This window comes from Duganella aquatilis, assembly GCF_009674565.1.
GTDB lineage: Bacteria > Pseudomonadota > Gammaproteobacteria > Burkholderiales > Burkholderiaceae_D > Rugamonas > Rugamonas aquatilis.
Window position 1 is genome coordinate 1 of sequence record NZ_WKJL01000013.1, and the last position, 57,671, is coordinate 57,671.

Below are 57,671 nucleotides of genomic sequence, written 5' to 3' on the forward strand. Positions count from 1 at the left end.
CCAGCGCCGCGCTGCCGGAAGCCTATGCCAACCTCGCCCGCGTGGCGCCGCAGGCCGCCGACGCCAGCACGCGCAGCAGCGCCGCTGCCGCGCCGCTGGCCGCCAGCGTCAACGCCGCCTCGGCCGACGACGGCAAGAACACCCTGAACGCCGCCGCCACCTCGGTCAACAGCATCAACGTCAGCCAGAGCGCGGCGCCGGCCGTCGGCCAGGCCAGCGCCACCGTCAAGCTGGCCGGTTCGCCGGAGCAATGGCAGCAGCCGCTGCGCGAAGCGCTGGGCGACCGCCTGCAACTGCAGCTGCAGCGCAACAGCGACCAGGCCGTCATCCGCCTGGAACCGCCCAACATGGGCAGCATCGAGATCTCGATCCGCCACAGCGCCGGCGCGCTGCAGGTCAACCTGTCGGCCAGCAACAGCGAAGTGGTACGTCAGCTCAACACCATCGGCGACAGCGTGCGCCAGGACCTGTCGACCAAGCAGTTCACCGACGTCGCCGTCACCGTGTCGTCGTCGCGCGCCCAGGCGCAGGCCGACCAGGGCGGCCGTAACGGTCAGCAGCGCGACCAGAACGATGGCCGCTCGCCGGGCCGCGCCCTGTCCGAAGATGACAGCACCGCCACCTTTGCCATGACCGGGGAGTAATCTGCACAATGAAGAATATGAAAGTCATCATCGCCGTGGTACTGGCCGTCGTTGTGGGCGCCGCAGTGGCCGGCGGAGCAGTCTGGTATATGTCGAAAGGCGGTGACGAAGCAGCGGCCGACAGCAAGGACCCGAAGAAAAAGCCGGCCAAGAAGGAAGAGAAAAAGGAAAAGAAACCGGGCGAACCGCCCAAGTACCTGACGGTCGACAAGGTGGTGGTGATGCTCAAGCACCAGCCGGACGAAAGCGTCACGCATTATCTGTCGGCCGACCTGGTGGTCAGCACCGACGCCAAGCGTGAAAAGGAAACCAAGGAAAACCTGCCGATGCTGCGCAGCGTTGCCGTGAAAACCTTGTCCGGCCTGCCGATGGCCAGCGCGCGCGTGATGACGATCGACCAGTTCGCCGCGGAACTGAACAAGGCCTTCGACCACCAGTTCGAGGAAGAAGGCCGCGAGAAACCGTTTGACGAAGTCATGATTGGCAAGCTCATCATCGAGTAAGCCGCAGAGCATGAACACGAGTGGAGCGGGCATGGGATACGTAGAGGAATTTGCAGATACTTATGCCGAAGGTTACGGCGTGAACGGCGCCACGCCGTTCACGCACAGCGTGGCCGACGAGCAGAAGCATCTGCTGGCGTATGCGCCGCTGGTCAAGCGCATCGTCCGACAGCTCAATTCGCAGATCGCCGGCGCCATCGACCGCGACGACATGGAACAGATCGGCCTGATGGGCCTGCTGGAAGCGTTGCGTCGCTACGGCGAGCCGGACGCCGCCTTCGGCAGCTACGCCAGCCTGCGCATCCGCGGCGCCATCCTCGACGAGCTGCGGCGCCAGGACTGGCGGCCGCGCGCGGTGCGCCAGCAAAGCCACAAGCTGCGCGACGCCGTGCGCGCCCTCACCCGCAAGCTGGGCCATGAACCCAGCGAGCAGGAAATCATGAGCGGCCTGGCGCTGACGCCGGAAGCCTACCAGGCCTACCTGCTGGACGAGAACGCCGAGCTGATCGCCAGCTTCGACGAGATCCTGCAGGAGAGCATGAGCCACGACACCGCGCCCAGCCCGGAAGACCAGCTGGTGGTGCGGCGCAGCCTGGAACAGGCGCTGCGCGGCCTCGACGAGCGCGAACAGCGGGTGGTGCAGATGTATTACGAGTTCGAGCTGAGCTACAAGGAAATCGCCGCCGTGCTGGACCTGACCGACGCCCGCGTCTGTCAGCTCAACAAGGCGGCGCTGAACAAGATGAAGGCAGTACTGCAAAGCGCCTAGGCAGCGGCGCGGCGCATTCAGGGATTAGAAAAATGACGCGGAAAGGCGAATCATCATGCAGCAAATAGTCGGCATACTCATAGTTTTAGGCAGCGTCTTCGGCGGCTTCTTCATGATGGGCGGCGCCTTCCACCAGATCTGGCAGCCGATCGAGCTGATCGTGATTGCCGGTTCCGGCATGGGCGCGCTGGTGATCGGCAACCCTGGTCACGTGCTCAAGGAACTGGGCACGCAGATCAAGAAGATCATCACCAAGAAAAAATACGACTCGGAATTCCAGCGTCAGCTGCTGCTGCTGATGTACGAACTGCTGCAACTGGCGGCCGGCGGCCTGAAGGCGCTCGACGCCCACGTCGAGGCGCCGAAGGACAGCCCGCTGTTCCAGCGCTATCCGCGCGTGCTGGACGAGCCGAAACTGCTGGCCTTTATCGTCGACAACTTCCGCCTGATGGCGATGGGCAAGATCAACGCGCACGAGCTCGAAGGCGTGCTGGAGCAGGAACTGGAAGCCATCCACACCGAGCTGGAACAGCCGGCCAAGTCGCTCGGCAAGATCGGCGAGGCGATGCCGGGCTTCGGTATTCTGGCCGCCGTGCTGGGTATCGTGATCACCATGAACACCGTCAGCGAAGGCGCGACCTCGGGCGAGATCGCCGAGCACGTGGGCGCGGCCATGGTCGGCACCTTCATCGGTATTTTCTTCTGCTACGGCCTGATCGACCCGCTGTGCAACATGATGAAGCAGCTGGTCAATTCCGAGGCGGCCAACAAGGAAACCGTCAAGGTGGTGCTGGTGACCCACGTGGCCGGCAAACCGCCGCTGCTGGCAATCGACGCCGGCCGCCGCCTGGTGCAGCTGAACATCAAGCCGAGCTTCGCCCAGCTGGAACGCTGGATCAACGATCTGGAGGGCAACGACAGCGGTGCTTCGGATAACTCTGGTCGCGGAGGACGTGGTGCTAAAGCCGCATGACAAAGCGCATGACCAGACCATCGTCAAGCGCGGTGGCGGCAAGCACAAGCACGACGACCACGGCGGCGCCTGGAAGGTAGCGTTCGCCGACTTCTGTCTCGCGCTGATGTGCTTGTTCCTGGTGCTGTGGCTGATGGCGGCGCGCAACACCGAGTCGCTGGAGCAGATCCTGACCGAGGCCGACGGCGCCAAGACCGACCAGGGCAAGGGCGTCATGCCGGAGCAGGTCGGCGGCCCGCGCGGCAGCCTGATCGACCGTTTCCCGATGCCGCACACCGGCAGCAGCGAAACCGAGGGCAAGCAGAAGGCCCAGTCCGAGCAGACCGACACCCCGACCGAGCCGTCGTCCAAGGTCCGCTACGACAGTCCGGAAGACCTGGCCGCGCTATCCAAGGCGCTGACCAAGATGAGCGCCGACTACGGCCTGACCTCCAACCTGGAGGCGGTGATCACGCCCTACGGCCTGCGCGTGATGATGCACGACACCGACCGTCAGGGCATGTTCGTGCGCGGCAGCGCCGTGCCGACCGACAAGTTCCGCGCCCTGCTGCGCAAGATGGGGCCGCTGTTCCGCGAGATGGAAAACCAGATGCTGATCGTCGGCCACACCGATTCGCTGCAGTACGCCGACACCAGCTACGCCGCCTTCTCCAACTGGACGCTGTCGGCCAACCGCGCCATGTCGGCGCGCGCCCAGCTGCTGGCCGGCACCATGAATCCGGAATCGGTGCTGCAGGTGGTGGGCATGGCCGACCGCGCGCCGCTCGACACCAAGCGCGCCGACGCCGGCGTCAACCGCCGCATCGAACTGCTGATTCTGACCACCGCCCAGGCCAAGACCATCGCCGCCATGTTCGGTGTGCCGGAAAACAGCGCCGCCCTGATCCACGACGTCGACACCGCCCTGCCGGACGCGACCTTGCTGCAGAAGCTGCGCAGCCAGCTCAGCGGCCAGGGCGACACGCCGCTGCGTGATCCGCGCCGCAACAAATAAGACAGACGTATGGAAACCAAGCCAACAAGAGGCAGCCGCATGAGAATCCCGACATCGACCCCGGACGGCCTGGCCGTCCAGCGCGTGGCCGACAGCGCCCCGGTGGACGCCGCCGACGCCATCGCCCCGGCGCCGGCCCAGGCGCCGCTGCAATCGTCCGTGATGCAACCGGCGCTGGCCGCCATGCGCGACATGCCGGAAATCGACCAGGAAAAGATCGACATGCTGCGCGACGCGCTGGCCAAGGGCGAGCTGCCGTTCGACCCGGCCAAGCTGGCCGGCCTGATCCAGCGTTTCCACGGGAGCGAACCGTGAGTCATGTCAGCAATCCCGGCGCCATCGCCGCCATGCCGCGCCAGGACGCCATGCGCGCGCTGCTGGCCGGCATCGGCGCCGACCTGCAAGCCTACGCCGAGCTGCAAGTGCTGCTGCGCGACCAGTTCCGCGCCGCGCTGCGCCACAAGGCCAGCGAACTGGCCGCCGCCGCCGAGGCTATCGAGACGCAAGTTGACGCCATGCAGCAACGGCGCGCCGAGCGCGTGGCGCTGGTACAACGTTTAGTTGGTGAAACTGGCAATATGGCGCAAGCTTTTGCCTTGCTGAAAAGTACGGCGCGGGAGAAAATGGAAGCTGACTGGGCATCGCTGGAACAGGCGGTGATCGAGTGCAAGCGACTCAGCAAGCGCAACGGCGACTTGCTGGCCGAGCAATACACCATCATGCAGCGCGTGCTGCATGGCGAGGAGCAGATCTATGCGCCAGCTTAGTGGGATGAGCACTGCGATGCAAGCCACCGCACCCACTGCCGCCACCGTATCGAACATGACCGCCAGCCGCCCCACCGCGGCCATGGGCGGTTTTGCGCCTGCCGGCGCCTTCAACAGCGCCTTCGCGCAAGTCCAGAACGACGTGGCCGCCTACATCGCCAAGGGCGACGGCGGCTTCCACAGCGATGCCGCGCCTTCCTCGCAGGCGATGAGCCTGCAGGCGATGGCGCTGCGCAACCGCGCCACCGGCGCCATCGCCGACGATAGCGGCGGCGTCGACAGCGACACCCAGCAGCAATTCCTGGCCGCGATCCAGCCGTGGGCGCAGGAAACCGCCGACAAGCTGGGTGTGTCGCCGGAACTGGTGGCGGCCCACGCGGCGCTGGAATCGGGCTGGGGCCAGCAGCCGCTGAAGAACGGCGCCGCCAGCGCCAACAACCTGTTCGGCGTCAAGGCCGGCGCCGGCTGGCAGGGCGAGGTCGCTGTCGCCAGCACCACCGAATTCGAACATGGCGCGCTGCTCAAGAAGACCGAGCGCTTCCGCAGCTATCCCGACACCGCCAGCGCCTTCCGCGACTACGCCCAGCTGCTGACCAGCAACCCGCGCTACGCGTCCGCCCTCAACACCGGCAGCGATGCCCGCGCCTTCGCCAGCGGCCTGGCCAAGGCCGGCTATGCCACCGATCCGAATTATGCAGACAAGCTGAGCAAGGTAGCCGCGCAATTGCAGCGCGGCGGGCGCCTCAGCCCTACTCCGACGGAGAATTAGCCGTGACCGGCGCTGCGACAGGTTCCACCGTACCTGCGCCGGTCACCCGGGCGCGGATCACCGTGCCGTTGGCGTTGCGCACGCGCACCGTGTCGCCGCGCGCGCCGGCGTCCATCGCCTCGCCGCCCATGCTGACCTCGATTTCGTCGCGGCGCGCGACGATGCGCACCGGCTCGCCGCGCTTGATCAGGGTCGGCGCCGCCAGCAGCGTCTTGCGCACCACCTCGCCGGCGCGCAGCGCGCGCTTGGCGCTCATGCCGACCGCGTCCTGCGGATCGGCGACGGCGTCGGCGATGGCCGCGATATCGTGGCGCTCCAGCAACACATCTTCATCTGCCAGCACTTTTCCTGCTGGCAAGTCATTTGCCATCACGGCAATCCGCGCCGAGACCTGGGCGCGCACGATGAACTCGTACCGCCAGCCGCCGGCGCCGGCGCAGACAGCGATGAAGCGCATCCGGCTCGGCAGCCGCGTGTCGGCCGCCTGCACCGTCACGCCTTGGTTGCAGGCCGACAGCGCGCGCGTGCCCGGCACCACCGTGACCGTGAATTGCGGCTCGCTCAGGCCGGTCGCCGCAGCCCAGCGTTCCACATGCTGCTGCGCCGCCCGTTCGACCAGCGCCGGCACCTGTTCCGCCGCCACCGGCGCGCCGGCAGAAATTGCTGAAGAAAATGGAATGCAAACCAGCAACATCCCGGCCGAAACAGTTACAATAGATTTGTTGAACATGAGCAATACCTCTACTATGATGCCGGAAGCGGTCGCCCCAGCGGGGCTCGGCCGCCATTCTACATGGGACGTAGCGGTTGTCACTCATGCCGACGCGTTTTACCGCCATGTCACCACAGGGGAAGAAGATGGGCATTAACTTCAAAGATGCAGCGGGCGTCCACGCCGACGCGCTGGCCTTGCGCGCCGACCGTACGCGCATCCTGGCCGCCAATATCGCCAACGAAAACACGCCCGGTTTCCAGGCCCAGGACATGGACTTTGCCGCCACCCTGGCCAACGTCCAGGCCGAGGGCAACGGCGACATCGGCGACGGCGGCGACAGCGCGCTGATGTACCGCGTGCCCTACCACCCTACCCGTGACGGCAACACCGTCGAGATCGGCGTCGAGCAAGCCGCCTTCTCGCAGAACGCCACCGATTTCCAGACCAGCCTGACCTTCGCCAACATGAAGTTCAAGGGGCTGGCCAAGGCCATTGCTGGCCAGTAAGCCCGCAGCAACCCAGGAGCAGCGCATGTCGTTCAAGACTATTTCGGAGATTGCCGGATCGGCCATGGCGGCCCAGTCCGTGCGTCTCAACACCATCGCCAGTAACCTGGCCAATGCCGATTCGGTGGCCGGCACCGAAGCCGACACCTACCGCGCGCGCAAGCCGGTGTTTGCCGCCGTCATGGGCGACAGCCCGGACGGCATGGCCAGCGCCGGCGGCAAGGTGCAGGTGCTCGACGTGGTCGAGTCGGCCGAGCCGCTACGCCAGGTCTACGAGCCGGGCAACCCGATGGCGAATGCCGACGGCATGGTGTTCTACCCCAACGTCAACCAGGTGGCCGAGATGACCGACATGATGTCGGCCTCGCGCGCCTTCGAGACCAATGTTGAAGTTCTCGGCCGCATCCGCACGATGCAGCAATCCCTCCTTAAACTCGGTGAAGGCTAAGCCATGACTGTCAGTCTCCTCAACAACAGCAGTACCAGCAACTCGGCCTCGTCCGGCACCAGCATCACCGGCAACAGCGCCAGCCAGGCGTCGGACATGTTCACCAAATTGCTGGTGGCGCAGATCCAGAACCAGGACCCGCTGTCGCCGACCGATCCGGCCCAGTTCGTCCAGCAGCTGACCCAGCTGTCGCAGACCGAAACGCTGCAGAACCTGTCGAACCTGACCAGCGCCAACTCCAGCATCCTGCAGAGCATGCAGGTGCTGTCGCTGGGCGCGCAGGTCGGCTCCAACGTGATGGCCGAGACCACCACCGTCCAGCTGGACGGCACCACCAAGGTCAGCGGCCAGACCACGCTGGACGCCTCCAGCAGCGCCACCAGCGTGGTGCTGACCGGCAGCGACGGCGTCGAACACACGATCAACCTCGGCGTGCAGGCGCCGGGCACGGTGGCCTTCACCATCGATCCGGCCAAGCTGGGTCTGGCGGAAGGCACGTACACGATGAAGGTGGTTACCAGCACCTCCAGCAATCCGACCATCGACATCCAGGGCCGTCTGAACAGCGTGCGCCTGGGCGCCACCGGCAGCGTGGTGCTGAACGTCGCCAACATCGGCGAGACCAGCACCACCGCCATCACCGGTTTCAACGGTCCAGCGACCGCCTCTGCATCCGCCACCCAGTCTACTCTCTAAGGAAAATCCATCATGAGTTTCGATATCGCATTGTCTGGCATCCAGGCCATCAACGAATCGCTGGACGTCACCAGCCACAACATCGCCAACGCCGGCACCTATGGCTACAAGGCCAACCGCGCCAACTTCGCCACGCTGGTGGCGGGTAGCCAGCTGAACGGCGTGACGGTCGGTTCGACGACGCAGAACATCGGCCTGTCGGGCGGCATCCTGAACACCGGCCGCGCGCTGGACGCCTCGATCAGCGGCCGCGGCTTCTTCGTCACCCGCGCTGCCGACAATTCGCTGCAATACACCCGCGTCGGCATCTTCGACACCTCGCTGGACGGCTACCTGGTGGACGCCTCCGGCCGCCGCGTACAGGGCAAGACCATCACGCCGCCAGCCACCGAGCCAGGCGCCGAGGGCGATCTGAAGATTCCGGTGGGCGCGATTCCGGCGCAGATCACCAAGAGCGCCACCTACGTCGGCAACCTGTCGGCCGACTGGGCCGTCAAGACGCCGCCGGCGATGGGTACGGTCACGCCCAGCTCGCCGCCGGACGCAACCACCTACAACACCTTCAAGACCACCAATCTGTACGACAGCCTCGGCACCCAGCACGTGCTGACCCAGTATTTCACCATGACCGGCTCGACCGGCGGCGTCGCCACCGTCCGCGTCAGCTATGCGCTGGACGGCAATGGCCTTGATGGCGCCGAGAAAGACCTGACCTTCAACACCACCAACGGCCAGCTGAACCCCGACACCGATTCTGACAAGACGGTCAACACACTGGACATGGCTGCACTGCTCCCCGACACCACCGACGCGACCTTGTGGCCGAAATTCACCAACGGCGCCAACATGAACGCCACGGTGGTGGTCAACTACACCGGCACCACCTTCTTCTCCGGCGAAACCTCGGTTGCCTCCAACACCCCGGACGACGGCTATTCGGCCGGCAGCTTCTCCGGCGTGTCGCTGGGCAGCGACGGTTCGGTGATCGCCAAGTACACCAACGGCCAGACTCAGACCGTGGGCAAGGTCGTGCTGGCCTCGTTCGCAAATGAAGGCGGCCTGACCCAGGTCAGCGACACCAGTTGGGAAGCCTCGGCCGCCTCCGGCAACGCCAACACCGACCTGGTCGGCGTCGGCGTCAACGGCCAGATCAACGTGGCCACGCTGGAGCAGTCCAACGTCGACATCACCTCGGAGCTGGTCGGCCTGATGACCTCGCAGCGTAACTACCAGGCCAACTCGAAAGTCATCCAGACCGAGAGCACCATGCTGCAATCGCTGATGCAGGCGATCTAAGGACTAAGGGCAAGGACAAAGAATGGACGCGCTGATCTACACCGCCATGAGCGGGGCCGAACGGGCCCTGCGCGGGCAACAGGTGCACGCCAACAACCTGGCCAACATCGACACCGGCGGCTTCCGCGCCAATATGGAACTGTCGGCGGCGCAAGCCGTCAACGGCTACGGCTACGACGACCGCCACATGTCGCAGCTGCAGGCCAACAGCGTGTCGACCAAGCCGGGCGCCATGAAAAGCACCGGGCGCGAGCTCGATGTGGCCGTGGCCGGCGCCGGCTTCCTGACCGTGCAAACCGCCGCCGGCGGCGAAGCCTACACCCGCGCCGGCAACATGGTGCTCGATGAAAACGGCACGCTGCGCATCAACGGCAACGTGGTGCTGGGCGAAGGCGGCCCGATCACGCTGCCGGAGTACACCCGCATCGACATCGGCAACGACGGCACCATCTCGATCCAGGCGCCCGGCACCACCATCATGCAGACCATCGACAAGCTGCGCATGGTCAAGGCCGAAGGCTCGGAACTGACCAAGAACGAGGCCGGCCTGCTGGTCGCGCGCGACGGCGCGCCGCTGGCCACCGATCCAACCGTGGTGGTGCGTTCCGGCCACCTGGAAGGCAGCAACGTCTCGGCGGTCGAGGAAATGGTCGCCACCATGAGCCTGAACCGCACGTTTGAAGTCCAGATGAAATTGTTTACCGCCACCGATTCCATGACCCAGTCGGGCAACCGCCTGATCAGCGGCAGCTAAGCCGGACCACCACATACCACCAGGGAGAAATCATGAATCCAGCAATGTGGATCAGCAAAACCGGCGTCCAGGCGCAAGACCTGAAGCTGCAGACCATCGCCAACAATCTGGCCAATGCCAACACGGTCGGCTTCAAGCGCGACCGCGCCGTGTTCGAAGACCTGTTCTACTCGGTCGAAGCGCAGCCGGGCGCGCAGCGCGCCGACAACAACACGCTGGCGCCGTCCGGCGTGCAGCTGGGTAACGGCGTGCATCTGGTCGGCACCCAGAAGGTGTTCACCCAGGGCATCCTGCAAACCACCAGTCGCGACCTCGACATCTCGGTGATGGGCAACGGCTTCCTGTCGGTGCGCCAGCCGAACGGCGAAACCGCCTACACCCGCGCCGGCCAGCTGCAGGTCGACGCCAACGGCATCCTGGTCAACGCCGGCGGCCTGCCGCTGATCCCGCAGATCACCGTGCCGGCCAACGCCACCGCCATCACCATCGCCGAAGACGGCACCGTGTCGGCCAAGATCGCCGACAACGTCACGCCGCAGGTGCTGGGCCAGCTGACGCTTACCTCGTTCATCAACCCGACCGGCCTGCTGGCCCTGGGTGAGAACCTGTTTGCCGAAACGCCGTCGTCGGGCACGCCGACCGAAGGCCAGCCGGGCACCGCCCAGTGGGGCAAGATCAAGCAGGGCACGCTGGAAGGCTCGAACGTCCAGGTGGTCGAGGAGATGGTCGACATGATCGCCGCCCAGCGCACCTACGAGATGAACACCAAGGTACTGTCGGCAGCCGACAACATGCTGCAGTACCTGTCGGCGGCGGCACGCTGATGAAACCCGCACTGCGCGCACCGTCCTTCCTGTTGCTGGCCGCCCTGGCCCTGGCCGGTTGCGCCCAGCTGCAGCCGCCCGCGGTGCGTCCCGGCCCGGCCGACGAACCGCCGCCGGTGGCGCGCAACACCGGCCCGCGCGGCGTCTCGGGCGGCGTGTTCAGCACCGACGTCGGCCTATCGCTGACCTCGGACAGCCGCGCCTTCCGCATCGGCGACGTGGTCACCGTCAACCTGCTGGAAACCACCCAGGCCAGCAAGAAGGCCGGCACCAGCTATTCCAAGCAGTCGGCCGACAACATCAACGCCCCGAATTTGTTGGGCAAGACCTTCGGCAAGGCCGCGGTCGGCCTGGGCGCCTCCAACACCTTTGCCGGCGACGCCACCAGCACCCAGCAGAACGCCCTGACCGGCGCCATCACCGTGATCGTGCAGGAAGTGCTGCCGAACGGCCTGCTGCGCATTTCCGGCGAAAAAACCCTGACCCTGAACAACGGCGAGGAATTCGTGCGCCTGCGCGGCTACCTGCGCGCCGCCGATATCGACGCCGACAACCAGGTGTCGTCGCAACGCATCGCCAATGCCCGCATCGCCTATTCGGCGCAAGGCACGCTGGCCGAAACCCAGCAGCCGGGTTGGCTGTCGCGCTTCTTCAACGGCCCTTTGATGCCGTTCTGAGTTTTACTTGAAAGACGGGTGATCCCATGAATTTCCGCAAGCTTATCGCGCTGCCGCTGGCCCTGAGCCTGGCCCTGGGCGCCACCCTGCCGGCCCAGGCCGCGCAAGCGCTGCGCAACCTGGTCGCCATCGAGGGCGTGCGTGACAATCCGCTGGTCGGCTACGGCCTGGTGGTCGGCCTGAACGGCAGCGGCGACTCGACCCAGGTCAAGTTCTCCAGCCAGTCCGTGATCAATATGCTCAAGCAGTTCGGCGTCAAGGTGCCGGACGGCACCGACGCCAAGTCGAAAAACGTCGCCACCGTGATGGTGTCGGCGGTGTTCCCGCCCGGCTACCGCAAGGGCCAGAGCATCGACGTGGTGGTGTCCTCGATGGGCGACGCCAAGAGCCTGCGCGGCGGCGCCCTGCTGCTGACCCCGCTGCGCGCGGCCGACGGCGAAACCTATGCGCTGGCGCAAGGCAACGTGGTGGTGGGCGGCTTCAGCGCCCAGGGCAAGTCCGGCTCTTCGATCACCGTCAACACCCCGACCTCGGGCCGCATTCCGAGCGGCGCCAACATCGAGCGCGAGATCGGCACCGATTTCGCCAGCAAGCCGACGGTGCGCCTGTCGCTGCGCCATCCGCATTTTGAAACCGCGATCAACATCGTCAACTCGATCAACAAGCGCTTCGGCGACATCGCCACCGCCAGCGACGCCACCAGCGTCGACGTCGTGGCGCCGGGCAATCCGACCCAGCGCGTGGCCTTCATGGCCAAGCTGGAAGCGATGAGCGTCGACGTCGGCGAAGATGCGCCGAAAGTAGTGTTCAACTCGCGCACCGGCACCGTGGTGATCGCCGAAGGCCTGCGCGTGCGCGCCGCCGCCGTCACCCACGGCTCGCTGAAGGTGGTGATTTCCGAATCGACCAAGGTCAGCCAGCCGAACGCGCTGGCCGGCGGCAGCACCGTGTCGTCGCCGCAGTCGCAGGTCACGGCCGACCAGGGGCCGGCGCAGATGTTCAAATGGCCGGCCGGCGCCAAGCTGCAATCGATCATCGACGTGGTCAACAGCCTGGGCGCGACGCCGGACGATATCATGGCGATCCTGCAGGCGCTTGACCAGGCCGGCGCCATCGAAGGCGAACTGGTTGTCATTTAAGGATGGGCATGGACTTCACCAACAAAAGCTTCGATCCCTCGCGCCTGCTGGCCAACGGCACCGCCGGCCAGCTGAGCAGCACCGCCGTGGCGCCGGTCGCGGCGCAGGAAGGCGACACCGTCGATCCGGTCTACCGCGCCAAGGCCACCGAGGCGGCGGTCAAGTTTGAAAGCTTCTTCATCGGCCACATGCTGCACCAGATGCGCGACGGCACCCGCGCCCTGGCGGCCGACGACAGCCCGTCCAAGGACCGCATCAACCAGGACATGCTGGACATGGCCGACAACCTGGTGGCCGACCAGCTGGCCGGCAAGCGCGCCTTCGGCGTGGCCGACGCCATCCTGCGCCAGCTGCTGCCGCAGCAGCCGGCCCAGCCGGTGCCGGCGCAGGCGGCCCAGCCGGTGCCGGCGCAGGCGGCGGAAAAAGTTTCCGATTCGCAAATTTTAAGCGTTCCACTTAATCAGCAGCAATAAACGGTCGCCCAGTATTGATATCGGACCAGCGACCGCCAGCATTGCGCAGCGTTGCGCCGGACCTTCGGACTTCACCAGGAAAAGACCCGCTTCATGACCATCACTTACAACGCACTGTCGGGCGCCCTGGCCGCCCAGGCTGCACTGAACACCGTCAGCCAGAATCTCGCCAACCAGCAAACCAAGGGCTATACGCGCCAGGGCGTGCTGCTGCAGGCGACCGCGTCCGATCCGGGCCAGCTGTCCGCCGGCAACGGTGTACAAGTGGGTTCTTTGTTGCGTTTCAGCGATTCCTACCAGTTGCAGCAGATGTGGCGCGCCAACTCGGCGGTCGGCGTGCGCTCGCAAGTGCAGCCTTACCTGACCTCGCTGGAAACGGTGATGAGCGACGACAAGTCCAGCATCAGTTACGGCATCGACAATTTTTTCAAGGCCCTGAACGCGGCCAGCGTCGACCCGACCTCGACGCCGCTGCGCCAGCAGGTGATCACCACCGCCGACTCGATGTCGCAGCAGATCAATTCGATCTACAACCTGACCGCCAACCAGGCGATCTCGGTCCAGCAGCAGCAGGCCTCGATCCTGCCGTCGCTCAACGAGTCGCTGGCCGGCATCGCCGCGCTCAACAAGCAGATCGTGTCGACCACCGGCGCCGGCACCAACACCTCGGCGCTGATGGACAAGCGCGAACAGCTGATCGACAGCGTGGCGCAGCAGGTCGGCGTCGAAGTCGTGTACAACCCGAACGGCAGCGTCAACGTCTCGCTGAAGAGCGGCGAGCCGCTGGTGGTCAACGACACCGCCTCGAGCCTGTCTTACGTGAATGCCGGCAGCAGCGCCCCGGCAAGCTTGACGCTGAACTATTCCAACATCAAGTTCACGCTCGATGACAGCAAGGTCGGCGGCCAGCTCGGCGGCCTCGGCGACTTCCGCCAGAACACCCTGGCCCCGCTGCAGGCGTCGATCAAGCAGATCGCCGAGCAAATGGCGGACAAGATCAATACCGCGCTGATGGCTGGCTACAAGGGCAACGCCAATCCTGCCATCCCGGGCGACCAGGGCGATCCAGGCATTGCCTTGCTCGAATACAATCCGGCCAGCGCCACCGGCCTGCTGCAAGTCGCCACCGGCTTCAAGACGTCCGACCTGGCGTTTTCCAGCAATGGCCAGCCGGGCGACAGCGGCAACCTGCAGAACCTGGTGGCTGTCAAGGGCCAGAACATCCAGCTGACCTCGCTGAGCGGCGTGACCAGCGACGTGCAGCTGGGCGACGCCGACACCCAGATCGTCGGCGAGCTGGGCATCATCAGCCAGCAAAACCAGGCCCAGCTGGCCACCGCCACCACCATCCGCTCGCAGTCGGAAGACGACTGGAAATCGACCAGCGCGGTGAACTCCGACGAGGAAGGCATCAACCTGGTGGAATTCCAGAATATGTACCAGGCGAACATGAAGGTGATTGCGGTTGCCAACACCCTGTTCGACGCCACGTTGCAAATGTTCGGTTAAGGAGAGCCTGAATGCGTATCGCCACCAGCCAGTTCCAGGCAACCATGAACCGCGCCCTGCAGGATAATCAGAGCGCCATCGCGTCGCTGACCGCGCAGATCGCCAGCCAGAAGAAAATCCAGGTGCCGTCCGACGACCCGGTGACCTCGGTCCGCCTGTCGCGCCTGGCGCGCGAGGAAGCGATTGTCGGCCAGTACCGCGACAACATCTCCTCCATCAAGATCCGCCTGTCGTCCAACGAGACCTATCTGCAAAGCATGGTCAACGACATCACCCAGAGCCACGACCTGCTGGTGTGGGCGTCCGACGGCAGCAACACCGGTGACGACCTGAAGGCCATGGTCACCACCATGACGTCGCTGCGCGACAGCCTGATGTACAGCGCCAACCAGAAGGACCAGGAAGGCAACTACCTGTTCTCCGGCACCGCCACCGGCACGCCGGCGATCAGCTACGATCCGGCCGGCGTGCCCAAGTACACCTTCACCGGGAATACCGACCAGCAGCAATCGGTGGTCGGCAACGGCATCAACCAGACCATCAATGTCGACGTCAAGGGCCTGGACGATCTGCTGAATCAGATGGACGACACCATCACCGCGCTGTCGCAACCTGGCGTCTCGGCGGGCGACCCGGCGGTGAAGGCCGCGCTGACCGCCAATATGGATGGCGCCACCAACGCCCTGACCCTAATCTCCGGCAAGATCGCCAGTTTCGGCGGCGCGCAAAACGTCATGGACACGCTGGACGGCAACCATGCCAACGTCAGCCTGTCGAACCAGACCGCGATCCTCGACCTGGGTTCGCTGGACATGGGCGAGGCCACGATTGAAATGAACGGCTACAACCTGGCGTTGCAAGCGTCGTACAAGGCGTATTCGAAGATCAGCAATCTGTCGCTGTTCAACATTCTGTAATTTCGTTACTCTTTTAGCGTATGCAAATATCGTCCAGCGCCATCCCCCAGCCCATCGTTCCGGGCGCCAATGCCGGCAACGCGGCAGCGGTGGACGGCACCTCGCTCGGGCTGAACGGCGAAAACGCCGCCACCGCCACGCCGGTCACGCCGACGCCCACTTCGGCGGCGCCGCTGCGTCGCGGCCTGAGCAACTGGGACCAGCCGCTGCAGGGCGATATCTCCAGCGCCCAGCAGGCGCTCGACTTCCTGGAGCAGAGCGCCGCGCAATTACGCAACCTGAAAACCGATCTCAGCGCACGCCTGGCCAACCGCCAGCGCACCGACGGCACACTGGAGGCGCGCGTGCGCCAGTTCAGCAACAGCTGGCGCAGCCGCAGCAGCGCGTCCGGCGGCACGCTGGACGCCCAGCTGAACTTCAGCGCCAAGGGCAGCACCACCACCTTCACCGTACGCGGCATGAATTTCAGCAACCTGCGCAGCGGCGCCCGCGAAGTGCTGGCAATGTCGGTCGGCGGCGGCCAGAACGTGCGGTCGGTGGTGCTGGAGCCGGGCCTGAGCGACGAACAGATCACGCAGCGTTTCAATGAAGCGCTGGCGCCGACCGGCGTGCGGGCGCAAATCAGCGACGACGGCCAGCTGGAGTTTTCCACCAGCGAAGCCCAGTGGGCGCAGGTGCGCGACACCATCGCCGTACAGGGCGGCGGCATCCGCTTCGCTTCCGGCCAGCTGAACCGCGTCAAGGCCGAAGCCGAAGCGCCGCAGGTCGATCCGGACACCTGGCAGACCAATGACAGCGATGCGATCCGCGCCACCCTGACCCAGGTGCTGCAGGCGCTGTCGAAGGTGGAACAGTCGATCTCCTCGGTGCGCCAGGCGCTGGCCCAGGTCGCCGCCCGCGTGCAGAACGCCGCCCCGGCCACCACCAAGAGCGGCATGGACCAGGTGGCGCAAGCCTTTGTCACCACCACCAAACAGCCCGGCTACAAGTCGCTGCTGTCGCTGACGTCGGCACTGGCCGGCATCAGCCGCGAGCGCGTGCTCTCGCTGCTGAGTCTGCGTCAATGAAGTAAGGGCAGGCCGCGCTGCGCCAGCGCGGTCAGTTCCGCGGCCGGCAGTGCGCCGGCAAACACATATCCCTGGGCATAATCGCAGCCGGCCATCGCCAGCAGGCCGCTTTGCGCCGCCGTTTCCACGCCCTCCGCCACCACCCGCAGCCCCAGCCGGTGGGCCATGGCGATCAGCGCCTCGCACATCGCCAGGTCGCCGCTGTCGTTGGCCAGGTACTGAATGAAACTGTGGTCCAGCTTGAGCAGGTCGATGCCGAAATGCTTGAGGTGCGACAGCGACGAGTAGCCGGTGCCGAAGTTGTCCAGCGCCACCTGCAAGCCCATCTCGCGCAGGTCGCGCAGGCGCTCGGCGGCGCGCGCGGCGCCGTCCATCAGCACGTTCTCGGTGATCTCCAGCACGATGCTGCGCGGCGCCAGCCCCAGGCTGGCCGTGTGCCGCAGCCATTCGACGTACAGCGCGGTATCGCCGCGCAGCTGCGCCGCCGACTGGTTGATGCTGACCTGGAAGCCTTTGCCGAGCTCGTCCTGCCACTGCCGAGCCTGCTGTGCGGCCTGGCGGAACACCCAGTCGCCGATCTGCAGCATCATGCCGCCGGATTCGGCAAACGGCAGGAACTCGGCCGGCGCCAGCAGGCCGCGCTGCGGGTGGCGCCAGCGCAGCAAGGCTTCGGCGCGCTCGATCTTGCCGGTGCGCAGATTGACGATGGGCTGGTAGTGCAGCTCGAACTGCTGCAGCGGCAGCGCCGAGCGCAGGTCCAGCGTCACCTGCTGGCGCGCCTGTGCCGCCAGCTGCAAGTCCGGCGTGAAATAGCTGTAGCGGTTGCGGCCGCCCTGCTTGGCCGCATACATGGCCTGGTCGGCCACGTGCAGCAGCGCTTCCGGCGTGGCGGCGTCGGCCGGATACAGCGCGATGCCGATGCTGGCCGAAATCGACGGCTGCGCCACGCCCAGCGCAAACGGCCGGCTCAGCTGCGTCACGATGCCCTGGGCGATGCGGTCGACACAGCTCGCCTGCTCCAGCCCGGACAGGATGACGGTGAACTCGTCACCGCCCAGGCGCGCCACCGTGTCGGCGCCGCGCACGCACAGGCCGATGCGGCGCGCCGCCTCCACCAGCAGGCCGTCGCCATGGGCGTGGCCCAGCGTGTCGTTGACGTCCTTGAAGCCGTCCAGGTCGATGAACAGCAGCGCCAGCAGCTGGCCCTCGCGCTGCGCCTTCTTCAGTTCCTGGTTCAGGCGGTCGTGGAACATATGGCGGTTGGGCAGCGCCGTCAGCGCGTCGAAATTGGCTTGCTGCCAGACCAGTTCGGCCGAGGCGCGGCTGTCGGTGATGTCGCTGACCAGCGCCAGCGCGCCGCGGTACACGCCGTCGCCGTCGAAGATCGGATTGGTGACCAGCGTGGCCCACAGGTCGGCGCCGTCCTTGCGCAGGAACTTGAATTCATGGCGCTCGGCCAGGCCGCGCTGGCGGCGCGCGATATTGCGTTCGAGGATGGCGCGGCCCTCCTCGTCCATGAAGGCGATCAGCGGCTGGTCCAGCATCTCCTCGATGGCGTAGCCCAGCATGCGCGCCATCTTCGGGTTGACGAAGCTGGTGCGGGCGGCGGCGTCGATTTCCCAGATGCCCTCCTCGGCGTTGTGGACGATGCGGCGGAAGCGCTCTTCGCTGCGCTCCAGCGCCGCCAGCTTGCCCTCGGCCGGCTCCAGCACCACGCGCACGCCCTGGCCGCTGCTGTCGGCGCTGGCGCGCAGCGTCACCGGGAAGCCCTGCTGGTTGCGGCTGCGCAGCAGCTGCAGGTCGCACTGCTCGGGATCGGTGCTGTTGACGGCGCGCCGCAGCAAATGGTCGAAATCGTCGAGGAAGCGCGGCGCCACGAACTGGCGCAGCGTGGCCCGCTCCGGATTGGCCCGCGCCAGCCCCAGCAGGTCGGCGCCCACCACGTTCATCTGCAGGATGGTGGTGTCGAAGGCCAGCACAAAATAGCCGACCGGCGCCAGCAGGTAGATATCATTGAACCAGGATGGCTCGGCCAGGCTGGCGGCCCCGGTGGCAAAGGTCGCCATCGCGGCCGGTTCGGCAAACGCCGGCAGGCCGGGCATCTCAGCGTGCATAGTCTTATCCATACACCCCCTTCGTTGATGTCTTTAGACTAACATCACGGCACGGGGATGTCGAGCGTACCGCTTATCGGGAGCGGTGCGCGCGGTTCAAACGTTGTTCCGCGCGCCGTTGCAGCGCCTCGAACAGCAGGCTGAGCAGCCAATAGATGGCGGCGGCGGCCAGGTACAGCGGCAGCGGCTGGAAGGTGGTGGCGATCACTTCCTTGGTCGACAACATCAGCTCGGTCAGCGTGATGACCGACACCAGCGAGGTGTCCTTGATCAGGCTGATCAGCGTATTGCTCATGGCCGGCACCGCCACCCGCAGCGCCTGCGGCAGCACCACGTGGTACAGCGTGCTCCAGTAGCCCAGGCCCAGGCTGTAGCTGGCGTTCCACTGGCCCAGGCTGATCGAGGCGATGGCGCCGCGCAGACTTTCGGACAGGAAGGCGCCCGAGTTCAGACTCAGCGCCAGGATGCCCGCCGTCACCGGCGTGAACTCGATGCCGATGCTGGGCAGGCCGTAGTAGATGACGAACATCTGCACCAGCAGCGGCGTGCCGCGCATCAGGCTGACATACACATTGGCCGGCCACGCCAGCAGCCGGTAGGGCAGCATGCGCAGCACCGCCACCGGGAAGCCGATCAGCAGCCCGCCGACCATAGCGGCCAGCGCGAACAGCACCGTGTAGCCGGCGCCGCGCAGCATGATGGGCGCGGCTTCGCGCAGCAGGTCCAGCAACTCCATCGCTTACGGCGCCTTGCTGACGTCGGTGCCGAACCACTTCAGCGAAATGGCTTTCAGGCTGCCGTCGGCGGCGGCGTCGGCCAGCGCCTTGTTCAGCGCCTGCTTGAATTCAGGATTGCCCTTCTTGAACGGAATGCCCATGCGCTCGACCGCGCCGACCTGGGCGCCGGCCTTGATCGGCAGCTTGGAGATCTTCAGCAGGTAGGCCGACATCAGGCTGTCGTTGAGCGCCGCGTCGATGCGGCCGGAAGCCAAGTCCGACATGGTCTCCGGCGCCGCCGCATAGCTGCGGATCTCGATGCCCGGCACCGCCTTGGCCTGCTGCTCGTAGACGCTGCCCTGCCCGACGCCGAGCTTCTTGCCCTTGAGGTCGGCCAGCGATTTGTAGACGGCGGTCTCGTTGTTGCGCACGATCAGTTGCGGCATCGAATAAATGTACGGCGTGGAGAAATCGAACGCCTGCTCGCGCTTCGGATTGATGCCGACCTGCGACACGATCACATCGTATTTGTTCGAGGCCAGCCCGGCCAGGATGCTGGCCCACTCGCTGCTGACGAACTCCACCTTCAGGCCCAGCCTGCTGCCCAGCAGCTTGGCGACATCGACGTCGTAGCCGGCAAGTTCGCCGTTCTTCTCTTTATAGTTGAACGGCGGGTAAGTGCCTTCGAGCGCCACCTTGAGCGTGCCGCGCGCCTTGACGGTGGCCAGCAGGTCGGCCGCCGAGGCCGGGAGTGCGAGGCTGAGCACCGCCAGCGCCAGCATAAATTCACGTTTCAGCATGGAATTCCTTTAATGGCGGGCGCCTACCAGGCGCCCATACGACGACGCAGGCCAAAATTGTGGCCCACGACCAGGATGGAACTGGCGATCAAACCACTCAGGCCTATCATCAACTGCACCAGCTTATCATCCGGCAGCACCCACATGCGGCCCGGCGGCGCTTCCTGCACGCGCGCGGCGGCCATGATCAGCGGCGCGATCCATTCCGCCTCTTCCGTCAGGTCGAGCACGATGTGGCCGTCCTGCGTGGTCTGCAGATAGATCTCGCCGCCCTCGGCCAGCGTGAAGCAGACGCCGTAGCCGGTCTCGTGCTTGCCGATGTGCTGTTGCAGAGCCTGGTTGTGCTCCTCGATCCACAGCTCGACGTCGGCGGGCGTTTCCAGCCCGCTCCACGGCACCGGGCGGAAGCGTGGCGGCTCGTTATTGTCCTGCATAGTAATCCTGTTGACTGCCAAACCGCCAGTGTAGCCGATCCGGGGTCAACCCTTCCAGGTGCGTTGCAGGCCGGTGTCGGCGTGGATCCATCCGCCGCGCGGACCGGCGCGGTAATAGAAGCCGACGCCGCCCTGGCGGAAGCTCTTCACCAGCCCGCCCAGCACCTCGGAATTCAGGTTGGCGAGACGGATGTCGGCGGCGCGGCCCACCATGTGCAGCGACTGGCGCGCGGCCGGCACGCCGGCTTCGCGCAGCTTGGCGTTGGAGGCCGGCGTGCGGTAGCCCGACAGGATCTCCAGCGGCGAATCGATGCCGTAGCGCTGCACGAAGGCCTGCGTGCCCCACAGCGTTTCGAACAGCTTGGGATCGATGGTGCGGGTCTCGTTGCCGCCGTTGACGTCGCGCAGCAGGTGGCACAAGTCCTGGTAGGCCGATTCGATGATCTCGCCGTCCTTCCAGTAGAGCAGCTTGGCGCGCTCCTTGCTGGCCGGGCGTATCACTTCGATGGTGCGCGGACGCAGCCAGAACTCCAGGTCCAGCGCCTGGGCGTCGAAGATATCGGGAGGCGGTTCCGTGCCGCTCATGCCGATGCCGGACGGCGCCGGCTGATCGGCGGCGCGCGGCATCGGCGCCGCAGGTTTGACGACCGGCTTGGCGGAAGCGGTCGAAGAGGAGGTCGTGCTGCTATGCCGCACCGGCGTGCTGGAAGCACAACCGATCAACGGCACAGACAAAAAACTCGCAGCGGTCAGCCCGAACCCCTGCTGTAAGAAAGCTCTGCGCGATGCCATAGTCTATCCGTGAAAAGCAATATTGTTACTATAGCCTATGCCGAGGGAAACACAAACGCTCCTAACTTACGCTTAAGAAATGATTCAGCTGCATGAGTGATATAAATATTGCGTATCGGGAAGAAATTTTACTACAGAGTTATACAACCTACTAATGGCAGGCATTCCAACAATAAAGTATTCATATATTGTGCGCCGCAGTATAGTTCAGCCGTACCTGATGTGTTTTTCCATCGAACTAATTACCTGGAGCCTACCATGATCATCCGTTCTATCGCCGCCCTCGCCCTGATTTCCCTGTCGACCCTGTCGAACCAAGCCAGCGCCGCTACCGCCGCTGCCCCAACCCGCCTGGCCAACGCCGAGTGCGACGTGCCAGCCTACCGCAATTCGTGGCAAGACGACGAACTGCAAGGCAACGTCAAACTGGCCGTGCTGGTCGATGCCCAAGGCAATGTCAAGGACACCAAAGTGATTTCGTCGAGCGGCCACGTTGCCCTGGACCGCGCTTCGCTGCACGCCAGCACCGCTTGCAAATTCAAGCCAGCCACCAGCGGCGCCGAGCCAGTCTGGGCACAAGTGCAATACAACTGGGTTCTGAACTAATCCAGCATGCAGTTCATGCAGCGCGCCGCGCCGGTTCCCCCAGCAACACCGAGCGCGGTTCATCCAGCAAGTAGCCCTGCACGAGTAACAACACACCTGCGGCCGCGCCAAGTTCGCGCAAGGCCGTCAGGTGCTGCTCCGTTTCCACCCGCTTGAACACCACTGCCACCCTGGCGGCGGCACTGCGTTGCAACAACTCCGTTAATCCCTTCTGATCCTGCAATTCGCGCGCGTCCAGCTTGAACACGTCCGGCCGCAGCCGATCCAGCACAGCCAGGCCATCCCTTGCACTGTTCACATTGACCGCAAAGCGGAAGCCGTTGCGCCGGTAGTTGTCCGATACATAATTCAACAGCCAGCCCTGCTGCGGCGTCGCCGCCGGCAATTGCAGCACCACGCGCTCCACCGGCAACTCCAGCGCATCGAGAATGCGACGAAAGGCATGGCCATGGTTGCTGCTGACCGCGCTCAACAGCCGGTCGTGCACGTTCAGGTACAGGTCCGCCGCCGAGTCGCCGGCCTGGCGGAAGAAATTAATGGCATGCAGCATGCGGCACAGCCGGTCCAGCTCGATCGACTCGTCGTCGCTGGCGGCGTGGTCGAGCAGCTTCCATAGCGACAGGCCCAGATCCTGCGCCGACACGCTGCGCGCCAACCCTTCGTACGCCTGCACGGCCTGGCTGTCCAGCTGGCGGATCGGCTGGAACGCGCTGCTCATGGTGCAATTGAAAAACCGCCCTTGCGCCTTGCCCTCGTGATCGAGCCAGATGCTGGAAGCAGCGCCGGTGGCGTCGGATAGACGCGCCAGGTACTTTTGCAGGATGGGGAACGACATGGAACTCCTCTACGGGTACTGAGAATGTCGACAGCGTATGCCCGCGCCCGGGAAAGCAGAACGAATGCTTTCGCCTATGGATATGCCAAAACATTCCTTCCGCCCCGGCAGTGCGGCCGGTATCGTGAGGTCGTCGTTTAACTTAGCCGTTACCTTCATGTGCCAACTACTCGCGATGAGCAGCCATAAACCCGCTGCGGTGGATTTCTCCTTTGCCGGCTTTTCCGAGCGCGGCGGCCGTACCGGCGAACACAAGGACGGCTGGGGCATCGCCCTGCACACGCCCACCGGCTGCCGTCTGTACACCGATTACCTGCCGTCGATCCACTCGCCGCTGGCCGCGCAGTTCAAGCAAAGCCCGATCAAGGCGCGCAGCGTGGTGGCGCACATCCGCAAGGCCACCCAGGGCCGCGTATCGCTGGAAAACAGCCACCCGTTCACGCGCGAGCTGTGGGGCCAGACCTGGTCGTTCGCCCACAATGGCGACTTGAAGCTGTTCGATCCGAATCCCAGCGTGTACGCGCCGTGGGGCGACACCGACAGCGAGCGCGCCTTCTGCCACCTGCTGTCCGGCCTGGCGCTGCGCTTCGAGCGCCAGCCGCAGCGGCACCAGCTGTTTGCCGCGCTGGAAGCGCTGGCCGGCGAGATCGCCAGCTTCGGCACCTTCAATTTCATCCTGTCGAACGGCGACCTGCTGTTCGCCCATTGCAGCACCGACCTGCACGTGGTGGTGCGCGAATACCCGTTCTCGGTCGCCCACCTCATCGATTGCGACCTCAGCATCGACTTCCGGCGCCACAACCACCTGGACGACCGCATCGCTGTGATCGCCACGCAGCCGCTGACCTCCAACGAACACTGGACGCGGTTTGCGGCGGGCGAACTGAAGCTGTTCGCCGGCGGTGTGGAAGTGGGAGCTGCGCGGGAAGCGCGCGAGGAATGGGCGCTGGAAGTGGCCTACTAAACCGTATTGCAGTTGCAGAAACGCTTGCGCTTGGGCGCATTCGGGCAGGTGGCGTCTTCGTCCAGTTGCTTCCAGAACAACACCGTCTCGACACCGTACGGCGAGCGCACCTTGCCAGCGTCGGTGTAGCCGCGCTGGGCGAAGAACTGCTGGCCGGTGGCGGTGCTGTGCAATTGCAGCGCCTTCACGCCCCAGTCGCACGCCTGCTCCTCCATCCGCTTCAGCAACGCCTTGCCGGCGCCCTTGCCCTGCGCTTCCGGCAGCAGATAGCACAGCGCCAGCTTGCCGGCGCCGGTCAGCAATGCGACGCCGACAACCGTGCCTTCACTGACTGCGACCAGCGAAAAATTGGTGGGCGACGCAAACCAGTTGGCCACCATCTGCGGAGTTTTATTGCCTAGCCAGGCGTCAAGGATGGTGGGATCATTTTGATGATCCAGCTCACAGCATTCCTTGATCGAACGGCGCAATACAGTGCACGCTGCCTCCGCATCCGTCGAAGCAGCAATACGAATTTCAAGAGTCATGTACGCTCACAAACATTACTTTTAGTACTGGGAACGACTATACACTAAGCCGGGTAAGGCCGTCGGATGCTGCCAGACTAGAGGGTTGCTCCAGTTTTGCACACGAATGTTTTCAGCAATCCATATGCGTTTTATCCGTATCTTTTCGGGACGAAATTTTACACTACAGCGCACTGTACTGCGGCACCCAGGACACCAGTACTAATAAATAGTACTATACGTCATATGAAAGCCAAACACGCAAAGACGTTGCAGTTGCTTTTCTCCCGGCCCACACCTGCCGGCGTGAAGTGGCTTGATATTGTCGCGTTATTTGAAGCTTTGGGCGCCGAGATCATCGAAGCTGAAGGCTCGCGCGTTGCTGTCGTGCTGTTTGAGCAGGTGAAGGTTCTGCACCGCCCTCACCCATCTCCAGATATCGACAAGGGTGCAGTGGCATCCATTCGGAAGTGGCTTGAAGAAAACGGAGTAAAACCATGAACAACGTTATGAAAATCGACGGTCATCAGGCCGTTATTGTTTTTGATCCTGAAATTGAAATGTTCCGGGGGGAGTTCGTTGGACTCAACGGCGGGGCTGATTTTTACGCCCTCGACGTCGCCGGCCTGCAGCGGGAAGGCGCGCTTTCACTCGCTTTGTTCCTAAAAACCTGCGAAGAACAAGGCATCGAGCCGCTCAAGAACTTCTCCGGGAAATTCGTGCTCCGCGTCCCGCCCGCAATACATGAAGCTGCAGCGCTTGCCGCAGCAGCAAGCGGAAAGAGCTTGAATCAATGGATGACTGAGTTGCTTGAAACGTCGCTTCGCGCGGCACATGACAATTCTTATGCGCTTGCGGCCTGAGTTATATGAATATATTAAATGAGTATTAGGCAGCAAGCTTAAAAGCCGCATAATTGAGAATATCTCCATGGAAAAATACTTCTCGCGAAAGCTCATTATGACCACTCAAAATACGCGCCGTTTCGTTTTATCTTCCTTCCTGGCCGCCTCCGCCACGCTGTTTGGCCTGCCTGCCGCGCAAGCTGCCGATACCGTGCTGCTGAACGCCGCCTACGACGTTACCCGCGAACTGTTTAAAGAAGTCAATCCGGCCTTCACCGCCCAGTGGAAGAAAACCACCGGCGAGACCGTCGACGTCAACCAGTCGCACGGCGGCTCGTCCAAGCAGGCGCGCTCGGTGGCGGACGGCATGGAAGCCTCGATCGTGACCATGAATCAGGCCAACGACATCGACATCCTGGTCGAGCGCGGCGTGGTGGCGGCCGACTGGGCCAAGAAATTCCCGAACAACGCCTCGCCGTTCTACTCGACCATGGTGTTCCTGGTGCGCAAAGGCAATCCGAAACAGGTCAAGGACTGGGGCGACCTGGCCAAGCCGGGCGTGAAAGTCATCATCCCGCATCCCAAGACCTCGGGCAACGGCCGCTACACCTACCTGGCGGCCTGGGGTTCGGTGATCAAGAAAGGCGGCAATGAGGCGCAGGCGCGCGACCTGGTCGGCAAGATCTTCCACAACGTGCCGGTGCTGGACGCCGGCGGCCGCGGCGCCACCACCACCTTCACCCAGCGTGAAATCGGCGACGTGCTGGTCACCTTCGAAAACGAAGTGAACCTGGTGCGCGAGGAATTCGGCGACAAGTTCGACGTGGTCTACCCTTCGATCTCGATCCTGGCCGAATCGCCGGTGGCCGTGGTCGACAAGGTGGTCGACAAGCGCAACCTGCGCAAGCAGGCCACCGGCTACGTCAACTTCCTGTACAGCGAAGAAGGCCAGGAAATCATCGCCAAGCACTCGCTGCGTCCGCGCTCGGAAAAGGCCTTCAAGAAGTACAACGCCAACTTCCGCCAGGTCACCCTGTTCACCATCGACGACGTCTTCGGCGGCTGGAAAGCGGCGCAGAAGAAGCACTTTGACGACGGCGGCGAGTTCGACAAGATCTATCAGAAGTAACTGAGCAAATAAGATTATTCGGATAGATTCGTTTGCAAATGGCCGCCGGCCCCGTAATCTGGAAGCGTAGTAAATCAACCAGACAAAGGAAGCACGATGGCCATTTCTGAAATTAACGTACGCAATCAATTCCGGGGCAAGATCAAGGAAATCATCTTTGGCCCAGTCGTTTCGGAAGTCGATGTGGAAACCCAGCACGGCATCGTCACCTCGGTGATCACCTCGCGCTCCATCCAGGACCTGGACCTGAAAGTCGGCAGCGAAGTCATTGCCTTGGTGAAGTCGACCGAGGTCTCCATCGCCAAGATCGGCAACTGATCTCCCCGTCCCGGCTGCCGCCGCGGCCGGTAAAACGGAAAAAAGCCCTGAGTCCTCCCGTCTCAGGGCTTTTTTGCTTAAGGCGTCCTTAACGTATAAAAAAAATATAAGAATCCGGGACTTACATACAATAGACGAGAAGCAGCTTTAATGTTATTGTCTATCCTTAGAGAATATTGCCGTATAGCAGGATTTTTTACGTGCGCCGCGTCGCCCAGACGCGTCCGATAGACTCCCTATTCCCGAATACTTATATGCTCAAGAAAATTGTTGCTGTATTGCTGAGTTCGTTTACCGTGGCCGCATTCGCCGCCGTACCGCTCGGCTCGCAGTCGGTGCTGGTGGTTGAAGACGGCACCGGCAAAGTCCTGTTGGAAAAAAACGCCAACGCCCAGGTCCCGATCGCTTCGCTGACCAAGCTGATGACCGCCATGGTCGTGCTGGACGCCAAGCCGGACATGAACGAGAAAATTGAAATCGACCGCGCCGACGTCGACATGCTGAAGCACAGCGCCTCGCGCGTGCCGGTGGGCGCCGAACTGTCACGCAGCGATGTGCTGCAACTGGCGCTGATGTCGTCGGATAACCGTGCCGCCGCGTCGCTGGGCCGTACCTATCCGGGCGGCCTGCCGGCCTTCCGCATGGCGGTGCGCAGCAAGATCAAGGCGCTGGGCTTGACCCAGACCGTGATCGAGGAGCCGACCGGTTTGTCGCCGCACAATATGTCGACCGCGACTGATCTGGTGAAGATTGCGACGGCGGCGTCGGCGTATCCGGAGATTCGCCGGATTACCACCGACACCAAGGACATCATCAATATCAAGGGCCGCAAGGTCGAGTATCACAACACCAATCGCCTGGTTGGCGCCAAGGGTTGGGATGTGGGCCTGTCCAAGACTGGTTATACCGAAGAGGCGGGTCGTTGCCTGATCATGCGCTTCAAGTCGGGCGGCAAGGAGAATACGCTGGTGCTGCTGAACGCCAAGGCGAACTCGGCGCGGCAGATGGATGCGGTGAATATTCGTCGTTTCATTGCTGGCGCGGATGAGCCAAAAGTGATGAAGGCTTCCGTGACCACCAAGAAGAAGGCGGTTAAACGCAGCAAGCGTACGCGTCGCGCGATGTAATCTTTAAACCCGCACGGCCTGGTGGGGTCTGACCCCGTGCGGGGTCAGACCCCTAAGTGGTAACGCGGACGTCGTGGCAAAAGCGTGCGGGGTGGCCGCCTAATTTTCCAGTTGGCTGCGCAAGCCGCTAGCCCGCTGGGTCCGTTGGCCAATTGCATCCAGCAGCACCTGGCCGTTCGGGGTCAGCAAAGTGAAGTAATCCCGCGCCCGCGTAATGCCGGTGTAGATCAACTCCCGCGCCAGCATGCCGCCGCCGTCCTTCGGCAGCACCATGGCGGTGTGCGCAAACTCCGAACCCTGCGATTTGTGCACCGTCATCGCAAACGCCGTCTCGACATTCCTCAGCCTGGTCGCCAGCACGCTGCGCACCGCCTCCCCCTCCGCAAAGTACACCCGCAGCGCTCCCGGACGCGCCGGATCAGGCAAGGTCAAACCGATATCGCCGTTGAACACGCCAGTCGCGTAATCATTGCGCGTCACCATCACCGGGCGGCCGATATACCATTCGCCGCTACGCTTCAGCAGCCCAGCCTTCTGCAGGCGCTGTTCGATCGCCTCGTTCAGGCCCGACACGCCCCACTCGCCCTCGCGCACCGCGCACAAGATCCGGAAGCCTTCAAAACTCTTCAATACCGATTTCACCCATACCAGCTGATCCGCCTCGGCCGGCGCCTGTTTAATCAGCTGCAGATACGGCTGATAACCGCCCAAGGCCAGCTGCAGCAGATCCGCCGGCTGCGCCATATCGGTCCAGGCCACCTTGCCATCCAGTCCCTCGCGCAGCACATGGAGCGCCGCGGCGGCATCGCCGGCATTCACCGCCAGCGCCAGCGCGCCGATCGGGCCGCCGAAACGCCGGCTCTCGCGCAACATCACCGTCTGCTGCGCGATCGGTCCGCCATGGCCTTCAAAAGGCTCGGGAATGCGCTGGCCGGTCGCCGCCTGCACGTACGACAAGGTCTCCGGCAGATACTCGCCCGCCTCGGCGTTGTGGCACAAATCGCCCAGCACCGCGCCCGCCTCCACCGACGCCAGCTGATCCTTGTCGCCAAGCAGGATCAGCGTCGCCGTCTCCGGCAAGGCCGCCAGCAGCGCTGACATCATCTCCAGGTGTATCATCGACGCCTCATCGACAATCAGCACATCCACGTCCAGCTGATTGCCCGCATGATGCTGGAACGCCCGCGTATCCGGCCGCGCGCCGAGCAAGCTATGCAGCGTGCGCGCCGCGCCCATGCGGGCCGCCAGTTCGCGCAGCGGCAACTCGTCGCCGACCTTTTCCGCCAGCTCGTCCAGCGCCGTATCGATCGATTGCTTCAGCCGCGCCGCCGCCTTGCCGGTCGGCGCCGCCAGCGCCACGCGCAAGCCGGCCTGACGTTCTTCGCCGGCCGTCGCAAACAGCAACGCCAGCAGGCGCGCCACGGTATAAGTCTTGCCGGTGCCCGGACCGCCGGTGATGATGCCCAGCTTGCCGCGCATGGCGACCGCGCAGGCGATCTTCTGCCAGTCTACGCTGCCGCCGCGCGGCGCGTGCGGGAACAGGTTGTCCAGCCAGCGGCGGATGCCGGCGGTCTGCACGTCGGCGTCCGCCGCCAGCACGCCGCCCAGGGCGCGGCTGCGCACCGCCTGCGCCACGTGCGTTTCGTCCTGCCAGTAGCGGCGCAGATACAGCCGCTCGCCATCCAGCACCAGCGGCTGATGATGCTGGTCGCCGCCCACCGGCCACACCTGGACGCAGCGCGCCAGCAGGTCGCACCAGGCGTCCGTATCGGCCGGCCAGTCGCCGACCGATGCGCGCAGGCCGCGCCATTCTTCGCCGCTCCAGCCCAGCAGCGCGGCCGGATCGGCATTCAGCTCGTCGAGCATCAAACAGCTGTGGCCGCGCCCCTCCAGTTCGGACAGCAGCACGCAGGCCGCCATCAGTTGCGGCGAGCTGTCGCCCACCGACGCGATAAAGCGCGCAAACGCGCCGCTCAGGCGGCGCAGTTGGCCAGCCTCGGTCAGCGCATCGACCTGCTGGAAAAACTCAATACTCATTGTGTGCCTCGGTGTTCAACAGGCTGTCCAGGCCATCCAGCAGTGCCGCGTCGGGCGCGATCCAGTAGCAGCCGCGCGTCTGCGTATTGCCTATGCCGCGCAAGAACATGAAGATCGCGCCGCCCAGCTGCTCGGCCGGATCGTAAGCGTCGCCCAGGCGGCTTTGCAACAGCCGGTGCAAGGCCAGCATGTAGATCGCGCCCTGGATGTCGTAGCGGTGCTCGACCATCGCCGTGATCAGCGACGGCTCCTGGTAGCTGGCGTCGCCGCCGCCCAGTGCATTCGATTTGTAGTCCAGTATCCAGTAGCGGCCCTCGTGCTCGAACACAAGGTCGCAAAAGCCTTTCAGCATGCCGTGCAGCTCGCGCTCCGGCAGCGCCGGCCGCGTGGCGCCGCCCAGCAGATGCGTGGCGCACAGCTTGTCCAGCGCGCCGGTGGCCAGTCGGTCGCTCGGGAACCAGAACTCCATCTCCGGCAGCGGCGCGACGATGGCGCTCAACGGCGCATTCAAGTGCGGCAGCGGCGTGCTGGCGATCTCGCGCAACCACGCCAGCGTGTCGTCCAGGCGATTGCCCCAGCCGGCGCGCTCCACGCGGCGCGTCAGGCGCGATGCAAACGTCTCGTGGTCGACGATGGCAAAACCCTCCTGCCCCATCCACTCCAGCTGCTCATGCAGGAAGTTGCCCGGCACCGAGCCGCGCGGGAAGCGGTGCCACGGCGTGTCTTCCACGCGCGACGGCAAGGCCATGGCCGGCTGGTCGCCATCCTCCAGCAGCTTTTCCTGCAAGGCGTCGCGCGGCACCGGGCCGGCGGCGCTGATGGTGCCGGTCGGCCCCGTGCGCCGCGCCAGCGAGCTGAAACTGCCCACCGACCAGTCACGCTCAAACCGGCCGCTGTAATGCTGCGGCTCCAGCAAGGCCGGTCGATGCTCGACGCGGCTCAGGCGCGTGACCTGTTTGGCGTCCATCGCCAGCAGGTCGAGGCGGATGTCGCCGCAGTCCTGGCACGCGTGCTGCCAGCGCTCCATCATCAGGTCCGACGGCAGCGGCGCGCCGCCGGTCAGCAGGTAGCCGAGCGCGGATTCGTGCAGCGTGTTGTCGCCGGCCTTGCGCGCCGACAGCGCCGTCACGCCCAGCCACAGGAAGTGGCGCGCGCGCGTCAGCGCCACGTACATCAGCCGCAGGTCTTCCTGCAGGCGCGCGCGTTCCACCAGTTCCATCGCGGTGTCGGTCAGCGCCATGTCGATGCGGCGCACGCCGTCGTCGTCGCTGAATTCGAAGAAGCTGCGGTTGCGGCGTTCGACCTTGCGCGCGGTGACGGCAAACGGCAGGTACACCAGCGGATACTCCAGGCCTTTCGACTTGTGCACCGTGACCACCTTGACCAGCTCCGCGTCGCTTTCCAGGCGCAGCACGCGCTCGTCACCGCCACCCTCGCCGCCTTCGATCTGCTCGGCCAGCCAGCGTATCAGCGCCTGTTCGCCATCCAGCTGGCGGCTGGCCGATTGCAGCAATTCCGCCAGATGCAGCAGATTGGTCAGGCGCCGCTCGCCACCCACCTGTTGCAGCAAGGCGGCCGGCAGCTGCAATTCGTGGATGAAGCGGCGCAGCATGGCCAGCACGCCCTGCCGCTGCCAGATGATGTGCAGCGCCTTCAGTTGTTCGACGCGTTCTTCCCACGCCAGTTCGTCCGACGACAGGCGCGCCAGCTCGGCCAGCGGCAGGCCGGCGGTGCGGGTGGCGTAGGCGGCGCGCGCCAGTGCACCGTCCAGCGGATTGGCGACCGCCGACAGCCAGCGCAGCACGTCGGCCGCCTCCTCGCTGTCGGTCACCGAGTCCTTGTCCGACAGGTAGACGCTCGGCACGCCGCGCCGTTGCAGCGCGCGGCGGATGGCGGCGGCCTCCTTGCGGTCGCGCACCAGCACCGCGATATCCGCGGGCTTTAGCCGCTGCGGTCCGTCATCGCCGCCGACAAAGCCTGCGCGCTCATCATTCAGCTTGGCGACGATGTCCTCGGCGCAGTGGCTGGCGAAAAATTCGCGGTAGCCTTCGGCCTTCAGTTCCTGCGTGGCGCTGCACGCGATGACCAGCGCCGGCACGTCGCCGGCCGCGTCCACCATGTGTTCCTTGCGGCCCTTGGCGTCCACCGCCTCGAACGGCAGCGGATTCTCGCGCGACGCGGGATCGCGGAAGCGGAAGGCGCCGCGTGCGAAGCCCTCGCCGGCGGCGCGGCCTTCGGCGTGCAGGAACAGGTGGTTGACTGCATCCACCACCGGCTTGGTCGAGCGGTAGTTGGTGCCCAGCTGGTAATGGCGGCCGGCGGTGGCGCGCCGCGCGGACAGGTAGCTGTGGATGTCGGCGCCACGGAAACCATAGATCGACTGCTTCGGATCGCCGATCAGGAACAGGCCCGTTTCCGGATCGTTGTCGGCCACGCGATACAGCTCGTTGAAGATCTGGTACTGGTTCGGCGCCGTATCCTGGAATTCATCGACCAGCGCCACCGGGTACTGCTCGGTGATACGCTTGCGCAGCGCGGCGCCGTTTTCGCCTTGCAGCGCGGCGTTCAGGCGGTCCAGCATGTCGGCGAAGCCGAACTGGCGGCTGCGCTTTTTCAACTCGGCCATGCGATTGGCGACCGTGGCCGCCGCGTGGCGGTACAGCGCGTGCGACAGCGGCTCGATCTCGGCCAGCGCGCGCTTCAGCGGCTGCGTTTCATCGAAGTCGTCCGGCACCACGGTGCTGAAGTTCTTGGCGAAAGCGTCTTCCAGCCCTTCCGGCGTCAGGCGGTTCCAGGCCGTGTCCGAAATATCCGGCAGCACCTGGGCCGGATTCTGCGCCCACTCGCGCAAGCCGTTGAACCAGCTGACCAGCGAATCGGGTCGCATCTTGTTACCGTTGAAGCACTTGGGATCGGTGGCGCGGTGGCCGGCGATGAATTGCTCCATGCGGGTGGCGCGCTCGTACCAGCCGGCCTTCAGCTGTGCCAGTTGCTCCTGCTGCGCGCGCTGCACAGTAGCGATCAGGACGCCCAGCGATTCGCCGCCGGCGTCGCCGATGATGTCGGCGCGCCTGACCAGTTCGCGGATGGATTTCTTCAATGCGCCGACATCGCCCCAGCATGACAGCAGCGCTTCCAGCGACGCGGCGTTCAGCGGATACACCTGCTGGCGCCAGTAATCGTGCGCGGCGTCTTCGAACAGCGCCTGCTCGTCGCTGACCAGTTCTTCGTCGAACAGGCTGCCGCTGTCGAAGGCGTGCTCGCGCAGCATGCGCTGGCACCAGGCGTCGATGGTGAAGATGGCCGCTTCGTCCATCGTTTCGGCGGCCAGTTGCAGGCGGTGCGCGGCCTGCTGCTTCTGGCTGTAATCCGGATACGCGTCCAGGATCTCGTCCAGATAATCGTCGCGCTTCTGGCGCGGCTCGTCGGCGCGGAAGTAGGCCGCCGCTTCGACCAGCCGTTCGCGCACGCGGTTGGACAGTTCACGCGTGGCGGCGCGGGTGAAGGTCATCACCAGGATATCGGCCGGCAGCAGCGCGCGGCGGTAGGCGTGGTCGCCGCCGTGGCCCAGCACCAGCCGCACGTACAGCGCGGCGATGGTCCAGGTCTTGCCGGTGCCGGCGCTGGCCTCGATCAGGCGCGAGCCGTGCAGCGGAAAGGTCAGCGGTGCGAGTTGATTGGCGACGATGGTGGTCATGCTGCGTCCTCGCCTTCAATGCGGGCTACGGTGATAGATTGGTCCATCCAGTCGGCCAGCGGGCGATACAGGGCGTGCGAGACGTCGTGGAAATCCGGCTCGGCGCTGAGGGCCGCATAGTCCGGCCACATGCGCTTGAGGCACAGGTCTTCGCTTTCGCCGCCGATATCGAAGCCGCCGTCGTAGACCGCGCGCGCATCGCCTTCCTGCACCAGCGCCAGCGCCGTCTTGCAGGCGGTGGGCAGCGGACGGTTCATGCCATCGCGCCACAGGCACACCAGTTCGCGCAAGGCTTCCTGCGCCAGTTCCGGCGCCAGCGGCTGCATGGTGACGATGGCGTCGCGCGCCACCAGGTGGCCGGTGACCTGCATGCCGGTGGCCGAAACCGCCAGCTGGCGCAGCCACATCGCGATCAGCTTGTCGCCGCGCGGCTTGCCCTGCTTGTCCGCCACACGCGACGACATCTGTGCCAGCCACACGGTTTCGCTGCCGTTGCTGCGCAGCTGGTCGATCCAGTCGTCCAGCGGCACGCTGGCCAGCATCAGGTTCAGCGCCACTTTCGGCGCCGGCAGTTCGTAGTGCTGACGCAACGTCAGCCACGCGCAGCGCACCGGCACCAGCGCCTCCACCAGCTGATGCTGGTACTGCTGGCCGATCAGGCCAATCGGCAGCACGCCTTCGCGCGCCAGACGCTCGGCGCGCTGGGTCAGTTTGTCGTAGACCTGGTCGATTTCCTCCGGCGTTTCGGCGTCGTCGAGCATGGTGTCTTCCAGCAGATAGCGTTCCAGCGCGTTGAGCGAGAACGGCTCTTCGTCCTCGCCCACCAGCGCGGCCTCGCCGAACATCACGCCGAGCCGCTGGCGGAAGAAGAAGCGCACCGGCTGGCGCAGGAAGTTGTGCAGGCTGCCCAGCTTCAGGCGGAACTTGTCGTCGATGTCAAACGGCGGCAGTTCGATGGTGTCGCCGCTCCGCGTTTCCGCGCCGTGCGCTTCGCGCCATTCGCGCGCATAAGTCAGCAGGCCGCCATCTTCAAAATAGCGGCGGCTGAACGGCTGCAAGGCGTGTTCGGTGGTGCGCTGTTTCAGGTCCAGCCGCCAGCCGCTGACCAGGTAATCGCGCAGCTGCGACACCAGCACCGACGGCGGCTGTTCGCTGTTGTCCCGCACATTACGTCCGACCCAGCTGATATACAGTTTGTCGCGCGCGGCCAGCACGGCTTCCAGCATCAGGTAGCGGTCGTCGTCGCGGCGCGAGCGGTCGCCTGGACGGGCCATGCCCGGCTGCGCCAGCAGGTCGAAGTCGGCCTTCGGTGCGCGGCGCGGGAAATCGCCGTCGTTCATGCCAAGCAGGCAGACCACGCGGAACGGCACGGCGCGCATCGGCATCAGCGTGCAGAAGGTCACGCCACCGGAGACGAATTGGTGGTTCAGCGTCGGCTCGTCCATCAGTCCGAGCCAGGCTTCGCGCAGCACAGCCAGCGGCACGGCTTCTTCGTAGGCTGCGCCTTCGCAGGTGTCCAGCCATTTTTTCAGGGCGTCGTCCAGTTGGGCCAGCGTCAGGCGGTCGTTCTCTTCGTTGGCCTTGAAGAAGGTGGCCAGCAGTGCGCGCGCCTGCACGCCCCACTCGGCCGGCGAACGCGATTCGGCCAGCACGGCGCGCCAGTGCAGCAGCGCTTCCACCAGCTGCGCCAGCGAGCCGGCCAGCGCGGCATCCAGGCCGCCCACTTCGCCGTAAGGTTCGATGCCGGCGAAGCTGTCGCCGGCGCCGCTGGCATAGCCCAGCAGCATGCGGCGCACGCCGAAGATCCAGGCATTCTGCTCGCCGGCCGGGCCCAGGCCAAGGCCGCTGCGGTGCTGCTGGTCCAGCCCCCAGCGTACGCCCGAGCCTTCGATCCAGCGACCCAAGGTGGGCAGGTCGTCGTCGTGCAGGCCGAACCGGGCAGCCAGCGCCGGCACGTCCAGCAGGTCGCGCACTTCGCTCTGGCGGCAGCGCTGCTGCGGCAGGCGCAGCAGCCATTCCAGCGCCACCAGCAGCGGATTGACGCTGCGGTCGTTGACGTCGCCGATCTCGAACGGGATGTAGCGCGCATCGCTGCGGCGGTGCTGGGCGAATACGGCGTGGATCGCGGCCGAGAAGGTGTCGATGTCCGGCACCATCACCACCACGTCGCGCGGCCGCAGCGGACGGCCGCCGTGCTCCGCGTCGGCGAACATTTGCAGCAGCTGGTCGTGCAGCACTTCCACTTCGCGCTGCACGCTGTGGGTGACGTGGAATTCGATCGAACGGTCGCCCTCGTCCGGCGGAATGCCGGGGTGCTCGGCCAGCGGCAGCAGCTCGCGCACGGCGGCCTGCACCTGCGTCAGCAGCGTGTCGCCGTCGCCGTCGCTGAACAGGTCCACCCGCAGCGGCGCGACATCGTCCTCGTTGGCGGCGGCGCTGGCCTGCGCCGCCTCGTCGAATTCATCCAGCATGCGGACGAAGTCGCGGCCCTGCCGCCCCCAGCTGGCCAGCAGCGGATGGCTGTGCGCGTGCAGTTCTTCCAGCGGAATCTGGCCCAGGTCCTGGCCGTTGCGCAGCTGCTGGCGGCGGTGCGCGCTGCGCAGCAAATCGCGGCCTTCGATGATGTCGCCCCAGTAGTACTGGCAGGGATTCGGCACCGCCAGCAGCACCTGCGTGTGGCGCGCCAGCGAAGCCAGCGCCTGCAAGGTCTGGAACGGCAGCGCCGACACGCCAAAGATCACCACCCGGCGCGGCAAACGGCCCAGCGGCGTTTCGCCGGCGGCGCTGGCGCGCACGAATTCGGTGTGCACCGTGGCGCGGCCCAGGCCACGCTCATGCGGCTCGACGTCGGCGATGACGGCGCGCCACAACTGCCCCTGCCAGCGCCGGTCTTCCGGCAGCGGCGTGACGTCGCCGCGCGCGTTGCGCAGTTGGTCGCAGCCGGCGGCCCAGTCGTCCAGCCAGTCGGCGCGGTAGACCTGGTATTGGTCGAACAAGTCGGCCAGGCGTTCAGCCAGTTGCAGGCGGCGCTCCGCTTCGCCATCCGACAGAAAGTGTCGCAGCGGGGCGAAGACGGGATCGGCCAGCAGGGTCGGCAACAGGCGCATCAGGCGCCAGGTCAGCGGTCCCTTGTCGAAGGCGGAGATGGGCGGCACGCTGTCGCGTCCCAGCATGCCGCGGTAGGCGTCCCACAGGAAGCGCGCCGGCAGCGCCACGCGCGAGGCGGCGCAGATGCCGATTTCCTCGGCCAGCGCGATTTTCAGCCATTCGGCCACGCCGTTGGACTGCACCAGGAAGATTTCGGACTCCAGCGCCCCGAGCGGGTGGTTGCGCAGCCATTGGAAGACGGCGGCGCGCAACTGTTCCATCTGATTGCCGTGCAAAATCAGCAGGCCGGGGGTGATGCCAGAAGTCATAGAGCTCTTCAACGTTAGCGAGGCTCTATTATCGCTCTAGCCCGGATCGTATGCCAGCAGTTCCTGCTCGATATGGTGATCCAGCACCGTCAGCATGGCGCGCAGTTCCTGCACCAGGCGCTGGGCATTGGCCATGCCGGTGTCGTTGCGCACCTGTTCCAGCGCATAGCAGAGGTTCCCGAACTGCATGGCGCCGACCGCGCGCGCGGACGACTTGATGCGATGGCCCAGCTCCGCCAGGTGCGCCAGGTCTTCCATTGCCAGCGCCTCGTCGAGTTCCTGCAGGCCGTCGCGCGCGGAACTCAGGAACAGCAGCGCGTATTTGCGCATCTTGTCCGGCTTGCCGCCGAAGGTTTGCGCCAGCGCTTCCAGGTCGAACAGCTCGGCCGGCGTCTCGGCCGGTGCAACGGGAACCGCAACCGGAGCCACCGCCGGCGCGGACGGCGCCATCTGGCGCGGCACGAACACCGGCGACTGCGGCATCATGGTCACGCCCGCCGGCACCGAGAAATACGACGGCGGCGGTGGCGACGGCTTGCGCACGGCGGGGGCCGTCCGCGCCCGCTGGCCCATCCACCTGGCCAGCATGTTAAACAGCAGCTTGGGCGCGATCGGCTTGGTCAGGAATTCGTCCATGCCGGCGTCCAGGCAGCGCTGCTGGTCGTCGCGGCCGGCGTTGGCGGTCATGGCGATGATCAGCGTGGCCGACAGCTTGGGGTGCGCGCGGATCAGGCGCGTGGCCTCGTAGCCGTCCATCACCGGCATCTGCACATCCATCAGCACGCAGTCGAAGCGCTCCTTGAGCAGCAGGTCGATCGCCTCCTTGCCGTTGTTGGCCACGCAGACCGTGGCGCCGACGTCTTCCAGCAACTCCTGCCCCACCTGCTGGCTGAAGATATTGTCCTCGACCAGCAGCACCGAGGCGCCGCGTATGCTGTCCAGCACATCCGGCTGCACCGTTTCGCTGCTCGGCGCCAGGAAGTGCACGCCCTTGGCCAGCCGCGCCGTGAACCAGAAGGTGCTGCCCTGCCCCGGCGTGCTGTCGACGCCGACGCCGCCGCCCATCAGTTCCGCCAGCTGCTTGCTGATCACCAGTCCCAGGCCGGTGCCGCCGTAGCGCCGCGTGGTCGAGGTGTCCGCCTGGTGGAAGGACTGGAACAGCTGCGCCACCTGTTGTTCCGACATGCCGATGCCGTGGTCGATCACTTCGAAGCGCACCATGATGTGGCTGTCGCGCTCCTCCAGCGCCCGTGCGCGGACGATCACCTTGCCGTTCTCGGAAAACTTGATGGCGTTGCTGGTGAAGTTCAGCAGCACCTGCTCCAGCCGCAGCGGATCGCCGCGCAGCTGATACGACAGGCCCGGTCCGATTTCATACACCAGTTCCAGCCTGCGCTCATGCGCATTCTCGCCCAGCTGGCCGGAGATATTGGCCAGCAGCGAGTCGAGCGTGAAGTCGAGCACCTCCAGGTCCATCTTGCCGGCTTCGATCTTCGAAAAATCCAGGATATCGTTGATGATGCCCAGCAGGTGCTGGCCGGAGTGGTAAATCTTCTGCAGGTAATCGCGCTGCTTGGGATGCGTCACCGACTTCAGCGCCAGGTGCGCCATGCCGATGATGGAGTTCATCGGCGTGCGGATCTCGTGGCTCATATTGGACAGGAAGTCGCTCTTGGCCTGGTTGGCCGCATCCGCCTCGTCCTTCAGCTGGTGCAGCGCCGTGACGTCGGTCGACAGACCGATCACCGCCCAGTAGGAGCGCCCCAGCTCCACCGGCATCTTCACCGTCCACAGGTGCTGGAGCACGCCGTCGCGGCCGACAAACTGCGCCTCGCCCGAGTGTTTGACATTGCTGGCGAGGACAGGCTGGTCCAGCGCCCATTCGGCGTCCGCCTGGGCCGCCGGCATCACCTCCGAGTCGCGCTTGCCGATGATCTCCCGCACCGGCAGGCCGATGCACTCGGCCTTGCGCGCATTGACGTAGATATAGCGGCGGTCGTTATCCTTCATGTACACATGGGCGTCGACGTTGTTCAGCACCGTATCGAGCAGCACGCCCTGCTTGATGGCGCGGCGGCGCGATGCATACAGCACGAACACATAGCTGTACAACAGCAGCATGCCGGCAAAGCCGGTCAGCGCGGCCAGCGACGGGAAATACAGGTCGAAGCCGCTCAACAGCGCGTCCTTGCGCACGCGGAACTGCGCCTTCCACAAGCTGCCGTTGAAATCGATCGGCAGCGTGGCCTCCAGGTATTCGGCGCGCTGGCCCGCCGGCAGCGGCATTGGCGTCAACGCCCCGGTGTCGGAGTACAGCAGGCGGTCGGTATTCTCGATGACCAGGCGGCGCTGATCGGCGCTGGCGCTGCCGTCGGAATACAGGGTCAGATGCACGTCGCGCACGGTCATCTCGTCGACGGCGCCCTGCACCAGCCGGGGAATGCTGAAGCCCGCGCCCACCGTTCCCAGATAAGCGGCGCGGCGTTCGGCCACGGTGTCCAGCGGCAGGCCGCGGCGGTAGACCGGCAGCCGCACGCCCAGCCCGTAGTGCGGCGTCGGCAGCTGGAACAGAATCGGTTCGCCGGTGGCGCCCACCCGGCCGCTGTCGCGCGAGGCATCCAGCATGGCGGCGATGGCCGCGCTGGCGGCGATGTCGACGCCATGCCGTTGCCGCAGGATGATGTCCGGCTCCAGGTAAGTCAGCACGGCGTAGTACGGACGCCGTCCCGGCGGCGTGATGTCGAACTGCGGATAGCCCTCGGCGCGCACCGACGCCACGAACTGGTCGCGCTGCGCGTCGCTGATTCTCGGCGCCCAGGTCAATGCCTCGATCGCGGGAAAGTGGCGCGGCGTGTCGAGGCTGGCCACGTACTGGTGGAACTGGCTGCGCCTGATGTTGTCCGATGTCTGGAACAGCGCGGCCAGCGCGCGCGTCAGGTCCGCATAGGATTTGATGCGCGCGGAAATGCCGTACTGCGTGCTGCGCGCCAGGTTTTCAAACATTTGCGAGGCGTCCTCATCCACGGTGCGCGAGGCCGCGCCGTACAGCACCGCCCCCATGCAAGCGGCCAAGGCAAAACCGACGCCCCAGAACACCAGGCGCGCGCGTCGGTTTGCCGACCTTCTATCAGCGGATTTCAGCATGCACGATCACTTTAAAAGCGGAAATTATTTGCATCACAGCAGCATACTATCAATGCTGCGCACGAACCAGAGAAAGAATTGGTGAGAATTCAGCCGAGGTTGCTATCGAAAATGAAGGGAACCTTATGCCGCAAGGCGCACTCTAAGAGATGAGGCTGTCTCATGGAGGCGAACATGCGAAAAAATTTCATGTTGCCGATGGCGCTCGTTGCGATGATGCACATGCCGCATGCGGCCGAGGAAGAGCACGGTTTCGATGCCGTGCTGCAAACGCCATTCCACGGCATCAGCAACAGCGTGCGCACGGCAACCATGCAATTCTCCGCGCCCGACGTCGGGCCGCAAAAACTGCGCTGGCAGCTGGAACTTTTGCCCCGGCATGACGACACCGTGGTGCGCACCTGGCGCGGCAACCAGACGCTTGCCGGCGGCAAGGCGGCGGTCACGCTGCGCTGGCGGGCGAATGTTGCCACCGGCGTCTACCGCCTGCGCTTGCGCGCCAGCCTGGACGGCGGCAGCGAGACCGAACAGAGCTGGCCGGTGGCGGTGGACACGGCGGCGGCGCCGACCGTGTCCCGCCGCGCGTCCGCCGCCCCGCCCCCATACGACATCTACCTGGGCAATCTGCACAGCCAGACCAACCACAGCGACGGCGGTGGCGCGCTCGACCATTGCAGCGGCGCGCAGGAGCCGCAGTCCGGCGCCTTCGGCCCGAGCGACGCCTATACCTACGCCGGGCAGCACGGCCTCGACTTCCTGATGACCTCCGAACACAACCATATGTACGACGGCTCGGACGGCACCAACCAGCAGGCGGACGCCAACGCCGCCCGCGCCTTGTTCCAGGACGGCCTGCGCCAGGCGGCCAGCTGGCGCGACGCGCACCGCAGCTTCCTGGCGCTGTACGGCCAGGAATGGGGCGTCATCAACCACGGCGGCCACCTCAACATCCTCAACGCCGACGCCCTGCTCGGCTGGGAGCGCAACGCCCAGGGCGACCTGCTGGCCGATCAGGAGACGCCGAAGAACGACTACAACGCCCTCTACACGCTGATGCGCGAGCGCGGCTGGTTCGGCCAGTTCAACCATCCGCAGCACGACCAGTTCGCCATCAACGGCAGGCCGCTGGCGTGGACCGGCGATGGCGACGCCAGCATGCTGCTGTGCGAAGTGATGAACAGCAGCGCGTTTTCCAGCAAGACCGACGAAAGCGAAACGCGCCACAGCAACTTCGAAGCGGGCTGTAACAGCCTGCTGGAAGCCGGCTACCACCTGGCGTTCAGCAGCAACCAGGACAACCATTGCGCCAACTGGGGCGCGGCCTATTCGAACCGAACGGCCGTGCTGTTGCCCCGCAACACGCCGCTGACGCCGGCGTCCCTGCTGGAGGCGCTGCAAGCGCGCCGCGTCTACGCCACGATGGACAAGCACGCGCAACTGATCTTCACCGCCAACGGCCGCATGATGGGCGAGCGCATGCAAAATCGCGGCAGGCTGACGCTGCAGGCGCGGTACGTCAGCCACGGCGGCCGCAGCGTCGCTGCTGTCAGCATATTTCACGGCGTTCCCGGCCGCAATGGCCAGGTCGCCGCTCTGGGCAGCCAGTTGAAACGCACGCTGACGCCATTACCGGGCGAACATTTTTATTACGCCAGAGTCACGCAGGACGACGGCAAAATGCTGTGGAGCGCTCCGATTTGGGTAACACAATTATCACCATGAGATGCCGTCAATCGTGCGCTGTGGAAAATTTAATTCCGATAATATTTTTATTGCTAGAAAAGTTGAAATGACAGTTATTAAAACGATAAAATACAGGCTGAAACGACGGTGCCGCAACGCACAAAATTGCTTGACTCCGCCCATTACAAGAGTATCTTTTACCTTCCAAACCGCTACCGTCCTCAGCCGCCGTGCAGATCCCAAAAGTTCTTCTCGTCAATGACGACCAGGCCAGCCTGTATGCCCTGGAAAGCTTGCTGCTGGATGCGGCCGATCAGCATTTATATGAGCTGATCACCGCCGGCTCGGGCAAGGAAGCGCTGCGCCATGTGCTGCGCCACGAGTTCGCCGTGATCCTGTTGGACGTCAGCATGCCCGGCATGGACGGCTTTGAAACGGCCGAAGCGATCCACTCCCATCCGCGTTCGGCCGGCACGCCCATCATCTTCATCACCGCCCACTATGCGGATGAACTGAACCGCCTGAAGGCTTATCAGAAAGGCGCGGCCGACTACCTGTTCACGCCGGTGATTCCGCAGATCCTGCAGGCCAAGGTGGCGGTGTTTGTCGAGATCGCGGCCAAGAGCATGCAGCTGCGCATCAAAAGCGATGAACTGGCGCGCCTCAACCAGGACTTGCACGTGCAGCGCCTGCAAGACCTGGAACGCATCAACGCCGAGCTGGAACTGGAAATCAAGGAACGCAAACAGGCCGAACAGCGCGCCCACGAATTGTCCACGCGCGATGTGCTGACCAACCTGCTCAACCGCCGCGCGCTGATCCAGCAGCTGGAACACGCCGTCGCCAGCGCCGACCGCAGCGGCATCGGCTTCGCGCTGCTGTTCCTCGATCTGGACAAGTTCAAGCAGGTCAACGATCACTACGGCCATGAGGCTGGCGACGAGCTGCTGCGCCAGGTCGCGGCGCGGCTGATGGCGGCGGTGCGCGTGGCCGACATCGTCGCGCGCCTGGGCGGCGATGAATTCGTCGTGCTCATCGAAGGCAAATCCGCCTCAGCCAACGCCGCGCGCGTCGGCCGCAAGATCGAGATGGCGTGCGCGCTGCCGTTCGACATCGGCAGCAACCGCTTGAAGACCGCGGCCAGCATCGGCATCGCGCTATACCCGGAAGACGGCGCCAACGCCCAGGCGTTGATGAAGAACGCCGACACGGCGATGTACCACGCCAAGCAGCACACCGCGACGCCGGTGCAGTTCTTCCACGAAGAGCTGAACGTGCGCGAGCGCGAACGCGAACAATGGACGCTGGAACTGCGCAAGGCGCTGGCGATGGGGCAGCTGGAGTTACGCTACCAGCCGCAGGTCGACCTGCGCAGTGGCGATGTGGTGGCGGCCGAAGCGCTGCTGTACTGGCGCCATCCGCTGCGCGGCCTGATGGAAGCGGCGCAATTCCTGCCGCAGGTGCAGGAGCGAGCGCTGCTCGACCGCGTCGACGCCTGGGTGGCCACGCAAAGCTGCGCGCAGGCCTCGCTGTGGCAAAGCCTGAGCCGCAACGTGCAAGGCCCGCCGCTGTGCATCTGGATCAACCTCGCGACGCCGCAACTGCACGCGGACCTGCCGCAGGCGCTGCTGCCGGTGATGCGCAAGCACGGCCTGCCGCCGGGCAGCATCGGCATCGAACTCAATGAAAAGCTGCTGTTCGGTCCCACCGAGACACTGGCGCCGCTGCTGACGCAGCTGCAAAGCATCGGCGTGCGCGTCGCGCTCGACGATTTCGGCAGCGCGCGCTCGTCGCTGGCCGCCTGCAAGCGCTGGCAGCTCAACGCGCTGAAGATCGACAGCAGCTTCGTGCACGGCATCGGCAACGACGAAGGCGGCACCGACATCGTGGCGGCAGTGGTGCATCTGGCGAAAGCGCTGTCGATGCGCGTAATTGCGCTCGGCGTCGCCACCCGGCAGCAGCTGGAAGTGCTGCAGGAGCTGGGCTGCCACGCCTGCCAGGGCGATCTGTTTTATCCGCCGCTGCCGGCCGCCGGCCTGCTGGAACAAACAAGCGACACTCTTATCAACTCACCTTCCCTCCTAAGCAACGAGGAATAAGCTATGAATAATATGACCGACCTGGGCGAACAACTGGACGCAAAGGTGCTGCTCTCCACGCTGATGGCGCTGAAAAAAGGAGACTTTTCAGTGCGCATGCCATCCGACTGGATCGGCATGGCCGGCAAGATCGCCGACACACTGAACGACATCATCGACACCAAGGCGCGCATGGTGCGCGAAGTCACGGAGGTCAGCCGCGTGGTGGGCCGCGAGGGCCGGCTGACGCAGCGCGCCGAAATGACCAACACCACCGGCGGCTGGGCCACCATCATCAGCTCCGTCAACACGCTGATCGACGACCTGGTGCGGCCGACCTCCGAAATGGCGCGCGTGATCGGCGCCGTGGCGAAAGGCGACCTGTCGCAGACCATGTCGCTGGAGGTCGACGGCCATCCACTGAAAGGCCAGTACCTGCGCGCGGCGATGACCGCCAACACCATGGTGGAACAGCTGTCGTCGTTCTCCTCCGAGGTGACGCGCGTGGCGCGCGAGGTGGGTACGGAAGGTAAGCTGGGCGGCCAGGCGCAGGTGAAAGGCGTGGCCGGCACCTGGAAGGACTTGACCGACTCGGTGAACTCGATGGCGGGCAATCTGACCTCGCAGGTGCGTAACATCGCCGAGGTGACCACGGCGGTGGCCAACGGCGACTTGTCCAAGAAAATCACGGTGGACGTGCGCGGCGAGATTCTGCAACTGAAGGACACCATCAACGTGATGGTGGACCAGTTGCGTTCCTTCGCTTCCGAAGTGACGCGCGTGGCGCGCGAGGTGGGCACCGAAGGTAAGCTGGGCGGCCAGGCCTATGTGCCGGGCGTCGGCGGCACCTGGAAGGACTTGACCGATAACGTCAACTTCATGGCGTCCAACCTGACGGGCCAGGTGCGTAACATCGCGGCGGTCACGACGGCGGTGGCGAACGGCGACTTGTCGAAAAAGATCACGGTGGACGTGAAAGGCGAGATTCTGGAACTGAAAAACACCATCAACGTGATGGTGGACCAGTTGTCCTCCTTCGCTTCCGAGGTGACCCGCGTGGCGCGCGAGGTGGGTACGGAAGGCAAGCTTGGCGGCCAGGCGCAGGTGAAAGGCGTGGCCGGCACCTGGAAGGACTTGACCGACTCGGTGAACTCCATGGCCGGCAACTTGACGGGCCAGGTGCGTAACATCGCCGACGTGACCACCGCCGTGGCCAACGGCGACTTGTCCAAGAAGATCACGGTGGACGTGAAAGGCGAGATTCTGGAACTGAAGAACACCATCAACGTGATGGTGGACCAATTGAACTCCTTCGCTTCCGAGGTGACGCGCGTGGCGCGCGAGGTGGGCACCGAGGGCAAGCTGGGCGGCCAGGCCAACGTGCCGGGCGTGGCCGGCACCTGGAAGGACTTGACCGACGGCGTGAACTCGATGGCGGGTAACCTGACGGGCCAGGTGCGTAACATCGCCGACGTGACCACCGCCGTGGCCAACGGCGACTTGTCCAAGAAAATCACGGTGGACGTCAAGGGCGAAATTCTCGAACTGAAAAACACCATCAACGTGATGGTGGACCAGCTGTCCTCCTTCGCTTCCGAAGTGACGCGCGTGGCGCGCGAGGTGGGCACCGAAGGTAAGCTGGGCGGCCAGGCTTATGTGCCGGGCGTCGGCGGCACCTGGAAGGACTTGACCGACAACGTCAACTTCATGGCGTCCAACCTGACGGGCCAGGTGCGCAACATCGCAGCGGTGACGACGGCGGTGGCGCGCGGCGACTTGTCCAAGAAGATCACGGTGGACGTCAAGGGCGAGATCCTGGAACTGAAGGACACCATCAACGTGATGGTGGACCAGTTGTCCTCCTTTGCCTCGGAAGTGACCCGCGTGGCGCGCGAGGTCGGTACGGAAGGTAAGCTGGGCGGCCAGGCCAACGTGTCCGGCGTGGCCGGCACCTGGAAGGACTTGACCGAGAACGTCAATCAGCTGGCGGCCAACCTGACCAACCAGGTGCGCGCGATCGCGGAAGTGGCGACCGCCGTGACGCGCGGCGACTTGTCGCGTTCCATCCAGGTGGAAGCGCGCGGCGAGGTGTCCTACCTGAAGGACAACATCAATGAGATGATCCGCAACCTGAAAGACACCACGCTGAAGAACGCGCAGCAGGATTGGCTGAAGACCAACCTGGCGCGCTTCACCCGCCTGCTGCAGGGCCAGCGCGACTTGCAGGCCGTGACCAAGCTGATTCTGTCGGAGCTGGCGCCGCTGGTGTCGGCGCACCACGGCGTGTTCTACATGATGGATGCCGGCGACAGCGACGCGCGCCTGCGCATGATCGCCAGCTACGGCTACCGTTCCAGCCGCAAGCTACCGACCTCCTTCCTGCCGGGCGAAGGCCTGGTGGGCCAGTGCGCGCTGGAGAAGGTGCGCATCTGGCTGACCGACGTGCCGCGCGATTACATCGTGGTGTCGTCCGGCCTGGGCGCGGCGCCGCCGACCAATATCGTGGTGCTGCCTATCCTGTTCGAGCAGCAGGTCAAGGCGGTGATTGAAATCGCCTCGCTGGACCGCTTCACCGAAACCCACCTGTCCTTCCTCGACCAGTTGATGGAATCCATCGGCGTGGTGCTGAACACCATCGAGGCGAACAGCCGTACCGAATCGCTGCTGACGCAGTCGCAGTCGCTGGCCCAGGAACTGCAACAGACCAACCAGGAGCTGGCGGAAAAAGCGCGCCTGCTGTCCGAGCAGAACATCGAGGTGGAACGGAAGAACCGCGAGGTGGAGCAGGCCAAACTGGCGCTGGAAGAGAAGGCCACCCAGCTGGCGCTGTCGTCCAAGTACAAGTCCGAGTTCCTGGCGAATATGTCGCACGAGCTGCGCACGCCGCTGAACTCCCTGCTGATCCTGGCGCAGCAGCTGGGCGACAACCCGGACGGCAACCTGTCCGGCAAGCAGGTGGAATTCGCCAAGACCATCCACGGCTCCGGTTCCGACCTGCTGACGCTGATTAACGATATTCTGGACTTGTCGAAGATCGAATCCGGCACCGTCACGCTGGACGTGTCGGAGTACCGCTTCCAGAATCTGCGCAACTACGTCGACCGCACCTTCCGCCACATGGCCGAAGCCAAGCACCTCGGCTTCTCCGTGGAGCTGAAGGAAAGCCTGCCGACGGCGATGATGACCGATACCACGCGCCTGCAGCAGGTGCTGAAAAACCTGCTGTCCAACGCCTTCAAGTTCACCACCCACGGCCAGGTGTCGCTGTGTATCAGCCTGGTGAACAGCGGCTTCACCAGCGATCACCCCAACCTGCTGCATGCGGACGCGGTGCTGTCGTTCGCGGTGACCGACACCGGCGTCGGCATCGCCTCGGACAAGCTGCAGCTGATCTTCGAAGCGTTCCAGCAGGCCGACGGCTCCACCGCCCGCAAATACGGCGGCACCGGCCTGGGCTTGTCGATTTCGCGCGAGCTGGCGCGCCTGCTGGGCGGCGAGATCCGCGTGGAATCGGTGGTCGGCAGCGGTTCGACCTTCACCCTGTTCCTGCCGTATAACCGGGCGGGCTTCATCAACTACGACACCGGCCGCCAGCCGCAGGTACGCCTGCCGGCGCCGACGCCGCAGGTGGTGTACACGCCACCTGCGCAGGCCGAACTGGTGCTGGCGGACCACAACATCATCAGCGAACTGGATGCGGACCTCGACGAATACAGCGGCAGCGACGACCGCGGCCTGGTGGCGCCGGGCGATCCGTCGGTGCTGATCATCGAGGACGACGAGCGCTTCTCGCAGATCGTGCTGGGCTTCGCGCGCGAGAAGAATTTCAAGGGCATCGTCACCATGCAGGGCGACTCGGCACTGAGCCTGGCGCGCGACTACCTGCCGTCGGCGATCCTGCTCGACCTGGACCTGCCGGACATCGACGGCTTCACGGTGCTGGACCGACTGAAACGCGACCCGAGCACGCGCCACATTCCGGTGCACGTGATGTCCAGCCTGCGCGAACGCGAACGCGCGCTGCGCTTGGGCGCCATCTCCTACCTGAACAAACCGGTCAGCAAGGAGGCCCTGCAGGAAGAGTTCAGCCGCATCCAGAAGTTCCTGTTGGGAGGAAAACGCAGCCTGCTGGTGGTGGACGACGAACCGGCGCAGCGCGAGTCCATCATCTCGCTGATCGGCGACTCGGACATCCACATCATGGCGGTGGAAACCGGCCAGGCCGCGCTGGATGCGCTGCGCGAGCAGCACTTCGACTGCATGGTGCTGGACCTGACGCTGCCGGACATCAGCGGCTTCGACCTGCTGGACATCATCGGCAAGAACGAGGCGCTGCGCGACCTGCCGATCGTGATCAACACCGCCAAGGACTTGAACCGCAAGGAAGTGGCAAAGTTGAAGCGCTACGCCAAGACCATCGTCATCAAGGATGCGCGCTCGCCCGAGCGGCTGCTGGACGAGACGGCGCTGTTCCTGCACCGTTCGCAGGCCAGCCTGCCGGAAGCGCAGCGCAAGATGCTGGAGGAAATCCACGCGGCCGAAGGCGGCCTGGCGGGACGCAAGGTGCTGATCGTCGACGATGACTTGCGCAACATCTTCGCGCTGTCGTCGCTGCTGGAGCGGCAGCAGATGCAGGTGTCGTTCGCCGAGAATGGCCGCGACGGCATCGAGGTGCTGGAGCGCGATCCGACCATCGAGATCGTCCTGATGGACATCATGATGCCGGAGATGGACGGCTACGACACCATGCGCGCCATCCGCCGCATCCCGAAATTCAAGTCGCTGCCGATCATCACCCTGACAGCGAAGGCGATGAAGGGCGACCGCGATAAATGTATCGCCGCCGGCGCCTCGGACTACATCACCAAGCCGGTGGACGTGGCCCAGTTGCTGTCGCTGATGCGCGTGTGGCTGCACTGATGTCGTCCCTGATCGCCACCATCAAAGCGGCGCTGCGCGGCGTCGAGGACGCGCCGCCCGCCGTGACGCCCATGCCGACCGCAGCGCCGACAACCGGCGTGCCGGTGCTGGTCACCTCCGGCGGCACGGGGCGTCGCCATTCGCCGTCCACCGTCGAGGAGCTGGAACTGGAACTGCTGCTGGAAGCGCTGTTCCAGTGCCACGGCTACGATTTTCGCGGCTACGAGCGCGCGGTGATCAGCCGCAAGGTGCAGGCCCTGCGCTCGCAACTCGGCCTGCCGACCATCTCCGCGCTGCAATCGCGCATCCTGCATGACGAGCCAAGCTACACCGCCCTGCTGCGCGCGCTGTACGTGGAGCCGGCGCTGATGTTCGACAATGCGCTGGAAGTCTCGATGCTGCGCCTGTCGCTGGGCGTGTGCCTGCACGGCGCCGCGCTGCCGCGCGTGTGGCTGGCCGATTGCGCCGGCGCCCAGCAGGCGTGGACCCTGGCCATTCTGCTGGATCAGGAACAACTGGCCTCGCGCACCGAGGTCTACGCCACCGTCGCCAGCGACGCCATGCTGGCCGAAGCCCAGCATGCCAGCCTGCCGATGGCCAACCTGGGCGAGCTGCAAGCCAACTACGTGCGCAGCGGCGGCGTCGGCAAGCTGATTGATTATTTCGACGTCAACGAAGACGGCACGCACGCCGTGCTGAAGCCGCACCTGGCCAGCCGCATTACCTGGGCCCAGTACAACCTGGTCACCGATGCCTCGTTCAACGAGTTTCAGATGATACTCGGCCACCGCGCCCTGCCCGACTTCGGTCCGCAGCTGCGCCGGCGCGTGCTGCAGCTGTTCGACGACAGCCTGGCGCCGTTCGGCATGCTCGCGCTGGACCGCCAACTGGACGATCACGACGCCCTGTCACGCCACTACAAGCCGCTGCTGGCGCACCAGTCGTGGTACAAGCGCGTGGCCTAGTATACCGTTGAGGCGCTGGGCCGTTCGGCGATGCGGTCGCGCCAGGCCTGCAGGTGCGTGAAACCTTCCTGCCCCGGCCGGAAGCGCATCAGGCCACGGCCGAATTCCAGCGCGCAGAACGCGGTGATGTCGGCGATGGTGAAGCGCTGCCCGGCCACAAACGGCTGCGTCGCCAGGGTCTGATCCAGCCAGCGCGCCGCCTCGCGCATCTTTTCGCCCTGGGCTGCGCCGTATTCCGGGAACTGCGGCTGCTCCAGCGCCGCCAGTCCCGGATGCGTATGCCGCACGCAGTTGGCAATGCCATAGAACAGATGCAGCTCCACGCGCCGGTCGGTCATCTCGATGAAGGCCCGCTCGTCGAAGCCGTCGCCCATCAGGTTCGGCTCCGGCGCATGGCCCTCCAGCCACGAACAGATGGCGCGCGTTTCGCACAGCACGCGGCCATCATCCAGTTCCAGCGCCGGCACCCGGCCGAAGGGATTGAGCGCCAGGTATTCGGCGCTGCGGTGCTGCGCCGCGCCCAGATCGATCTGCACCTGTTCGATATCCGTCAGGCCCTTCTCGGCGATGAACATGGCGACCCGGCGCGGATTCGGCGCGCGCGCGGAAGTATAGAATTTCATCGCGACTGTCCTGTCTCCAGCATGGTGCGCACGGTGGTGGGATCGGTGCGCTCCACGCGCGGCGGCAGCATGATCCCGCGCTGCACCGCGGGACGCGCCGCAATCGCCGCGATCCAGCGCTGCAAGTGCGGCAGATCGTCCACCGTCACGCCGGACCAGTCGTGCGTGCGTACCCAGGCCCAGTTGGCGATATCGGCGATCGAATAGTCGCCGGCCAGGTATTCATGCGCGGCCAGGTGCGCATCCAGCACGCGGAACAGGCGCTTGCTTTCACCCTGGTAGCGGTCGATGGCCGGCTGGATCTTCTCCGGAAAGTAGCGGTGGAACACGTTGGCCTGCCCCATCATCGGGCCGACGCCGCCCATCTGGAACATCAGCCACTGCATCACCTGCGAGCGGCCCTTGAAGTCGGTTGGCATCAGTTCGCCGGTTTTCTCGGCCAGATACACGAGGATGGCGCCCGACTCGAACACGGCAAAGTTATCCTCCGAGCGGTCGACGATGGCCGGAATGCGGCCATTCGGATTAAGCGCCAGGAACCAGGGCAGTTTCTGCTCGCCGGCCGCCAGATCCAGGGCGTGCAGGGTATAGACCAGCTCCAGTTCCTCCAGGGCGATGGAGATTTTATGGCCGTTGGGCGTGGCGGCGGTGTACAAATCGATCATGTGTCTGTCCTCAAAATGCGCGTAGCAGGATCATAATCCTATTTGGGATTTGACAGCGCATCCGGTTCGCCGTAGATTGCTCGCTTGCCCAAAAGGCCCACATAACAAAGGAAAAGCATGCAACGCAGTTTGATTTCGCTCGCCGTCATGGCGCTGTTGGGTTTCTCCGCCGGCTCCCCTACCCTGGTTGCCGCCGCTCCTGCCGCCAAATCGGCGCAGGCCACCACCCAGCTTCCCCGCACCGCCGTCCCGACGCACTACGCCGTGTCGCTGACGCCGGATGCGGCCAACAGCAGTTTCAGCGCCAGCGTAACGATCGCGCTCGATATCAAACAAGCCACCAGCAGCCTGACCCTGAACGCCGCCGACCTGAAATTCAGCGCCGCCGCCATCAGCGCCGGTCCTGGCAAAGCCACGCAGGCCGCCAGCAAGATCGAGGTGGACGCGGACAAGCAGACCGCCACCTTCCAGTTCGCCGAACAGCTCAAGCCGGGCAGCTACCAGCTCAAGCTGGACTACACCGGCGTGATCGGCACCCAGGCTTCCGGCCTGTTCTCGCTCGACTACGACAACGGCGGCGCCAAGAAGCGCGCGCTGTACACCCAGTTCGAAAACTCCGATGCGCGCCGCATGATCCCGTCGTGGGACGAGCCGTTCTACAAGGCCACCTTCGCGCTGGAAGCCACCATCCCGGCCGGCCAGATGGCCGTCTCCAACATGCCGGTCGCCTCGACCACCAAGCTGGCCGACGGCCGCGAGCTGGTGCGCTTCGCCACCTCGCCGAAGATGTCGACCTACCTGCTGTTCTTCGGCCTGGGCGAGTTCGAACGCGCCACCGCCATGCAGGACGGCGTGGAGCTGGGCGTGGTCACGCAAAAAGGCGCGCTGGGCCAGGCGCAGTTTGCGCTGGACTCGTCGCGCGACGTGCTGAAGGAATACAACGACTACTTCGGCGTCAAATACCCGCTGCCGAAACTGGACAACATCGCCGCGCCTGGCCAGAGCCAGTTCTTCAGCGCGATGGAAAACTGGGGCGCGATCTTCACCTTCGAATACTCGATCCTGCTCGACCCGCGCGTCGCCACGCAGTCGAACAAGGAAACCTCGTTCCTGGTGGCCGCCCACGAAATGGCGCACCAATGGTTCGGCGACCTGGTCACCATGGCCTGGTGGGACGACCTGTGGCTCAACGAAGGCTTCGCCTCGTGGATGGAGTCGCGCACCACCACCCGCCTGCACCCTGAGTGGAAATGGGAGCTGCGCGCAGTCGGCACCCGCGAAGGCGCCATGGAGCGCGACGCGCTGGCCACCACCCACCCTATCGTGCAGCGCATCGCCACGGTGGAACAAGCCAGCCAGGCGTTCGACAGCATCACCTACAGCAAGGGCGAATCCGTGATCCGCATGCTGGAAAGCTACGTGGGCGAAGACGCATGGCGCGCCGGCGTGCGCAGCTACGTCGCCAAGCACGCCTACGGCAACACGGTGTCGGACGACCTGTGGCGCGAAGTGGAAAAAGCCGCGCACAAGCCGGTGACCGCGATTGCCCACGACTTCACGCTGCAGCCTGGCGTGCCGCTGATCCGCGTATCGGATGCGGTCTGCAAGAACGGCAAGACCACCATCCAGCTGACGCAGGGTGAATTCAGCAAGGACCAGGAAAACAAGAAGCCGCTGAGCTGGCGCGTGCCGGTCATCGCGCAGACCGTCGGCGGCGCCACCGTGCGCGCCGTGGTCAGCGGCGGCAAAGCCAGCATGACGCTGCCGGGCTGCGGCGCGGTGCTGGTCAACGCCGGCCAGAGCGGCTACTACCGCACGCTGTACACGCCGAAGTCGTTCGCCGCGCTGGCCGGCAGCTTCGCCACCATGCCGACCATCGACCAGCTTGGCCTGCTGTCGGACAGCTGGTCGCTGGGCATGGCCGGCCTGATGCCGGCATCGAGCTTCATGGACCTGGCCAACAATGCGCCGGCGGACGCCGCGCCGCAGGTCTGGCAGAAGATCGCCGGCGTGCTGGCCGGTCTGCACGACAGCTACGAAGGCAAGCCTGAGCAGCGCGCGGCGCTGGACCGCTTCACGCGCGCCCGCCTGGCGCCGGTGTTCGCCCGCATCGGCTGGACCGCCGCCAAGGACGAAGCGGCGCCGGTCGCCAACCTGCGCGAGACGCTGATCCGCGCGCTGGGCGCCGTGGGCGACGAGGCGGTGATCGCCGAAGCGCGCCGCCGCTACGCCGCCTCGGCCACCGACAAGAGCGCCATGCCGGCCGCGCTGCGCCGTCCTATCCTGGGCGTGATCGCATCGAACGCCGACGCCGCCACCTGGGAGCAGCTGCACGCCGCCGCCAAGGCCGAGCAATCGGCCATGATCAAGAGCGAGCTGTATGGCCTGCTGGGCGCTGCGGAAGACAAGGCGCTGGCGCAACGCGCGCTGGACCTGGCGTTGACCGATGAACCGGGCGCCACCACCGCGCCGTCGCTGATCGGCCGCGTGTCCGGCAGCCATCCGGACCTGGCGTTCGACTTCGCCGTCGCCAACCACGAGAAGGTCGACAAGATCGTCGACATCGCCTCGCGCAGCCGCTACTTCCCTGGCCTGGGCGGACGTTCGGCCGATCCGGCGATGATCGGCAAGCTGCAGGCCTACGCCAAGCAGTATCTGCCGGCCGACGCGCAAGGCGACACCAAGACCGCGATCGCCTCGATCGAGTATCGCATCAAGGTGCGCAGCAAGCGCCTGCCGGAGATTGACGCCTGGCTGAAGCAGCACGCCGGCTAAGCAAAAAAAACCAGCGCCATCGCGAGATGGTGCTGGTTACAAAAACGCTCGAAAGCGTGGGGATGTCCGGGTGTCCGCCGACTATGGTGTCGTCTGGATGGTATTTGTGCCGGGCTTGAACGGTCCGGCAACCGGGCGCTGGGCTTAACCTCGCGCTATGGGTGCTACTTTGCCACCGATCGCAAAGCGCAGGCTTAGAACTTCATTAAGGTGGGTGGTGCCGGTGTTTGAGGCCACCGGCCAGCCTGCTGAGCCATGCTTTGCGAACATCCGCGCCATCTTGGACCCGGAGTCGACTGGAGCACGCTGTCACCAGCGGGAGCGATAATAATTGGACAATATGACGGCCAAATGACGCACGCGAACTTTACATTTCCAGCAATTGCGGTTTTATGTGCGCTGAGCGCTTGTTCGCAATTGCCGCCGCCCGCGGCGCCGCAGAGCGCGCCCGCCGTCGCGGCGCCAGCGACCGCGGTGCCCCCGGCGCCATTGCCGGCCGACGCCGGCCCGCTGCTGCACATCGATTCCGCACACTCGCTGATCGCCGTCACCGTACGGCGCGGCGGCATCCTGGCGCGCCTCGGCCACGACCACGTGGTCGCCAGCCACGCCATCACCGGCACCGTTTCGCCGGCGCGCAATGTCGCAGATTTCCAGTTCCGCCTCGACCAGATGACAATCGATGAAGCAGACCTGCGCCAGATCGCCGGCCTGGAAAAGCAGCCCTCCGCCGACGCCATCGAAGGCACGCGCCACAATATGCTGACCAAGGTGCTGGACGCCGAGCGCTATCCGCTGGTGACCGTGCACGCGGAACGCATCGCCGCCGGCCAGCCGCTGCGCGTCGCCATCACGCTGCACGGCGTCACGCGCACGCTGGACATACCGGTGGAGCTGCATGAAGAAGATGGCGCCATCAACGTCAAAGGCACGGTCGTGCTGAAGCAAACCGATTTCGGCCTGACGCCGTTTTCCGTGATGGGCGGCGCCATGGCGGTGCTGGACCAGATGGAACTGCGCTTCGACCTGAGCGCCAGATAAAAAAAAGCCCGCAGCACTTCGAAAAGGCGCGGGCCAAAAATTTCAAATCGGGAGAGACTTGAAAGAGCAAAGACAGTATCTCAGCCGTGCGTGACGCCATGATGACATCGCGCGCTCCCGAAAAAGATTTTTAACGCGCGATGATCAGGCGCAGGCCGAGGCCGACGAAAATCGCGCCGGCCACGCGGTCCATCCATTTGCCGGCGCTGGGCGTACGGTTGATCCAGGCGCCGACCGCGCCGGAGAAATAACCCAGCAATCCAAACAGCAGCACCGCCTGCGCGGTGAACACCAGGCCCAGTTGCGCCGTCTGCCACGCCGCGTCGCCGCGCGACGTCACCACGAACTGCGGCAGGAACGACAGGAAGAAAAGCACCACCTTGGGATTGATCATATTGGCGAAGAGGCCCTTGGTGAACAGCCGGCGCAGACTTTCATCCGGCAAGCCGGCGCCTTCCACCCGCGCGCCGCCCCGGCTGCGCAAGGCGCCGAAGCCAAGCCAGATCAGATAAGCGCCGCCGACCAGCTTCAGCGCGCCGAACGCCAGCGGCGAAGCCTTGATCAGGGCGCCCACGCCCAGCGCCGCCAGCAGCGTGTGGCTCAGGCAGCCCAGCGCGCAGCCGAGGCCAAACATCATGCCCTGGCGGCGGCCGCGCGACATGCCGACGCTGAGCACCATCAGGTTGTCCGGTCCCGGCGAAATGGTGATCAGCAGCGCGGCGCTGAAAAAACCGATGAACTGTTCTGGCGAAATGAGCAAGATAATTTCCTGTTACGCAAAAACCGTCATCATACCAAAGCGTCAAGTTCTCGTTTAAAATGTAAGCACTATCTTCTCTGGACAGCGGGCGCACGGAATCCGAATGAGCAAAGCGAGCAAGATCCACAGCCTGACCGCGACCCTGCATCGCTATGCCCTGCTCCTGCTGCTGGCTGTCTGCGTCCACGCCGGCGCCGCGCCCATTTCGCTGACCAATGCCAGCATCGACCTGGCCAAGGCCGGCCGGCTGTACGCCGACAACGGCGAACCGTACCCGGTCAACGCCAGCGGCCTGCCGGCCCTGCTGGCGCAGCTCAAGCCCGCCCCCAAGGTCGACCTGCTGGGCGGCAGCTACTGGCTGTACGCCGAACTGCGCGTCGACAGCCGCCAGCCGAACTGGGTGATCGATCCGAACGACACGCTGATCGACATGGTCGACATCCAGGTCTACGGCGAAGACGGCGGCATCCGCCAGATGCTGACCGGCTACCGCCAGCCGCATTCCTACCTGCTCCATTACGGCAAGGACGTCGACCTGCAGCCGGGCCAGCGCTACCATGTGCTGATCCGCTTTTCGAGTCCCTACTACGCCCGCACGCCGGTATTCTCGGTGCTGCCGCGCGCCGACTACCAGCAGCTGGTGGCCAGCGAGAATGTGCTGATCATCGGCTCCGTCGGCGCGCTGCTGGCGCTCACCGTGTTCAACTTCTTCATCTACTCGATCACGCGCGACCGCTCCTCGCTGTACTACTCGCTGTATGTGCTGTGCTACGCGGTGGCCTGGGGCATGACCTTCCACATGTCGGCCGACCTGTTCGGATGGCACGACCTGCACTGGCACTACGTGCCCTTCTTCCTGCTGCCGGTACTGAGCACGCTGTTCTACACCAGCTTCCTGAAACTGAAGGAAACCGCGCCGCGCCTGTATGCGCTGAGCCGCATCAACATCGTGCTGCCGCTGCTGACCATGCCGGCCTGCTTCCTGGCGCTGAGCTATGCCCATACCATCGCCACCATCGTCATCACCATCTGGATGTCGATGGCGCTCACCAGCGGCATCATCGTCTGGCGGCGCGGCTACTATCCGGCGCGCTTCTTCGTGCTGGGCTTCGTGGCGCTGATGGTGCCGGGCCTGATCATCCTGCCGGCCAACGTCGGCCTGATCCCGGCGCTGGTCAGCAATGCGCAGCTGGCCACGCTGCTGGGCGGCACGCTGGACGGCGTGCTGCTGGCCTTTGCGCTGGCCGACCAGATCCGCCTGCTGCGCAACAACCTGGAGCAGCGCGTCAACGAGCGCACCGCCGAACTGACTGAGGCCAAGGAACACGCGGAAATCGTCAGCCGCCACCGCATCGACTTCCTGTCGGCGATGAGCCACGACATCCGCACGCCGCTGGCCGGCGTCATCGGCATGATCAAGTTCGCCATGCGCGATCAGTCGGTGCGCGGCAGGACCGAAGAGTATCTGCGCATCGGCCTGCAGAACAGCGAATCGCTGCTGGCCATCCTCAACGACATCCTCGATTTTTCCAAGATCGACGCCGGCCGGCTGTCGATTGAAACCGTGGACTTCGACCTGATCGCGCTGATCGACGACGCCGTCGGCATTCTGCAGCAGCAGGCCGACGCCAAGAGCCTGCTGCTGCGCTACGAACTGGCGCTGGACCTGCCGCGCTACGTGCGCGGCGACCCGACGCGCCTGCGGCAGATCCTGCTCAACCTGCTGGGCAACGCCATCAAGTTCACCGACCGCGGCGAAGTGCGGCTGGACGCCTCGGCCATGCAGGCGGCCGACGGCCACACCAGCGTCAGCTTCGACGTCAGCGACACCGGTCCCGGCATCCCGCCGGAAACGCTGCCGCGACTGTTCCAGAAGTTCGAACAGGCCGACCACTCGACCACGCGGCGCTACGGCGGCACCGGCCTCGGGCTGGCGATCTGCAAGGAACTGGTGGAGCTGATGGGCGGCTCGATCGCCGCCGAAAGCCGGGTCGGCGCCGGCTCCACCTTCAGCTTCACGCTGCCGCTGGAACTGGGCATGGCGCCGGCCATCGATCCGTCGACGCTGCCGCGCAAATCGCACCACGCCTATCGCCTGCGGGTGCTGTGCGCGGAGGATGTGCGCACCAACCAGATCATCGTCAGCACCCTGCTGGAAGGCATGGGGCACGACATCCGCATCGTGGAGAACGGCCTGCAGGCGCTGCATGCCTTGAGCAGCGCCGTCTACGACCTGGTGCT

Annotated in this window: 49 protein-coding genes (1 of these 49 running past the window's edge); 34 read left to right on the forward strand and 15 right to left on the reverse strand. The window is 64.9% G+C overall.

Annotation, left to right across the window (positions count from 1 at the left end):
* The 8 genes from GJ698_RS17430 to GJ698_RS17465 form a co-directional block, all read left to right on the forward strand.
* A partial coding sequence (locus GJ698_RS17430; protein ID WP_229260042.1) for a flagellar hook-length control protein FliK occupies nt 1–644 on the forward strand: 644 nt, incomplete at its 5' end.
* Nucleotides 645–652: 8 nt separating this feature from the next.
* Nucleotides 653–1,147 carry a flagellar basal body-associated FliL family protein gene (locus GJ698_RS17435; RefSeq protein ID WP_154359134.1) on the forward strand — a complete coding sequence of 165 codons (495 nt, stop codon included), beginning with the start codon at nt 653–655 and terminating at the stop codon, nt 1,145–1,147.
* 31 nt (nt 1,148–1,178) lie between these two features.
* Nucleotides 1,179–1,916 carry a FliA/WhiG family RNA polymerase sigma factor gene (locus GJ698_RS17440; protein ID WP_154359135.1) on the forward strand — a complete coding sequence of 246 codons (738 nt, stop codon included), beginning with the start codon at nt 1,179–1,181 and terminating at the stop codon, nt 1,914–1,916.
* A 55-nt stretch (nt 1,917–1,971) separates the two neighbouring features.
* Nucleotides 1,972–2,889: a flagellar motor stator protein MotA gene (gene motA, locus GJ698_RS17445; protein WP_154359136.1), complete on the forward strand. Its 918-nt coding sequence runs from the start codon at nt 1,972–1,974 to the stop codon at nt 2,887–2,889.
* Nucleotides 2,873–3,883, forward strand: a complete 1,011-nt coding sequence (locus tag GJ698_RS17450) for a flagellar motor protein MotB (protein WP_371865360.1) — start codon at nt 2,873–2,875, stop codon at nt 3,881–3,883. Before motA ends, GJ698_RS17450 begins: the two co-directional genes overlap by 17 nt.
* Nucleotides 3,884–3,922: 39 nt before the next feature.
* Complete coding sequence (locus GJ698_RS17455) at nt 3,923–4,198, forward strand: flagellar biosynthesis anti-sigma factor FlgM (RefSeq protein ID WP_154359137.1); 276 nt, start codon at nt 3,923–3,925, stop codon at nt 4,196–4,198.
* Complete coding sequence (flgN, locus tag GJ698_RS17460) at nt 4,195–4,650, forward strand: flagellar export chaperone FlgN (protein ID WP_371865362.1); 456 nt, start codon at nt 4,195–4,197, stop codon at nt 4,648–4,650. The genes GJ698_RS17455 and flgN overlap by 4 nt, the downstream gene beginning before the upstream one ends.
* A 16-nt stretch (nt 4,651–4,666) precedes the next feature.
* Entirely contained in the window at nt 4,667–5,419 is a 753-nt protein-coding gene (locus GJ698_RS17465; protein ID WP_229260043.1) for a glucosaminidase domain-containing protein, read from the forward strand.
* Here GJ698_RS17465 and flgA read toward each other — a convergent pair.
* Nucleotides 5,400–6,062: a flagellar basal body P-ring formation chaperone FlgA gene (flgA, locus tag GJ698_RS17470; protein ID WP_371865364.1), complete on the reverse strand. Its 663-nt coding sequence runs from the start codon at nt 6,060–6,062 to the stop codon at nt 5,400–5,402. The genes GJ698_RS17465 and flgA overlap by 20 nt on opposite strands.
* A 215-nt stretch (nt 6,063–6,277) precedes the next feature.
* On the opposite strand from flgA, the gene flgB reads away from it, so the two are divergent.
* The 12 genes from flgB (at nt 6,278) to GJ698_RS17530 (ending at nt 16,440) form a co-directional block, all read left to right on the forward strand.
* Entirely contained in the window at nt 6,278–6,640 is a 363-nt protein-coding gene (gene flgB / locus GJ698_RS17475; protein WP_154359140.1) for a flagellar basal body rod protein FlgB, read from the forward strand.
* Nucleotides 6,641–6,665: 25 nt separating this feature from the next.
* Nucleotides 6,666–7,088: a flagellar basal body rod protein FlgC gene (gene flgC / locus GJ698_RS17480; protein WP_154359141.1), complete on the forward strand. Its 423-nt coding sequence runs from the start codon at nt 6,666–6,668 to the stop codon at nt 7,086–7,088.
* Between the two features lie 3 nt (nt 7,089–7,091).
* Nucleotides 7,092–7,784 carry a flagellar hook capping FlgD N-terminal domain-containing protein gene (locus GJ698_RS17485; protein WP_154359142.1) on the forward strand — a complete coding sequence of 231 codons (693 nt, stop codon included), beginning with the start codon at nt 7,092–7,094 and terminating at the stop codon, nt 7,782–7,784.
* Nucleotides 7,785–7,796: 12 nt separating this feature from the next.
* Nucleotides 7,797–9,080, forward strand: a complete 1,284-nt coding sequence (locus tag GJ698_RS17490) for a flagellar hook protein FlgE (RefSeq protein WP_154359143.1) — start codon at nt 7,797–7,799, stop codon at nt 9,078–9,080.
* Nucleotides 9,081–9,102: 22 nt separating this feature from the next.
* Nucleotides 9,103–9,834, forward strand: a complete 732-nt coding sequence (locus GJ698_RS17495) for a flagellar basal body rod protein FlgF (RefSeq protein WP_154359144.1) — start codon at nt 9,103–9,105, stop codon at nt 9,832–9,834.
* Nucleotides 9,835–9,866: 32 nt separating this feature from the next.
* Nucleotides 9,867–10,658 carry a flagellar basal-body rod protein FlgG gene (flgG, locus tag GJ698_RS17500; protein WP_208023842.1) on the forward strand — a complete coding sequence of 264 codons (792 nt, stop codon included), beginning with the start codon at nt 9,867–9,869 and terminating at the stop codon, nt 10,656–10,658.
* Nucleotides 10,658–11,335 carry a flagellar basal body L-ring protein FlgH gene (gene flgH, locus GJ698_RS17505; protein ID WP_154359145.1) on the forward strand — a complete coding sequence of 226 codons (678 nt, stop codon included), beginning with the start codon at nt 10,658–10,660 and terminating at the stop codon, nt 11,333–11,335. Before flgG ends, flgH begins: the two co-directional genes overlap by 1 nt.
* Nucleotides 11,336–11,361: 26 nt before the next feature.
* A complete protein-coding gene (locus GJ698_RS17510) occupies nt 11,362–12,474 on the forward strand; it encodes a flagellar basal body P-ring protein FlgI (RefSeq protein ID WP_154359146.1) in 1,113 nt (370 codons plus the stop codon).
* Between the two features lie 8 nt (nt 12,475–12,482).
* Nucleotides 12,483–12,947, forward strand: coding sequence for a hypothetical protein (locus tag GJ698_RS17515; RefSeq protein ID WP_154359147.1), 465 nt, complete (start codon nt 12,483–12,485; stop codon nt 12,945–12,947).
* A 93-nt stretch (nt 12,948–13,040) separates the two neighbouring features.
* Nucleotides 13,041–14,456: a flagellar hook-associated protein FlgK gene (flgK, locus tag GJ698_RS17520; RefSeq protein ID WP_154359148.1), complete on the forward strand. Its 1,416-nt coding sequence runs from the start codon at nt 13,041–13,043 to the stop codon at nt 14,454–14,456.
* A gap of 11 nt (nt 14,457–14,467) precedes the next feature.
* Nucleotides 14,468–15,373, forward strand: a complete 906-nt coding sequence (gene flgL, locus GJ698_RS17525; protein WP_154359149.1) for a flagellar hook-associated protein FlgL — start codon at nt 14,468–14,470, stop codon at nt 15,371–15,373.
* 20 nt (nt 15,374–15,393) lie between these two features.
* Nucleotides 15,394–16,440, forward strand: a complete 1,047-nt coding sequence (locus GJ698_RS17530; protein ID WP_154359150.1) for a hypothetical protein — start codon at nt 15,394–15,396, stop codon at nt 16,438–16,440.
* Here the strand turns inward: GJ698_RS17530 and GJ698_RS17535 are convergent.
* From GJ698_RS17535 to GJ698_RS17555, 5 genes are all read right to left on the reverse strand, one after another.
* Nucleotides 16,434–18,566: a putative bifunctional diguanylate cyclase/phosphodiesterase gene (locus GJ698_RS17535; RefSeq protein ID WP_154359151.1), complete on the reverse strand. Its 2,133-nt coding sequence runs from the start codon at nt 18,564–18,566 to the stop codon at nt 16,434–16,436. The genes GJ698_RS17530 and GJ698_RS17535 overlap by 7 nt on opposite strands.
* A 61-nt stretch (nt 18,567–18,627) precedes the next feature.
* The gene (locus GJ698_RS17540) at nt 18,628–19,290 is read right to left on the reverse strand and encodes an amino acid ABC transporter permease (protein WP_154359152.1); all 663 of its coding nucleotides are present in this window, start codon (nt 19,288–19,290) and stop codon (nt 18,628–18,630) included.
* A gap of 3 nt (nt 19,291–19,293) precedes the next feature.
* Nucleotides 19,294–20,070 (reverse strand): transporter substrate-binding domain-containing protein, encoded by a 777-nt coding sequence (locus tag GJ698_RS17545; protein WP_154359153.1) that lies wholly within the window; start codon nt 20,068–20,070, stop codon nt 19,294–19,296.
* A 23-nt stretch (nt 20,071–20,093) separates the two neighbouring features.
* Nucleotides 20,094–20,504, reverse strand: coding sequence for a hypothetical protein (locus GJ698_RS17550; RefSeq protein WP_154359154.1), 411 nt, complete (start codon nt 20,502–20,504; stop codon nt 20,094–20,096).
* Nucleotides 20,505–20,549: 45 nt separating this feature from the next.
* The gene (locus GJ698_RS17555; protein WP_443090115.1) at nt 20,550–21,233 is read right to left on the reverse strand and encodes a YcbK family protein; all 684 of its coding nucleotides are present in this window, start codon (nt 21,231–21,233) and stop codon (nt 20,550–20,552) included.
* A 321-nt stretch (nt 21,234–21,554) separates the two neighbouring features.
* Between GJ698_RS17555 and GJ698_RS17560 the strand changes: the two genes are divergently transcribed.
* Nucleotides 21,555–21,902 carry an energy transducer TonB gene (locus GJ698_RS17560; protein ID WP_154359155.1) on the forward strand — a complete coding sequence of 116 codons (348 nt, stop codon included), beginning with the start codon at nt 21,555–21,557 and terminating at the stop codon, nt 21,900–21,902.
* Between the two features lie 13 nt (nt 21,903–21,915).
* Here the strand turns inward: GJ698_RS17560 and GJ698_RS17565 are convergent, their stop codons facing one another.
* A complete protein-coding gene (locus tag GJ698_RS17565; RefSeq protein ID WP_154359156.1) occupies nt 21,916–22,737 on the reverse strand; it encodes an EAL domain-containing protein in 822 nt (273 codons plus the stop codon).
* A 157-nt stretch (nt 22,738–22,894) separates the two neighbouring features.
* Between GJ698_RS17565 and GJ698_RS17570 the strand changes: the two genes are divergently transcribed.
* Entirely contained in the window at nt 22,895–23,701 is an 807-nt protein-coding gene (locus GJ698_RS17570) for a class II glutamine amidotransferase (RefSeq protein ID WP_154359157.1), read from the forward strand.
* Here GJ698_RS17570 and GJ698_RS17575 read toward each other — a convergent pair.
* On the reverse strand, nt 23,698–24,228 hold the full coding sequence (locus GJ698_RS17575; protein WP_154359158.1) for a GNAT family N-acetyltransferase: 531 nt from the start codon (nt 24,226–24,228) through the stop codon (nt 23,698–23,700). The genes GJ698_RS17570 and GJ698_RS17575 overlap by 4 nt on opposite strands.
* Before the next feature lie 225 nt (nt 24,229–24,453).
* Here GJ698_RS17575 and GJ698_RS17580 point away from each other — a divergent pair, with 225 nt between their 5' ends.
* The 5 genes from GJ698_RS17580 (at nt 24,454) to GJ698_RS17600 (ending at nt 27,626) form a co-directional block, all read left to right on the forward strand.
* Nucleotides 24,454–24,708 carry a type II toxin-antitoxin system HicA family toxin gene (locus GJ698_RS17580; RefSeq protein WP_154359159.1) on the forward strand — a complete coding sequence of 85 codons (255 nt, stop codon included), beginning with the start codon at nt 24,454–24,456 and terminating at the stop codon, nt 24,706–24,708.
* Nucleotides 24,705–25,070 (forward strand): type II toxin-antitoxin system HicB family antitoxin, encoded by a 366-nt coding sequence (locus tag GJ698_RS17585; RefSeq protein ID WP_154359160.1) that lies wholly within the window; start codon nt 24,705–24,707, stop codon nt 25,068–25,070. The genes GJ698_RS17580 and GJ698_RS17585 overlap by 4 nt, the downstream gene beginning before the upstream one ends.
* Nucleotides 25,071–25,167: 97 nt before the next feature.
* Nucleotides 25,168–26,181, forward strand: coding sequence for a sulfate ABC transporter substrate-binding protein (locus tag GJ698_RS17590; RefSeq protein WP_154359161.1), 1,014 nt, complete (start codon nt 25,168–25,170; stop codon nt 26,179–26,181).
* A gap of 96 nt (nt 26,182–26,277) precedes the next feature.
* Nucleotides 26,278–26,499 carry a TOBE domain-containing protein gene (locus GJ698_RS17595; RefSeq protein WP_090178885.1) on the forward strand — a complete coding sequence of 74 codons (222 nt, stop codon included), beginning with the start codon at nt 26,278–26,280 and terminating at the stop codon, nt 26,497–26,499.
* A 254-nt stretch (nt 26,500–26,753) separates the two neighbouring features.
* Complete coding sequence (locus GJ698_RS17600) at nt 26,754–27,626, forward strand: serine hydrolase (protein WP_154359162.1); 873 nt, start codon at nt 26,754–26,756, stop codon at nt 27,624–27,626.
* Between the two features lie 99 nt (nt 27,627–27,725).
* Here the strand turns inward: GJ698_RS17600 and recD are convergent, their stop codons facing one another.
* From recD to GJ698_RS17620, 4 genes are read right to left on the reverse strand one after another with little or no spacing between them, the layout of a single operon-like run.
* Entirely contained in the window at nt 27,726–29,663 is a 1,938-nt protein-coding gene (gene recD / locus GJ698_RS17605) for an exodeoxyribonuclease V subunit alpha (RefSeq protein WP_154359163.1), read from the reverse strand.
* Entirely contained in the window at nt 29,653–33,360 is a 3,708-nt protein-coding gene (gene recB / locus GJ698_RS17610) for an exodeoxyribonuclease V subunit beta (RefSeq protein WP_154359164.1), read from the reverse strand. The genes recD and recB overlap by 11 nt, the downstream gene beginning before the upstream one ends.
* Nucleotides 33,357–36,776, reverse strand: coding sequence for an exodeoxyribonuclease V subunit gamma (gene recC, locus GJ698_RS17615; RefSeq protein ID WP_154359165.1), 3,420 nt, complete (start codon nt 36,774–36,776; stop codon nt 33,357–33,359). Before recC ends, recB begins: the two co-directional genes overlap by 4 nt.
* A gap of 36 nt (nt 36,777–36,812) precedes the next feature.
* Nucleotides 36,813–39,920, reverse strand: a complete 3,108-nt coding sequence (locus GJ698_RS17620; RefSeq protein WP_154359166.1) for a CHASE domain-containing hybrid sensor histidine kinase/response regulator family protein — start codon at nt 39,918–39,920, stop codon at nt 36,813–36,815.
* Between the two features lie 174 nt (nt 39,921–40,094).
* On the opposite strand from GJ698_RS17620, the gene GJ698_RS17625 reads away from it, so the two are divergent.
* From GJ698_RS17625 to GJ698_RS17640, 4 genes are all read left to right on the forward strand, one after another.
* Entirely contained in the window at nt 40,095–41,642 is a 1,548-nt protein-coding gene (locus tag GJ698_RS17625; RefSeq protein ID WP_229260044.1) for a CehA/McbA family metallohydrolase, read from the forward strand.
* A gap of 191 nt (nt 41,643–41,833) precedes the next feature.
* The gene (locus GJ698_RS31430) at nt 41,834–43,702 is read left to right on the forward strand and encodes a putative bifunctional diguanylate cyclase/phosphodiesterase (RefSeq protein ID WP_371865367.1); all 1,869 of its coding nucleotides are present in this window, start codon (nt 41,834–41,836) and stop codon (nt 43,700–43,702) included.
* A 3-nt stretch (nt 43,703–43,705) separates the two neighbouring features.
* Nucleotides 43,706–48,601, forward strand: a complete 4,896-nt coding sequence (locus tag GJ698_RS17635; protein WP_154359167.1) for a hybrid sensor histidine kinase/response regulator — start codon at nt 43,706–43,708, stop codon at nt 48,599–48,601.
* Entirely contained in the window at nt 48,601–49,566 is a 966-nt protein-coding gene (locus tag GJ698_RS17640; protein WP_229260045.1) for a CheR family methyltransferase, read from the forward strand. Before GJ698_RS17635 ends, GJ698_RS17640 begins: the two co-directional genes overlap by 1 nt.
* On the opposite strand, the gene GJ698_RS17645 is transcribed toward GJ698_RS17640, so the two are convergent.
* Both GJ698_RS17645 and GJ698_RS17650 read right to left on the reverse strand, forming a co-directional pair.
* Entirely contained in the window at nt 49,563–50,189 is a 627-nt protein-coding gene (locus tag GJ698_RS17645) for a glutathione S-transferase family protein (RefSeq protein ID WP_154359168.1), read from the reverse strand. The two genes, GJ698_RS17640 and GJ698_RS17645, sit on opposite strands and share 4 nt — an antisense overlap.
* Nucleotides 50,186–50,854: a glutathione S-transferase N-terminal domain-containing protein gene (locus tag GJ698_RS17650; protein WP_154359169.1), complete on the reverse strand. Its 669-nt coding sequence runs from the start codon at nt 50,852–50,854 to the stop codon at nt 50,186–50,188. Before GJ698_RS17650 ends, GJ698_RS17645 begins: the two co-directional genes overlap by 4 nt.
* A 117-nt stretch (nt 50,855–50,971) precedes the next feature.
* Here GJ698_RS17650 and GJ698_RS17655 point away from each other — a divergent pair, with 117 nt between their 5' ends.
* Nucleotides 50,972–53,629 (forward strand): M1 family metallopeptidase, encoded by a 2,658-nt coding sequence (locus tag GJ698_RS17655; protein WP_154359170.1) that lies wholly within the window; start codon nt 50,972–50,974, stop codon nt 53,627–53,629.
* 417 nt (nt 53,630–54,046) lie between these two features.
* The gene (locus GJ698_RS17660) at nt 54,047–54,670 is read left to right on the forward strand and encodes a YceI family protein (RefSeq protein ID WP_229260046.1); all 624 of its coding nucleotides are present in this window, start codon (nt 54,047–54,049) and stop codon (nt 54,668–54,670) included.
* A 130-nt stretch (nt 54,671–54,800) separates the two neighbouring features.
* Here GJ698_RS17660 and GJ698_RS17665 read toward each other — a convergent pair whose 3' ends face one another.
* Nucleotides 54,801–55,430 carry a LysE family translocator gene (locus GJ698_RS17665; RefSeq protein WP_154359172.1) on the reverse strand — a complete coding sequence of 210 codons (630 nt, stop codon included), beginning with the start codon at nt 55,428–55,430 and terminating at the stop codon, nt 54,801–54,803.
* A 103-nt stretch (nt 55,431–55,533) separates the two neighbouring features.
* Here GJ698_RS17665 and GJ698_RS17670 point away from each other — a divergent pair, with 103 nt between their 5' ends.
* Nucleotides 55,534–57,671, forward strand: partial view of a hybrid sensor histidine kinase/response regulator gene (locus GJ698_RS17670; protein WP_154359173.1) — the 5' portion only. Its footprint extends 658 nt past the window's final position; 2,138 of the gene's 2,796 nt are visible here — the first part of the coding sequence; its start codon is at nt 55,534–55,536; its stop codon lies beyond the right edge, outside the window.

What these genes read in the sequence shown, in the direction of transcription:
- GJ698_RS17580 (WP_154359159.1), top strand. Translation starts at nt 24,454, where the DNA reads ATGAAAGCCAAACACGCAAAGACGTTGCAGTTGCTTTTCTCCCGGCCC.
- GJ698_RS17590 (WP_154359161.1), top strand. Translation starts at nt 25,168, where the DNA reads ATGACCACTCAAAATACGCGCCGTTTCGTTTTATCTTCCTTCCTGGCC.
- GJ698_RS17530 (WP_154359150.1), top strand. Translation starts at nt 15,394, where the DNA reads ATGCAAATATCGTCCAGCGCCATCCCCCAGCCCATCGTTCCGGGCGCC.
- GJ698_RS17485 (WP_154359142.1), top strand. Translation starts at nt 7,092, where the DNA reads ATGACTGTCAGTCTCCTCAACAACAGCAGTACCAGCAACTCGGCCTCG.
- GJ698_RS17550 (WP_154359154.1), bottom strand. Translation starts at nt 20,504, where the DNA reads ATGCAGGACAATAACGAGCCGCCACGCTTCCGCCCGGTGCCGTGGAGC.
- GJ698_RS17510 (WP_154359146.1), top strand. Translation starts at nt 11,362, where the DNA reads ATGAATTTCCGCAAGCTTATCGCGCTGCCGCTGGCCCTGAGCCTGGCC.
- GJ698_RS17655 (WP_154359170.1), top strand. Translation starts at nt 50,972, where the DNA reads ATGCAACGCAGTTTGATTTCGCTCGCCGTCATGGCGCTGTTGGGTTTC.
- GJ698_RS17515 (WP_154359147.1), top strand. Translation starts at nt 12,483, where the DNA reads ATGGACTTCACCAACAAAAGCTTCGATCCCTCGCGCCTGCTGGCCAAC.
- recC (WP_154359165.1), bottom strand. Translation starts at nt 36,776, where the DNA reads ATGACTTCTGGCATCACCCCCGGCCTGCTGATTTTGCACGGCAATCAG.
- GJ698_RS17600 (WP_154359162.1), top strand. Translation starts at nt 26,754, where the DNA reads ATGCTCAAGAAAATTGTTGCTGTATTGCTGAGTTCGTTTACCGTGGCC.
- GJ698_RS17495 (WP_154359144.1), top strand. Translation starts at nt 9,103, where the DNA reads ATGGACGCGCTGATCTACACCGCCATGAGCGGGGCCGAACGGGCCCTG.
- flgK (WP_154359148.1), top strand. Translation starts at nt 13,041, where the DNA reads ATGACCATCACTTACAACGCACTGTCGGGCGCCCTGGCCGCCCAGGCT.
- GJ698_RS17440 (WP_154359135.1), top strand. Translation starts at nt 1,179, where the DNA reads ATGGGATACGTAGAGGAATTTGCAGATACTTATGCCGAAGGTTACGGC.
- flgG (WP_208023842.1), top strand. Translation starts at nt 9,867, where the DNA reads ATGAATCCAGCAATGTGGATCAGCAAAACCGGCGTCCAGGCGCAAGAC.
- GJ698_RS17595 (WP_090178885.1), top strand. Translation starts at nt 26,278, where the DNA reads ATGGCCATTTCTGAAATTAACGTACGCAATCAATTCCGGGGCAAGATC.
- GJ698_RS17545 (WP_154359153.1), bottom strand. Translation starts at nt 20,070, where the DNA reads ATGCTGAAACGTGAATTTATGCTGGCGCTGGCGGTGCTCAGCCTCGCA.
- GJ698_RS17465 (WP_229260043.1), top strand. Translation starts at nt 4,667, where the DNA reads ATGCAAGCCACCGCACCCACTGCCGCCACCGTATCGAACATGACCGCC.
- GJ698_RS17540 (WP_154359152.1), bottom strand. Translation starts at nt 19,290, where the DNA reads ATGGAGTTGCTGGACCTGCTGCGCGAAGCCGCGCCCATCATGCTGCGC.
- GJ698_RS17560 (WP_154359155.1), top strand. Translation starts at nt 21,555, where the DNA reads ATGATCATCCGTTCTATCGCCGCCCTCGCCCTGATTTCCCTGTCGACC.
- GJ698_RS17575 (WP_154359158.1), bottom strand. Translation starts at nt 24,228, where the DNA reads ATGACTCTTGAAATTCGTATTGCTGCTTCGACGGATGCGGAGGCAGCG.
- GJ698_RS17625 (WP_229260044.1), top strand. Translation starts at nt 40,095, where the DNA reads ATGCGAAAAAATTTCATGTTGCCGATGGCGCTCGTTGCGATGATGCAC.
- recB (WP_154359164.1), bottom strand. Translation starts at nt 33,360, where the DNA reads ATGACCACCATCGTCGCCAATCAACTCGCACCGCTGACCTTTCCGCTG.
- GJ698_RS17565 (WP_154359156.1), bottom strand. Translation starts at nt 22,737, where the DNA reads ATGTCGTTCCCCATCCTGCAAAAGTACCTGGCGCGTCTATCCGACGCC.
- flgL (WP_154359149.1), top strand. Translation starts at nt 14,468, where the DNA reads ATGCGTATCGCCACCAGCCAGTTCCAGGCAACCATGAACCGCGCCCTG.
- GJ698_RS17490 (WP_154359143.1), top strand. Translation starts at nt 7,797, where the DNA reads ATGAGTTTCGATATCGCATTGTCTGGCATCCAGGCCATCAACGAATCG.
- flgH (WP_154359145.1), top strand. Translation starts at nt 10,658, where the DNA reads ATGAAACCCGCACTGCGCGCACCGTCCTTCCTGTTGCTGGCCGCCCTG.
- GJ698_RS17640 (WP_229260045.1), top strand. Translation starts at nt 48,601, where the DNA reads ATGTCGTCCCTGATCGCCACCATCAAAGCGGCGCTGCGCGGCGTCGAG.
- GJ698_RS17535 (WP_154359151.1), bottom strand. Translation starts at nt 18,566, where the DNA reads ATGGATAAGACTATGCACGCTGAGATGCCCGGCCTGCCGGCGTTTGCC.
- GJ698_RS17650 (WP_154359169.1), bottom strand. Translation starts at nt 50,854, where the DNA reads ATGATCGATTTGTACACCGCCGCCACGCCCAACGGCCATAAAATCTCC.
- GJ698_RS17620 (WP_154359166.1), bottom strand. Translation starts at nt 39,920, where the DNA reads ATGCTGAAATCCGCTGATAGAAGGTCGGCAAACCGACGCGCGCGCCTG.
- GJ698_RS17585 (WP_154359160.1), top strand. Translation starts at nt 24,705, where the DNA reads ATGAACAACGTTATGAAAATCGACGGTCATCAGGCCGTTATTGTTTTT.
- GJ698_RS17645 (WP_154359168.1), bottom strand. Translation starts at nt 50,189, where the DNA reads ATGAAATTCTATACTTCCGCGCGCGCGCCGAATCCGCGCCGGGTCGCC.
- motA (WP_154359136.1), top strand. Translation starts at nt 1,972, where the DNA reads ATGCAGCAAATAGTCGGCATACTCATAGTTTTAGGCAGCGTCTTCGGC.
- flgB (WP_154359140.1), top strand. Translation starts at nt 6,278, where the DNA reads ATGGGCATTAACTTCAAAGATGCAGCGGGCGTCCACGCCGACGCGCTG.
- GJ698_RS17435 (WP_154359134.1), top strand. Translation starts at nt 653, where the DNA reads ATGAAGAATATGAAAGTCATCATCGCCGTGGTACTGGCCGTCGTTGTG.
- recD (WP_154359163.1), bottom strand. Translation starts at nt 29,663, where the DNA reads ATGAGTATTGAGTTTTTCCAGCAGGTCGATGCGCTGACCGAGGCTGGC.
- GJ698_RS17635 (WP_154359167.1), top strand. Translation starts at nt 43,706, where the DNA reads ATGAATAATATGACCGACCTGGGCGAACAACTGGACGCAAAGGTGCTG.
- GJ698_RS17455 (WP_154359137.1), top strand. Translation starts at nt 3,923, where the DNA reads ATGAGAATCCCGACATCGACCCCGGACGGCCTGGCCGTCCAGCGCGTG.
- GJ698_RS17570 (WP_154359157.1), top strand. Translation starts at nt 22,895, where the DNA reads ATGTGCCAACTACTCGCGATGAGCAGCCATAAACCCGCTGCGGTGGAT.
- flgC (WP_154359141.1), top strand. Translation starts at nt 6,666, where the DNA reads ATGTCGTTCAAGACTATTTCGGAGATTGCCGGATCGGCCATGGCGGCC.